Annotated in this window: 50 protein-coding genes and 1 pseudogene; 16 read left to right on the forward strand and 35 right to left on the reverse strand. The window is 40.5% G+C overall.

Annotated features, from left to right (window positions below):
* Positions 1-233 precede the first annotated feature (233 nt).
* The 14 genes from ACFQ38_RS10745 to ACFQ38_RS10810 form a co-directional block, all read right to left on the reverse strand.
* Positions 234-1268 carry an ABC transporter ATP-binding protein gene (locus tag ACFQ38_RS10745; protein WP_381480783.1) on the reverse strand — a complete coding sequence of 345 codons (1035 nt, stop codon included), beginning with the start codon at positions 1266-1268 and terminating at the stop codon, positions 234-236.
* On the reverse strand, positions 1261-2250 hold the full coding sequence (locus tag ACFQ38_RS10750; protein WP_381480785.1) for an ABC transporter ATP-binding protein: 990 nt from the start codon (positions 2248-2250) through the stop codon (positions 1261-1263). Before ACFQ38_RS10750 ends, ACFQ38_RS10745 begins: the two co-directional genes overlap by 8 nt.
* Positions 2251-2268: 18 nt before the next feature.
* Complete coding sequence (locus ACFQ38_RS10755) at positions 2269-3570, reverse strand: aspartate aminotransferase family protein (protein WP_336823757.1); 1302 nt, start codon at positions 3568-3570, stop codon at positions 2269-2271.
* 12 nt (positions 3571-3582) lie between these two features.
* A complete protein-coding gene (locus ACFQ38_RS10760) occupies positions 3583-4782 on the reverse strand; it encodes a hypothetical protein (protein ID WP_381480788.1) in 1200 nt (399 codons plus the stop codon).
* Between the two features lie 2 nt (positions 4783-4784).
* Positions 4785-5708 (reverse strand): succinylglutamate desuccinylase/aspartoacylase family protein, encoded by a 924-nt coding sequence (locus ACFQ38_RS10765; protein ID WP_381480790.1) that lies wholly within the window; start codon positions 5706-5708, stop codon positions 4785-4787.
* Between the two features lie 16 nt (positions 5709-5724).
* Positions 5725-6612: a nickel transporter permease gene (nikC, locus tag ACFQ38_RS10770; protein ID WP_381480793.1), complete on the reverse strand. Its 888-nt coding sequence runs from the start codon at positions 6610-6612 to the stop codon at positions 5725-5727.
* Positions 6613-6616: 4 nt separating this feature from the next.
* Positions 6617-7600, reverse strand: coding sequence for an ABC transporter permease (locus ACFQ38_RS10775; protein WP_381480795.1), 984 nt, complete (start codon positions 7598-7600; stop codon positions 6617-6619).
* A 42-nt stretch (positions 7601-7642) separates the two neighbouring features.
* Positions 7643-9226: an ABC transporter substrate-binding protein gene (locus tag ACFQ38_RS10780; protein ID WP_336823752.1), complete on the reverse strand. Its 1584-nt coding sequence runs from the start codon at positions 9224-9226 to the stop codon at positions 7643-7645.
* A gap of 13 nt (positions 9227-9239) precedes the next feature.
* On the reverse strand, positions 9240-10331 hold the full coding sequence (locus ACFQ38_RS10785) for a M24 family metallopeptidase (RefSeq protein WP_336823751.1): 1092 nt from the start codon (positions 10329-10331) through the stop codon (positions 9240-9242).
* A 178-nt stretch (positions 10332-10509) separates the two neighbouring features.
* Entirely contained in the window at positions 10510-10848 is a 339-nt protein-coding gene (locus ACFQ38_RS10790) for a DUF3870 domain-containing protein (RefSeq protein ID WP_336823750.1), read from the reverse strand.
* 480 nt (positions 10849-11328) lie between these two features.
* A complete protein-coding gene (locus ACFQ38_RS10795) occupies positions 11329-11817 on the reverse strand; it encodes a GyrI-like domain-containing protein (RefSeq protein ID WP_336823749.1) in 489 nt (162 codons plus the stop codon).
* 154 nt (positions 11818-11971) lie between these two features.
* Positions 11972-12328 (reverse strand): GyrI-like domain-containing protein, encoded by a 357-nt coding sequence (locus tag ACFQ38_RS10800; RefSeq protein WP_336823748.1) that lies wholly within the window; start codon positions 12326-12328, stop codon positions 11972-11974.
* A gap of 133 nt (positions 12329-12461) precedes the next feature.
* Positions 12462-12842, reverse strand: coding sequence for a VOC family protein (locus ACFQ38_RS10805; RefSeq protein WP_336823747.1), 381 nt, complete (start codon positions 12840-12842; stop codon positions 12462-12464).
* 39 nt (positions 12843-12881) lie between these two features.
* A complete protein-coding gene (locus ACFQ38_RS10810; RefSeq protein ID WP_336823746.1) occupies positions 12882-13280 on the reverse strand; it encodes a VOC family protein in 399 nt (132 codons plus the stop codon).
* A gap of 258 nt (positions 13281-13538) precedes the next feature.
* On the opposite strand from ACFQ38_RS10810, the gene ACFQ38_RS10815 reads away from it, so the two are divergent.
* Positions 13539-14414: a helix-turn-helix domain-containing protein gene (locus tag ACFQ38_RS10815; RefSeq protein ID WP_381480800.1), complete on the forward strand. Its 876-nt coding sequence runs from the start codon at positions 13539-13541 to the stop codon at positions 14412-14414.
* Between the two features lie 134 nt (positions 14415-14548).
* On the opposite strand, the gene ACFQ38_RS10820 is transcribed toward ACFQ38_RS10815, so the two are convergent.
* A complete protein-coding gene (locus tag ACFQ38_RS10820; RefSeq protein ID WP_336823744.1) occupies positions 14549-15040 on the reverse strand; it encodes a sigma-70 family RNA polymerase sigma factor in 492 nt (163 codons plus the stop codon).
* A 256-nt stretch (positions 15041-15296) separates the two neighbouring features.
* On the opposite strand from ACFQ38_RS10820, the gene ACFQ38_RS10825 reads away from it, so the two are divergent.
* The 3 genes from ACFQ38_RS10825 (at position 15297) to ACFQ38_RS10835 (ending at position 18462) form a co-directional block, all read left to right on the forward strand.
* Positions 15297-15836 carry a competence protein ComK gene (locus tag ACFQ38_RS10825; protein WP_336823743.1) on the forward strand — a complete coding sequence of 180 codons (540 nt, stop codon included), beginning with the start codon at positions 15297-15299 and terminating at the stop codon, positions 15834-15836.
* Between the two features lie 150 nt (positions 15837-15986).
* Positions 15987-16784: a hypothetical protein gene (locus ACFQ38_RS10830; RefSeq protein ID WP_381480803.1), complete on the forward strand. Its 798-nt coding sequence runs from the start codon at positions 15987-15989 to the stop codon at positions 16782-16784.
* A gap of 211 nt (positions 16785-16995) precedes the next feature.
* Positions 16996-18462, forward strand: a complete 1467-nt coding sequence (locus tag ACFQ38_RS10835; protein ID WP_381480853.1) for a peptide MFS transporter — start codon at positions 16996-16998, stop codon at positions 18460-18462.
* A gap of 467 nt (positions 18463-18929) precedes the next feature.
* On the opposite strand, the gene ACFQ38_RS10840 is transcribed toward ACFQ38_RS10835, so the two are convergent.
* Positions 18930-20033, reverse strand: coding sequence for a Fic family protein (locus ACFQ38_RS10840; RefSeq protein ID WP_381480805.1), 1104 nt, complete (start codon positions 20031-20033; stop codon positions 18930-18932).
* A 263-nt stretch (positions 20034-20296) separates the two neighbouring features.
* On the opposite strand from ACFQ38_RS10840, the gene ACFQ38_RS10845 reads away from it, so the two are divergent.
* Positions 20297-21385, forward strand: coding sequence for a hypothetical protein (locus ACFQ38_RS10845; RefSeq protein ID WP_381480807.1), 1089 nt, complete (start codon positions 20297-20299; stop codon positions 21383-21385).
* Between the two features lie 461 nt (positions 21386-21846).
* Here the strand turns inward: ACFQ38_RS10845 and ACFQ38_RS10850 are convergent, their stop codons facing one another.
* Complete coding sequence (locus ACFQ38_RS10850; RefSeq protein ID WP_381480809.1) at positions 21847-23583, reverse strand: methyl-accepting chemotaxis protein; 1737 nt, start codon at positions 23581-23583, stop codon at positions 21847-21849.
* Positions 23584-24099: 516 nt separating this feature from the next.
* On the opposite strand from ACFQ38_RS10850, the gene ACFQ38_RS10855 reads away from it, so the two are divergent.
* Positions 24100-24495, forward strand: coding sequence for a VOC family protein (locus ACFQ38_RS10855; RefSeq protein WP_336823737.1), 396 nt, complete (start codon positions 24100-24102; stop codon positions 24493-24495).
* A gap of 44 nt (positions 24496-24539) precedes the next feature.
* On the opposite strand, the gene ACFQ38_RS10860 is transcribed toward ACFQ38_RS10855, so the two are convergent.
* Positions 24540-26825: a S9 family peptidase gene (locus ACFQ38_RS10860; protein WP_381480811.1), complete on the reverse strand. Its 2286-nt coding sequence runs from the start codon at positions 26823-26825 to the stop codon at positions 24540-24542.
* Between the two features lie 449 nt (positions 26826-27274).
* On the opposite strand from ACFQ38_RS10860, the gene ACFQ38_RS10865 reads away from it, so the two are divergent.
* Complete coding sequence (locus ACFQ38_RS10865; RefSeq protein ID WP_381480813.1) at positions 27275-28234, forward strand: threonine ammonia-lyase; 960 nt, start codon at positions 27275-27277, stop codon at positions 28232-28234.
* Between the two features lie 67 nt (positions 28235-28301).
* On the opposite strand, the pseudogene ACFQ38_RS10870 reads toward ACFQ38_RS10865, so the two are convergent.
* Positions 28302-28493: pseudogene (locus tag ACFQ38_RS10870) on the reverse strand (NAD(P)-dependent alcohol dehydrogenase); the annotation flags it as partial.
* Positions 28494-28672: 179 nt separating this feature from the next.
* On the opposite strand from ACFQ38_RS10870, the gene ACFQ38_RS10875 reads away from it, so the two are divergent.
* From ACFQ38_RS10875 to ACFQ38_RS10905, 7 genes are all read left to right on the forward strand, one after another.
* A complete protein-coding gene (locus ACFQ38_RS10875) occupies positions 28673-29143 on the forward strand; it encodes a DinB family protein (RefSeq protein ID WP_381480815.1) in 471 nt (156 codons plus the stop codon).
* 62 nt (positions 29144-29205) lie between these two features.
* Positions 29206-29700: a GNAT family N-acetyltransferase gene (locus ACFQ38_RS10880; RefSeq protein WP_381480817.1), complete on the forward strand. Its 495-nt coding sequence runs from the start codon at positions 29206-29208 to the stop codon at positions 29698-29700.
* 587 nt (positions 29701-30287) lie between these two features.
* Positions 30288-30833: a helix-turn-helix domain-containing protein gene (locus ACFQ38_RS10885; RefSeq protein WP_381480819.1), complete on the forward strand. Its 546-nt coding sequence runs from the start codon at positions 30288-30290 to the stop codon at positions 30831-30833.
* A gap of 18 nt (positions 30834-30851) precedes the next feature.
* Positions 30852-32894 carry a hydantoinase/oxoprolinase family protein gene (locus tag ACFQ38_RS10890; protein ID WP_381480821.1) on the forward strand — a complete coding sequence of 681 codons (2043 nt, stop codon included), beginning with the start codon at positions 30852-30854 and terminating at the stop codon, positions 32892-32894.
* A 1-nt stretch (position 32895) separates the two neighbouring features.
* A complete protein-coding gene (locus ACFQ38_RS10895; RefSeq protein WP_336823731.1) occupies positions 32896-34626 on the forward strand; it encodes a hydantoinase B/oxoprolinase family protein in 1731 nt (576 codons plus the stop codon).
* Positions 34627-34646: 20 nt separating this feature from the next.
* A complete protein-coding gene (locus ACFQ38_RS10900) occupies positions 34647-34961 on the forward strand; it encodes a cupin domain-containing protein (protein WP_336823730.1) in 315 nt (104 codons plus the stop codon).
* A 372-nt stretch (positions 34962-35333) separates the two neighbouring features.
* Positions 35334-36650: a purine-cytosine permease family protein gene (locus ACFQ38_RS10905; RefSeq protein ID WP_336823729.1), complete on the forward strand. Its 1317-nt coding sequence runs from the start codon at positions 35334-35336 to the stop codon at positions 36648-36650.
* A 263-nt stretch (positions 36651-36913) separates the two neighbouring features.
* Here the strand turns inward: ACFQ38_RS10905 and ACFQ38_RS10910 are convergent, their stop codons facing one another.
* Positions 36914-38431: a class I adenylate-forming enzyme family protein gene (locus ACFQ38_RS10910; protein ID WP_381480824.1), complete on the reverse strand. Its 1518-nt coding sequence runs from the start codon at positions 38429-38431 to the stop codon at positions 36914-36916.
* A gap of 20 nt (positions 38432-38451) precedes the next feature.
* Positions 38452-39783 carry a short-chain fatty acid transporter gene (locus tag ACFQ38_RS10915; protein ID WP_381480826.1) on the reverse strand — a complete coding sequence of 444 codons (1332 nt, stop codon included), beginning with the start codon at positions 39781-39783 and terminating at the stop codon, positions 38452-38454.
* 160 nt (positions 39784-39943) lie between these two features.
* Between ACFQ38_RS10915 and ACFQ38_RS10920 the strand changes: the two genes are divergently transcribed.
* Positions 39944-40558, forward strand: coding sequence for a TetR/AcrR family transcriptional regulator (locus ACFQ38_RS10920; RefSeq protein WP_381480828.1), 615 nt, complete (start codon positions 39944-39946; stop codon positions 40556-40558).
* Positions 40559-40897: 339 nt separating this feature from the next.
* On the opposite strand, the gene ACFQ38_RS10925 is transcribed toward ACFQ38_RS10920, so the two are convergent.
* The 14 genes from ACFQ38_RS10925 to ACFQ38_RS10990 all read right to left on the reverse strand — a co-directional run bounded on the left by ACFQ38_RS10925 (position 40898) and on the right by ACFQ38_RS10990 (position 56213).
* Positions 40898-41530 carry a GntR family transcriptional regulator gene (locus ACFQ38_RS10925; RefSeq protein ID WP_381480829.1) on the reverse strand — a complete coding sequence of 211 codons (633 nt, stop codon included), beginning with the start codon at positions 41528-41530 and terminating at the stop codon, positions 40898-40900.
* Positions 41531-41545: 15 nt separating this feature from the next.
* The gene (locus ACFQ38_RS10930) at positions 41546-42352 is read right to left on the reverse strand and encodes a carbon-nitrogen hydrolase family protein (RefSeq protein WP_381480830.1); all 807 of its coding nucleotides are present in this window, start codon (positions 42350-42352) and stop codon (positions 41546-41548) included.
* 19 nt (positions 42353-42371) lie between these two features.
* Entirely contained in the window at positions 42372-43658 is a 1287-nt protein-coding gene (locus ACFQ38_RS10935; protein ID WP_381480832.1) for a TRAP transporter large permease, read from the reverse strand.
* Between the two features lies 1 nt (position 43659).
* Entirely contained in the window at positions 43660-44154 is a 495-nt protein-coding gene (locus ACFQ38_RS10940) for a TRAP transporter small permease (RefSeq protein ID WP_381480834.1), read from the reverse strand.
* A 13-nt stretch (positions 44155-44167) separates the two neighbouring features.
* On the reverse strand, positions 44168-45175 hold the full coding sequence (locus ACFQ38_RS10945; RefSeq protein WP_381480836.1) for a TRAP transporter substrate-binding protein: 1008 nt from the start codon (positions 45173-45175) through the stop codon (positions 44168-44170).
* Positions 45176-45186: 11 nt separating this feature from the next.
* On the reverse strand, positions 45187-45861 hold the full coding sequence (locus ACFQ38_RS10950) for an RraA family protein (protein WP_381480838.1): 675 nt from the start codon (positions 45859-45861) through the stop codon (positions 45187-45189).
* A 700-nt stretch (positions 45862-46561) separates the two neighbouring features.
* Positions 46562-47473, reverse strand: coding sequence for an aminopeptidase (locus tag ACFQ38_RS10955; RefSeq protein WP_381480840.1), 912 nt, complete (start codon positions 47471-47473; stop codon positions 46562-46564).
* A complete protein-coding gene (locus ACFQ38_RS10960) occupies positions 47470-48339 on the reverse strand; it encodes a DMT family transporter (RefSeq protein ID WP_336823725.1) in 870 nt (289 codons plus the stop codon). Before ACFQ38_RS10960 ends, ACFQ38_RS10955 begins: the two co-directional genes overlap by 4 nt.
* A 139-nt stretch (positions 48340-48478) precedes the next feature.
* Positions 48479-49150, reverse strand: coding sequence for an AroM family protein (locus ACFQ38_RS10965; protein ID WP_336823724.1), 672 nt, complete (start codon positions 49148-49150; stop codon positions 48479-48481).
* Positions 49150-50088 (reverse strand): DUF1177 domain-containing protein, encoded by a 939-nt coding sequence (locus ACFQ38_RS10970; protein ID WP_336823723.1) that lies wholly within the window; start codon positions 50086-50088, stop codon positions 49150-49152. Before ACFQ38_RS10970 ends, ACFQ38_RS10965 begins: the two co-directional genes overlap by 1 nt.
* Positions 50089-50103: 15 nt before the next feature.
* Positions 50104-51153: a DUF917 domain-containing protein gene (locus tag ACFQ38_RS10975; RefSeq protein ID WP_381480843.1), complete on the reverse strand. Its 1050-nt coding sequence runs from the start codon at positions 51151-51153 to the stop codon at positions 50104-50106.
* Positions 51154-51166: 13 nt separating this feature from the next.
* Positions 51167-52732, reverse strand: a complete 1566-nt coding sequence (locus tag ACFQ38_RS10980; RefSeq protein WP_336823721.1) for an OPT/YSL family transporter — start codon at positions 52730-52732, stop codon at positions 51167-51169.
* Complete coding sequence (locus ACFQ38_RS10985; protein ID WP_381480845.1) at positions 52729-53379, reverse strand: aspartate/glutamate racemase family protein; 651 nt, start codon at positions 53377-53379, stop codon at positions 52729-52731. Before ACFQ38_RS10985 ends, ACFQ38_RS10980 begins: the two co-directional genes overlap by 4 nt.
* A gap of 1262 nt (positions 53380-54641) precedes the next feature.
* Positions 54642-56213, reverse strand: a complete 1572-nt coding sequence (locus ACFQ38_RS10990; protein WP_381480847.1) for a PucR family transcriptional regulator — start codon at positions 56211-56213, stop codon at positions 54642-54644.
* 874 nt (positions 56214-57087) lie between these two features.
* On the opposite strand from ACFQ38_RS10990, the gene ACFQ38_RS10995 reads away from it, so the two are divergent.
* Positions 57088-57549, forward strand: a complete 462-nt coding sequence (locus ACFQ38_RS10995) for a hypothetical protein (protein ID WP_381480848.1) — start codon at positions 57088-57090, stop codon at positions 57547-57549.
* Positions 57550-57671: the final 122 nt, after the last annotated feature.

Below are 57671 nucleotides of genomic sequence, written 5' to 3' on the forward strand. Positions count from 1 at the left end.
CTAGTCGCCATTAAAAAAACACCTCCGAATTGATTTCATAAGGTTCAATACCCTATTTTCAACGAAAGGTGTTTTTATTTGTCTCATTTTCTTAGGTCAGTTCCCATTTTTTATCGGCTGAGTTTTATTGATTATGTTCTGTTATTTTCTGCGTTAATCATATGATTTGTTTACGTATCTTCGGCGGTCATAGTTCCTGTTATCCAAATATGCAACCCTATTATCAATCAATTCTATGTTAATACCTTTTTCTTCTTCTCTTCCATTGCTCCAATGATGTTATTGTGATCGTATAAATGACAGACAACCTGTTGTTGTTCATTTATCGATTGCAATTCAGGTCTCTTTGTTTTGCATACCTCCATTGAATACGGACAACGTGTATGAAATGCACAGCCACTTGGCGGATTAGCTGGATCGGGAACGTCTCCCGATAAAATAATTCGTTCTTTCTTCACTTCTGAATTCACTTCTGGGACTGCAGAAATGAGTGCTTCAGTATACGGATGATTAGGCTTCTCAAACAGTTTTTCTGTTGTCGAAACTTCCACTATTCTTCCTAAATACATAACGATAACACGATCAGCAATATGCTCAACGACTGATAAATCATGTGTAATAAAGAGGTACGTCAAATTGTACTCCTGTTGCAACTCCCGCAAAATGTTTATAACTTGGGCTTGTACCGATATATCCAATGCGGATACGGGCTCATCCGCAATAATAAGTTTGGGATTTAAAATCAATGCTCTTGCAATACCTATCCTTTGCCGTTGACCTCCACTAAATTCATGGGGATATCGTTCCGCATACGATTCGTTTAGTCCAACTGCATTTAAAATCTCTTTCACCCTTCTAATTCTTTCATTCCGAGAGCCTATACCATGCACTTTTAAAGGTTCCAATAAGGTCCGCTTAATCGTCCATTTAGGATTTAAGCTTGCATACGGATCTTGGAATACCATTTGGATATCCCTTCGAAACTTTTTCAACTCTTGCTTATTCAGCGATTCAATTCGTTTGCCTTCCATCTCGATAGAGCCCTCTGTCGCTTCGTATAGTTTAATAAGCAATCTGGCCATTGTTGATTTACCGCAACCACTTTCACCGACTACACCAAGCGTTTCACCTTTATATATCTCAAAACGAACCCCGTCCACTGCTTTAACAGCTGCCTTCTGCTTTGAAAGGACACCTTTCTTCATCGGAAAATGTTTTGAGAGATTGTCAACTTTAAGAAACACTTCTTTTTCATTTTCCTTAAGCATTGACTACAGTCCTTTCTTCCTCATATAACCAGCATGCTACTTGTTTTTCGTCAGCAGCTTGGAAAAATGGTGGCTGTTCAGTTCTGCACTTCTCTTCAGCAAATGGACATCTATCAGCAAAGCGGCATCCTTTTCCCCATGACACTGGTGGCGGCACTTGGCCGGGAATGAAGGGAAGTTTCGATTGTGGCGGAGTGTTTTTGGGCAAGGATGCAAGCAAGCCCTTCGTATAAGGATGTAACGGATTAGACAAAACCGATTTAACTTCACCGCTTTCTACAATCCTGCCCGCATACATTACCAACACACGATCACAAGCCTCTGAAACCACACCTAAATCATGCGTTATTAGTATCATGGCAGTATTATTCTCTCTTTGCAGTTTTTTCAGTAACTCCAATATTTGAGCTTGAATGGTGACATCCAAAGCAGTAGTGGGCTCGTCCGCAATGATTAGCTTAGGATTACATGCGATAGCAATTGCTATCATAACCCTTTGCCGCATTCCCCCTGACAATTGATGTGGATAGCAGTCAGCAATCTCAGCAGCTCTTGCGATTCCTACTTCTTTCAATAAATTAACAATGACTGCATGCCTTTCCGCCTTTGAGAGGCTTTTATGAATCTTTAATGACTCACCAATTTGGTCACCAACTTTATATACAGGATTCAAGGACGTCATCGGTTCCTGAAAGATCATGGAGAGCTGGTCGCCGCGCAAACCGCGGAATTTCTTCTTGGATACTCCGCTTAAATCTATATCGTCAAATAGGATAGCATCTGCCTTCACTTCACCCGGAGGTTTTATTAAACCCATGACAGAAAGGGACGTTAAACTTTTTCCACAGCCTGATTCACCAACAATTCCTAACGTTTCACCCTCAAATACTTCAAAGGAAATATTATCTACTGTCACGATCTTCTGTTTATTATTCTTAAAGCTAGTAGATAAATTCTTCACGTCCAATATTTTTCGTTTCAAATTTATCGCCTCCCAAGATTACACTAGTGTCCGTAAGGCTTCATCCATTGATTTCAATAACTTTTCTAATTCTGCGTCTTTATGGGCATATGAAATCGCATGATGAAGCAAGTAATTTCCGGAGCAATATACTCCTTGCTCGCTAAGCGCATGTGTGAATTTCTGGTAGGCCTCTTTATTTGATTGGGCAGCATCTCGATAGTTATTTGGTGCTTTGTCCGAAAAATACCAATGAAAATGACCGCCTTTTCCGCGCATCATAACAGAGATATTTTTCTCTTTTGCGCTGTCATTAAATTTCTTAATGAGCATATCGGTTCTACGATCTAATACTTCCAAAACATTTAACTCTTCATAAAGCTCCATAAAAGAAAGCGATGCCGCTAACGATACTTGGTGTCCATTATAAGTTCCGACAAATGAACATGATCCCGGACCAGGCGCTGATTTACCCATTATTTCAGCTTTACCCGCAACAGCCGCCATTGGATAGCCATTGCTAATCGCCTTCCCGAATGTCGATAAATCAGGCGCAACTCCATGTCTGACCTGCAATCCGCCTTTCGATTCTCTAAAACCAGTAAGCAACTCATCGAAGACAAGAATAATCTCATATTTGGAGCATAGATCTTTCAAACCTTGAAGATATTCTTTTGACCCCGGTATATATCCAACATCGATCATTGTCGGTTCAATAATTAAAGCTGCAAGTCTTTCATGATGCGCAGCAAATATACGCTCTGTTGCGTCCAGATCATTAAAAGGTATGACAACTGTACTTTTTACAACATCTTCCTTTAACCCTAATGAACCTGGTAAGGAATTCGGCTCACTTGCATCTCCTGCAAGATCTAAATTTGGCCAAGTGCTCACATTCACTGCATCATGCCATCCATTATAAGCACCTTCCACAACCGCAATATCCTGTTTCCCTGTATAGGTGCGGGCGATGAGCATTGCATGCATAACCGCTTCCGTTCCTGTATTGGTGAACTTAACCTGATCAGCTGTTGTAACGAAGCTTAAAAACTTCTTTGCCGTTTCAATGCTTAACTCTGTTTCCAAACCTGTAATTATTCCATTTTTAAGACGCTCTTGCATCCTCTCGTTAAATTCTTCATTGTTATGTCCAAGAATGACTGCGCCATTTCCCATAATAATGTCTAAGTAGGAATTATCATCTACATCCTTAATATAGGCACCATTTGCTTCTTTAAAATAGATCGGATGCGGTTGACGAAAGCGACTATTCGAATGCACACCTCCCGGAACAAACTTACGAATGTTTTCATATAGTGTTGAAGATTTCGTCAAATTCATTTTTTATTCTCCTTATCCATATAGCCGCAGTTCTTCAGCTGTTAGCATATTTTCATACAAATAGTAATAGAATTCTTTTTTCTGACTGTCGGATATTCGTTTATAGGCTTCCTTTACTCCTTCATAGCCTCGATAATATGCATATATAAATGGAGCCCTCAGTGGGTGGCTTATAAAGCGCATCCGCGAATCAATCCACTCTTTTTGTCCAAATGCAAAGGATCTTAAAAACTTCCTCACTTCGTGTTCTGGCCTGTTCAATTCATTCAGCATATAAGATGAATTCATTCCCGCTACGGATTTGATGCGCTGGACTGTATCGGCTATCCGATCATGATCCGTCGTCATCCAATCAATAAACTGCAGACCATTGTCGCCTATCCCTTCAAATGATGGACTTGATGCCGAGTTTGTGATAACCAATGCAGCATCTGCAGGAACTTCTCCTCTTAAATAAGCTTGTTCTCTTACATATAGATGTGTAGTATGTCCTGGAAACACTTCATGTGTCGTTAGGTGTTTCAATGATTCATACGTATAATCCAAATCACCGTTGATGATCATCGTTTCATTGACATAGTCACAATAGGCACTGTAAGGAACGTCATGAACGATTTTCACTTTTATATGAATGTCTTCCACTTCCGGAAACATTTTTTCTACTACTCTTTCTTTTGCTTTATATAACAATTCATTTAGTACCGATTCAATCTCATCGAGAGGTACATGCCTACTTGCTGTCCACTGTCCGTAATTAGACTCCAGGTCGCCTCTTAAACCTATGCTTTTAAAATGCGTTTGTAACTCCTCATGTAAGTTTGCACATTGATCTGAAGTGAATGGATTATCATTTACAAATAAAAATCCCCGAACTCTACTAAGAAAATTGTTCAAATCTTTTTTCTTCCAAAGCACTAAGTTTTTAATGCTTTCGATTTGCTTGTTCATATAGAATCTTCTACGTTCATCTTGTATTGTTCTATATTCATGCTGTAACTGCACCAAATCCTCATATACATCTTCTAAGCTTGTATACGTTTCTGGCTTGAGAGTAGTTAGATTGACAGGTACTATTCCTTCGGAGTTTAACGCTTCTTCTCTTGAAGTGCTCTCATTTGTCATTTGTTTGAAAAGATGATCGAACCCTTGAACAATACGAACAAATTTGTCACCTAACAAAAAATCCTTTTCCTCATATACGATCGATTTCATAATTAACGCTCCGCCGTTTCTAAGTTTCCTAACATGTAGCCATAATCACCAGCGTTCACTTTACCTACAAGACCCCTCATTAAAACTACGATATTTTGTTCAAATGGCGTCTCAATGGTTTCAAGCAATTCAAACGTTTTAGGATTGTAAATGTTCGCTAACACCTGTTTACCTTCGATTTTTTTACCTACATGATCAAAGCTATACTCAGGCACCAACATTCCACCTTGTTTTGGCCGTATAATTTGAATTTCGCTTAATACAGTTTGCTTCGAAGAAATGACAGTGTCGCCAGGAATCATTTTCAAATACTTCAGACAATTAATAATACCTTTAATTCCTCTATCGATATGCTCCCGGAAGTTAGGGCCTCCACCGATCTCAACAGTTACACTCGGAATGCCTTTCTCCGTTGTATATGTCGCAGTAGTTCCTTCATATACGTCAGCAGGGCGATACAAAAGCGGAAAATCAAATGCTCTTGACATCTCTTCTGCATTCTGAATATAGACATAATCTACAATCGGAACTGCCCCACCTGCATGTAAATCAATATAAAAGTCCACTTGATCCAAAAAGTTTACTACGATACTCTTTGCTAATTGCTCACTTACCCAACCATTTTCATTTCCCGGAAATAATCTGTTTAAATTATTCATATCTAAAGGCGTGTTACGAGATAATGCCTCAAATGCCAATGGATTTGCCACAGGCAATAAAAGAAGCGTCCCCGATAGTTCTTCATCGTTGATCGACTCATAAATTCTTCTAATAATTTCGCTACCAATAATTTCATCGCCATGGATTGCTGCTGAAATGCCTAAAGTCGGTCCCGGCTTGCTACCTTTAATTGTATGGATGCCTAATGAAACTTTTTCTCCGTTCGATAAATGCGTAACAGTAACCTCTTCGAATTTTCTACTCATGTCTACGTACTCCCTTTCATCTTCTTTTTAGTTTTGTATCTGTTAAATCTCTAATTCCATCGCCAAGGAGATTAAAGCCTAATACTGTAATCATGATGGCAATTCCAGGATAAAGAGAAAGATGGAACGATTCTCTTATATACTTCATCCCGAAAGCTAAGGTCCATCCCCAACTTGCTTCTGGGGGCTGTATGCCCAAGCCTAAGAAACTTAGTGTCGCTTCCGAAACAATTGCAACGCCAATGCCTAAAGTAGCGACAACAATGATGGGTGCCATCGTGTTCGGTAGAATATTCAGAAAAATTATTCTAAAATCTGAAGATCCTATTGTTTTTGCCGCCTGAATATACTCTTCTTCTTTTATCGAGAGGACATTTCCACGGACAATCCGTGTATAGTTCGTCCAATAGACAAAACCAAGTGCAATAATAACGTTATTTATCCCTGGACCTAACGATGCAACTAAAGCAATTGCTAACAAAATAACCGGGAATGATAAAAAGATATCTACAATGCGCATAATAATCGTATCAATCAGCCCGCCATAATACCCCGCAATCAATCCCAACGTCACTCCGATCACCATGGATACCGCAACTGAAACAATACCTACATGCAATGAAACTCGTGCACCATAGACCAATCTTGTAAACAAGTCTCTTCCATACTGATCTGTTCCTAAAATATGATTTTCTTCTCCAGGCTTCAACAATGCCTTACCCATATCCATTTCATACGGATCATGCGTTGTTAGCAATGGAGCGAAAATAGCGCATAGGACAACGATCGAAACGATTATTCCTCCTATGAATGCTGATTTGCTCTTTAAAAGAAGACTTGCCTTATCCTTTAAATTAAATCTATAAGGTTTTTCTTTCTCTATATTGAGCTCCAATTTTTTCACCTACTTACTGTTGCTGTATTTTTGGATTAATCAACGAGTACAATACATCGATTAATAGGTTAATAAGGGCAAACAATAGAGCTACTACTAATACCGACCCCTGAACTACTGGGAAATCTCGTTGACTAATTGCAGTAATGAGCAGCCTTCCAATTCCAGGCCATGCAAACACTGTCTCAGTAACAATAGCCCCTCCAATTAGATTGCCAAATTGCAAGCCGATAATTGTTACAATCGGGATCAATGCATTTCTGAAAGCATGTTTCATAATGACATAGAAATTTTTTACGCCTTTCGCTTCAGCTGTTCTAATATAATCTTCATTTAGCACTTCTAACATGGCTGATCTCACCATTCGTGTAATAAATGCCGCACTCATCAGCCCTAATGTCAATGCAGGTAAGATTAAGTGCTTTAAACTCTCCATGACATAATAGATATTTCCTGTTTTAATCGTTTGACCAATTGCACTGTATAGCGGATCGCCTCTACCGAATGATGGCAATATGTTCAGATCAACTGAAAAGAACAAGATGAGCAGCAGTCCTAACCAAAATACCGGAATGGAGACACCTAATTGGGCAAAAAACATACTTGAATAATCGATCCAAGAAAATTGTTTAACTGCTGACCAAATGCCAAGTGGGACCGCAATGATTAGTGCGATTATCAGCCCTAAAACAGCTAATTCGAGCGTTGCTGGCAAATGAGACATTACAATAGAAGAAACTGATTCATTTTGGATAAAGGATTGTCCCAAGTCTCCCTTCGCTAATCCAAGCAAAAAATGCCCCAATTGTACAAAAAACGGATCATTTAAGCCCATCTGTTCTTTAAAACGGTGTACTTCCTCTTTAGTAGCGTCTTGTCCCAATAATGTAGTGGCGGGATCACCCGGCACTAAAAATAACAGAAGAAAGACAAGGACTGATATTCCTATTAATACAGGAATTAATTGGACTAATCGTTTACCTATAAATCGAGCCATCTTACCACCCCTAAGAGAAGGGGGCTCTCCCCCCTTTTCCATTTATTGAATTGATACGTCTTTTAAACTGTAAAAGCTTCCATTTGAATAGGGAGTAAACCCATCGACATCATTGCTGTACATGGCGAAGTAACCTTGATACAACACTACATTGTAAGCAACATCTTCCGTTACAATTTGTGCAATCTCCTTATACATCTCTTTTCGCTCATTTTGATCTGCTGAAGCTCTCGCACTTTCTAATAATTCATCCACTTTAGGATTATTGTATTTTCCATAGTTGCTGCCGCTAGTCGAATGGAATTGATTATAGGTGGCGCGATCAGGATCCGTTAAATTTAGCCATCCTAACAAGGCAATATCATATTTTCCTTCCATCAAATTTGCGCTGAATGTAGACCACTCATTTGTTACTACCTCCGTTTTTATACCGTTTTTCTCAAATTCATTTTGCAAATACTCCACCATTTGCATCCGATTTGGATCCTCACTATGCGTAGATAACTGGATTTTAAATAGCTTGCCGTCTTTATCGTAAAAGCCATCCCCATTTGTATCCTTCCACCCAGCTTCCTCAAAAAGTAGTTTTGACTTTTCCGGATCGTAAGGAAAGGTTGGTACATCGTCTGTATACGCCCAAGACGACGGAACTAAAGGAGATAATCCTGGTTGATCCATATTTCGATAAACATCTTCTGAAATAACTTCTTTATTAATTAAGTGAGAGATTGCTTGCCTCACTTTCACATCTTTGATTACATCGCTCTCCTGATTGAAGTTTAAATAAGTAAAACCAAGCCCTTCTTTTTCTTCAACAACAAAGTCATCGTTCTCTTTCATTCTTTGTATGTCTTGCGGTGACAATGGAGAATGTACAATATCAATGTCTCCCGCTTCCAGTGAAGCTACACGTGTCGTATTGTCAGGAATTATGAAATACGTAACTTTTTTCGTTTTCGGCGCGCCTGCCCAATAGTCTTCATTTGCTTCAAACTGTATTTTATTGTTCTTGTCCCATTTGACCATCTTATACGGTCCTGTTCCAATCGGTTCAGAAGCCATTTTCTGTTCATCATTTTCAGCAATATGCTTCGGCACAATTCCAATGTCCAAATAGCTCAATAACGGCGCATATGGCTGATTTAAATTAAACTGAACCTTGTATTCGTCAATCACTTCCACTGATTCAATTGGTTGATACATAGATATAAACGGTGCTTTAAAATCCGGATCTAAAATTTTGTCAAAAGTATACTTAACATCCTCTGCGGTGAACGGCTCACCATCATGAAACTTCACATCTTCTCTCAGTGTAAACACCCATGTTAGCGGGTCTGGATTGTCCCATTCAGTCGCCAATGACGGCTCTGGTTCCTGTGTATCAGATAGACGGATTAATCCATCAAAAACGATATCAGTAACCCGTTTTCCAGATGATTCATTTGTCAGTCGGGGATCCATGGAACCCGCATCAATATCCAATCCAACACGTATTTCGCCTTTTGCCTCTCCCGATTGCTCGCCATTAGAAGCACCTGTGGAATTAGGATCCTCATAACTGCATCCCGCAATGAATAGCATCAATACAAGCAAGCCTGCAAACAAACGTCCTTTTTCGATTTTCATGTTCTTATTCTCCTTATACTCTTTCTTCTTCCAATATGAGTAGTTCTTTCGGTAATTTGTTTAAGCATTCCGATCCAGTCTTCGTAACAAGAACAACATCTTCAATTCGAAGACCATAATTTCCTTGCAAATACAATCCAGGACCAACAGTGACGACCATCCCCTCCTTTACAATTTCAGTATTGTTGTGGTGAATATATGGCAATTCATAAGCCTCAATTCCAATACCATGCCCCGTGCCATGGATAAAATATTGTTCGAGATTGTATCGTTTTAAATAGTTTCGAATGGATCGGTCTATTTCCTTCAACTCAATTCCCGGCCGAATGATATCCAAGGCAATTTGTTGGGCTTCAAGCAAACGTGAATATAATGTTGAATAGGCTGAAAATATTTCCGATCGTGCAAACATTCTTGTCATGTCTGAACAGTAGCCATTAAATTTTGCTCCTATATCGACTAAAAGAGGTTCATTTGGAAGAATCATTGTATTTCCCGCTTTGTGATGCGGATTTACGGTATTAACTCCTGATGCAACAATAGGAGTAAACGAAACTTCATCGACCTCATAGTTATCAAAAAAGGAGACAACCATTTGCGCTATCTTCTCCTCAGTTGTTGGATAGGTTTGCAATTGAACCGTTTGGAGCATAACAGCATCGGCAATTCGGGCAGATTGCGATAATGCATTGATTTCATTCTCGTCTTTTATCTCGCGAAGCCTTTCAACACAGTCGGAAATAGATAGTGTAAGATCTTTTCGATTTTGAATGATGTAGTACATGGCAGAGGAAACTAAGTTTTCATCGATTCCTACTCTCTCATGCAAAGGGATTTGTTGTAATATCAAATCAATTGGATAATCTCCGTCCCGATAGAACGTGACATGAAACGGAAAATCCTCTGCAACGCCTTCTGAGAAAATGCTGTTTACAAAAAAACGGATATCTCCTTGTGAATTAATCGTACAAGCAGAAATTCTTTTGCCTGTATCAAATGTAAAATGAAACAAATATGATAAATTCTCTTTAGAAACAAGTACAAGGCGATCCAGTTTCATTTCGTTCATTTTCGCAAGCAGTTTTCTCAAACGTTTATTGTTCATTCATCTTCCTCCATTGTCTCTCGATTTTTTTAATAAAAAAGGGCAGAACTAAAAAGCATCTTGCGCTTTTTAGTTCTGCCCGGGTTTGAAATTTTTGGTATTGAGAAGGGATACTCCTCAACAAAAGATCAAGCAAGCGAACTTTATTCTGTTTTTTATGAGTATAGAGTCAATTGAATTAACTGTCAACAGGTATTTTCATACTTTTATAAATTTGAAACTGGTTATAAGCATCTTTCATCGCCATCACAATAGCTTTCTTCCCTAATCCAAAATATCTTTTTTCAAAAATATCTATTTGCTCCTCGATTCCTTCTCTTAAACAATGCCCTACAAAGATTGTATTAATAAAGTCTGTGCACATATTTGTAATGAATGTACTTGAAGCATTAATAATTTTGTCTGTCCTTGGATCAACCTCAAAACCGACCCCCATCACTCCATACAAATTTTTAGCTGCCATCCCATCAGGGAGACGTGAATATCCAGTACAAATAATTGTATCTTGCGGTTTCAAGTTAATCCCCCCAAAAATGTATTAGCTAAATCACTCGATTTATTTTATAATTCCGAACCTCGAGATAATAATACCACAATTCAGAACATCAGTAAATATAGAAATTTAATAATTGAGATTATTATATAACAACTAAATGTTTTTTCTTAGACGTGCGACTGACAGCGAAAATTCTTCTTGAACTTGTAAACATAACACTGAAAATATGTAATGAATAAACCTTATAAAATCCAAATCAATTCGTTCTCTCTAAAAAAAGACGTACTGAATTATGAAATAGGTAAAAGTCTTTTTATCACCAGTTATTTATGAAACCAATTTTATAAAGACGGTCTCCCATTCAAAGGGAAACCGCCTTCTTATATATACGAATACACGTTTCAATTGTTAAATAACATTTGTGCATCTATTATTTTATTTGTATATTTTTATGCTAAACCTGCCACTTCCTTCAATATGTCCAGTTAGTGTACATCTCCATTATGATTTCTTTTTAATAGGAAACCAAAGTTCCATCTTCATATGGTCGATCTCTGTATCATCAACATCATCATGGTATACTTCTAATCCATAGTCAGCGGCAATTTGATATTCTGATTGGTCGATCCACCTATAAAGTGCATCATACAGATTGCCAGCTTCCCCTTTCGGTCCTTCATATGTTGTAATTGCGTACATATTGTCAGGGAATTCGACACCTTCCATTCCTTCTGGCGGGTTCGATAAATCATCCACTTCCACACATGCAATCCATGTAAAAGGATCTGTATCCGGATTGTAGTTTGGTGGATCCATATAAATTCCATATCCAACTGTTGGATTGATTCGATTGTTAATTTCATCGACTCTTTTATTGAAATCGTCATGTAAAGTAGTAATCAACTTTTTCCTTCGCTCATCACGCAATAAGACAGACAACTTCATTCCCATCACTTTGAAGGTACTTTTACTTTCTGTTCGAATATCCATATTCTTTCTTCCTTTCTTCCCTTTTTTATTCATAATGGAAACTGTCCTTTTACAATGAATTTTTCAATAGAATACTTCTTCAGTATCAATTCCTAATAGGTATGGTAATTTGCAGGCGGAATAAATCACTATAAGCTTGACGAATGCTGCTCTATTATTTAATGACAGGAATCATCATGTCAAACTCAGGATACGGATCTTGGATCATAGGGTATTTTTCAAAACGGGTTAACCCGTCAGGATTCGTTTCTTTATATTGATTTTGATGAATCCAGCGATACATATTGTTATAGGATTCCTTCAAAGTCTGCCCTTTATGATGCTTGCATTCAGCATACGTGAAACGTGGAACTGAAATGATTTCCATTCCATCGGGGATCTGCTCCGTCAACTTTACTTCCACGGCTGAATCATGAACATATGTTTCTCCTCCTTGCTGGGCATGGAAGGATATGTCGAGAAGAACTTCCGAGTTTACCAAAGTATTGATATCACCAATGCGTTCTATCATTAATTGCTATACAGCGCAAATCCCGCCGGCGCCCGCATCAGCAAATGTTCCTTCCCATTTTATTCCGATCGCCTGAAATGCGCTTTTGATCGTTAAAGAAATATCATTTTTTGTGTCATCAATCTTTTCTCCTTCAATTATTCGATGCATCACATTGCACGTTGAACCGATTTCCGTCAATATCGGTAAAGTCTAAAAACAAATTTCCTTGCCCATCATCGTCTATTTCTGTCACTTGAATACCATAGGATTTTAACCGTTCATACAATTGATAGATATCTATCGTTTGCAACCCGATAACCCCATGTTCCCGTCCATTTTGCTCAAACTGAATAGGGCTTGCATCCTTCGATTCCAGCAAAAACAGCATCTGCCCTGAAGAAAAATTCAATTGAGCTAATTTCTCGTTTTTCATATGCCAAATAAATTGCAATTCCAATACATCCCTATACCAAGCAACCGAACGTCTAATATTTTTTACTGGAATTTGTACATACATAATTTGCTCGATCATTTTGAACCTCTCACCTTTAATTTTCTCTTCAGCAATCCTTTATGAAACAGGTGGCCAACCGCTCCAAATATCGATTTTGTTGCCATCCATATCATAGACATAAAAGTTTTTACCACAATCGTCATTGTCCACAATCTCAGTGATAGTTGCACCATTTGCTTTCAAAGCCTCATATAAACGTTGAAAATTGTTTACTTCCAAAGTGATTGAGCACTGTTCTGTTCCATTAATCTCCGTAAAATTTGCATTGACTGCATTTTTGCTTTTAATTAAAAAGATAGATTGTCCTGAGTTTAGGACAAGTTGTGCTTGATCTGCATCCTCTTCAATCGGCCCCATTGTCTTCAATTGCAAATGCTCTTCATACCATTTCGCGGATGCCTTTGGATTGTTGACCGGCAAATAGATCGTTTCAATCTTTTTTACGATTTCTCCCATTTATTCATCCCCCATTTTGACATACTATAAGTACTCATTTAATGAACAAAATGCTCTTTATATTTTAATCTCCCTTCCCGTATTAAAATAGTACTGCTTGAACTCAAAAGAATGATGCTTTCTTATGTAGTTAAATTATCTATCTAACTTTGATTATACAAAGTATATTGACTAATCTAATAAATTTATCATATAGTAGAATTTAATACGGAATTGTTATTTGCGAGAAAATAAATAATGAGTACAAGGAGAAAATCCATGAAAGATTATGGTAGGACGATTCGAAAAATTAGAGAGGAAAAAGGATATACGATTCAGCAATTATCAGAAGGGATTTTATCTACTTCCTTTTTGTCCAAATTTGAACGTGGAAATTCAGACATAACTGTAAGCTACTTTTTTAAAATTTTAGAAAAACTCTCCCTTTCGTACGATGAATTCCTATTCGTCCATAATGATTTCAACCTTGATAATTTCGAAGTCTTTTTTGATATAGCAGACCAAGCTTACGTCAGTCGGGATCTTTCCCAACTACAAAATTTAAAAGAAATTCACTTGGAAAAATGGAGAACTACTAATATTGCAGCATATCGCTGTAACACATTAGCATTAGACGTTTTAATAAGTATTTTAAAAGACGAATTTGTGAGCGCCGAAAAAGAAGCCGTTGCATTTTTATTTGATTACCTTTTTAAAGTAGAAGTTTGGGGGTATTATGAATTGCGGTTATATAGCGCCACAATGTTCCTTATGCAACCAGAAATGGTTTTAACACTTTCCGAAACAGCCTATACAAAAAGCATTTATTTAAGAAAGCTCTCAAAGGTAAATCAAATTATTATCTATATCCTTTTAAATACACTCACGTATTTATTGAGACATAAGAAATATTTAAGTGAATGCAAAGTATTCATAGGATATTTAGATGAAATTTCGATCCCGGAAAAAGATCTTCTTTCACGCAATCATTTACTATACTTGCAAGGGATTTACGAAATACAAAAAGGTAATCAAGAGAAAGGCATAGAAGTCGTTCAGAAAGCGATTTCCATGTTTAGGGAATTAGGTTCAACGGGTCTCTTAATTGAAAGAGAAAATTATTTGAAAATCATTTTGAAGAACAATGAACGTTAAGAAATGGTTAGGATATTTGTTCAAAATGGAAGACGCTCATTAAACAAATGAAAGCCAGTCAACACCATAACGACTGGCTTCATTTTTATATTCAACACACTCGTTTCGTTATCAACGAAAGGTAATTCACACTCTCACCCCCAACTCTCCAACCTCCCCCTCAACTTCTTCAAAATTCTCTCCCTCCGTTTCTTCACCCCCGCCACACTGATGCCGATTCTCTTGGCACACTCAGCTTGGGTGCATTTGTCAAAGAATAGCCATTGCAGCAATTGCCGTTCTTCCTTTGTTAAATTGCCTAAAGCATGTGGAAGAAGGGCAATCGATTCGTTTTCTTCTACCTCTTCCCCACCGATTTCTCTAATTAATATTTCGTCTTCTGTCGGCATCGTACGCTCTTCCACACGGCTTTCTTTTTTCATTTCATCTAACATTGCGCCGCGAATGGATCGGTATGCGAAAGGCGTAAAATTTCCTTTTTCCTCGTCATAACGCGTCCAAGCTTGCCAGAGGGCTACTCTGCCTACTTGCCGATACTGTTCATGGTCTCGGTAAATATGCAATTGGCGAATGCATGCGGAAATCATTGGTTCATATTGCGTTAACACGTCTTCAAAATTCAACACGTAGTTGACCTTTCCGATCGTGCACGATTCAGTTTATTCCCGGGTGTCTTCATCGTAGAGGGAAGTACGATTGAATACCAATTCGCATTCGAGACATTTGACATACTAAACGTCCACTATAGACAGGTGAAAAGAAATAGTTTAATGATAGAATCTTGAAATTAATATGTATTTTTGTACTACTCGAATAAATTGTATGATACTATATAAATATGTGGTATTAAATGAATAAGTTTGTAAATAAGGGAGGATCAGTATGAAAGATTACAGTTTATACCTTGATCATCGAGCATTGGCACTGCAACATGTCCATACCGGTGAATACTTGTCCGAAATTGTTACAACTCATGGAGTCTATCACTCAAAGTTAAGCCCTACCACATTGCTTAATCGGGCATGCCTTCGCAATCACTCTTCAATGAAAGGTCGCGAGGAGGCTGTTCGAAAAGTGTTCGGTTTCGTACAGAAGCCGCCATTCCTCATCTCGGAAGATGTAGGCGTATTTCCGATCATGTCATCCGAACATCCGGAGTGCACTTGGATTTTCAGTCACTTCTTCAATATGGAGGTGCTTGGAAAGAAAAGAACAAAGCTCATTTTCATTGACGGCACGGAGATTATCGTTCCTGTTTCCCATGACGTTGTTATTAAACAGAAAACAAAGCTGCATACGCTTCTTAGCCATAGCTATCAATTAAAACAAGCTTACTTCGCTGATTATCCGCACTCATTCGTAATGGAAAGAAGCGACACAACCTATTCAACGTCCAGCAGTAAAAAGAAAAGAAAAAGGTAGCTACGAAAAACAACCAGCCATCCTTACGAAAATTTCGTCGGGGAGGTTGGTTGTTTTTTTATATCTATTTATTGTATTTCAAAAAAATGTTCGATTCAGTATCCCTTTTGAACCCTCCTCTCTATATAGAAAGTAAAGGGGGAATGAAACATGACACATTATTTAAAAGCATACGCACGCTTCACTACAATTGAGGAATTGGACGCAGCAGCAGAGCAACATCTCTTCCGTCACTATGATCATTTAACGAAATCTGATCGCCAAGTGCTGGACATCATCCGCCGCTACTCTGTGAAATACGGCGCAGCACATTTAAAACATTGTACGATTGAAGAGGCAATCGGAAAATCCAACGTCACTGTAAGACGCGCAATCCGCAAATTAGTCAGACTAGGCATCATCGAAAAAGTTCACTATATCCGTCCTGTCATGAGCGGGTTAGGAGCTAATATTTACATTATTTTGCCTGTCGATGACCATGGGAAAATGAACGATCGTAACAATGGTAACAAACCGCATAACGACACGGAAAAAGACAAAGAAACAGAGGACGAAGCTTTTCTTTCTAAATCCTTACAAGATAAAGATCTTAAAACCACGTCTCCTATGGAACTGTCAAAGTATTCCACAAGCCTTTTTAGCAAAATGAAAAAATTGCTTGCCCGGACGATCGGCAATACAAAAATAGCCCGTGAACTGTTTGGAATCCATAGGGCCATTTCGGGAGGCATGCTAAAGTTTGATATTTACAAAGAGGACAAGCATGTGTTTGAAGAACTACCATACCGTGCACTGCTAATTACAGTAATGGCGACAAAACGAAAAGCGATCCGCAACTTGCCGGGATATTTCAAAGGTGTGCTGGAAAAATTGATTGACGAGACATACTTCAACGATATTTTTATGCTATTTGATGCACCAGTTGAATATAGTGATCGTATCCTCTAAATTATCCCATTATATTATATTTTCAAAGTGATTTTTTATCAACAAACCCTCCGATACTTTACAAACAGCTTTAAATATCAAATAATTTACAACTGTCACCATCTTGGAACATTGTAAAAATTATAATATTCCTATAGCATTTTAAAGCGCTTACATGTTATTCTTTATATAGTAAGGAGGGTTTATATTGTCAAAATTAACAAAACAACAAATGATCGATAGCGCTCCGCAAACAGGGTTCTTCGGACACCCCAAAGGGCTATTTACGCTATTTTTCACTGAATTTTGGGAACGCTTTTCGTATTATGGGATGCGCGCGATCCTTGTATTCTATATGTACTATGAAGTTACAAAAGGTGGGCTCGGATTAGATAAGACCGTCGCACTTTCAATCATGTCGATTTATGGTTCACTTGTTTACATGTCTGGAATTATCGGTGGATGGTTAGCCGACCGAGTCTTCGGAACGACCAAATCCGTTTTCTACGGCGGTATTCTCATTATGTTAGGACATATTGCTTTGGCGATTCCAGGCAACTTGGCACTATTCTTCACATCAATGGTACTGATCGTACTCGGAACAGGTTTATTGAAACCGAACGCTTCCAGTGTTGTCGGAGACTTGTATGCAGAAAACGATAACCGCCGTGACGCCGGGTTCAGTATTTTCTATATGGGTATCAACTTAGGGGCATTCATCTCTCCGCTCATTACAGGTGAATTGATGAAGACAAGCTTCCACTTAGGGTTTGGTGTGGCAGCTGTCGGAATGTTCTTCGGTTTAGTCGTATTCGCTATGACAAAAAAGAAAAACCTTGGACTTGCTGGTTCGCAAGCTCCAAATCCATTGCAGCCATCTGAGAAAAAACGTGTTTACACGATCTTCACGGCATCGGCAATCGTCATTGCAGCCTTAGTTGCAATCTCGATTCCACAAGGCTGGTTGACGTTCGATTCATTCGTTAATCTCGTAGGAATATTGGCTTTCCTAATTCCTGCAGCTTATTTTATCGTAATGTATAGAAGCCCGAAAACAAACGAGGTGGAACAGTCCCGTCTATTAGCTTACATCCCACTCTTCTTGGCAGCTGTCCTATTTTGGGTAATTGCTGAACAAGGAGCGACGATTTTAGCACTTTACGCAGATACACGGACAAATTTAAACTTCATAGGTATTGAGCTTTCACCGGCTTGGTTCCAATCGTTCTGGCCATTGTTTGTTATTTTCCTTGCACCGTTGTTCGCTGTGCTTTGGACAAAATTAGGCGATCGTCAGCCGTCCATCCCGAAAAAGTTTTCATTAGGACTGTTGTTTGCTGGGCTATCTTTCATCGTCATTTTATTGCCAGGCTATTTTGGTGGAACCGATACGCTCGTTAACCCGCTTTGGTTAGTGCTTAGCATTTTCTTCGTGGCAGTCGGAGAATTATGTCTCTCCCCTGTCGGTCTATCAGCAACTACGAAGTTAGCGCCAGCCGCTTTCTCAGCACAAACGATGAGTTTATGGTTCCTTTCGAATGCTGCAGCACAAGCATTAAACGCACAGCTCGTTAAGTTTTATTCCGCAGAAACTGAAGTGCTTTACTTCGGTTCAATCGGTGGAGCTGCAATACTTTTCAGTATCGTGCTATTCCTTATCTCGCCACTAATTCAGCGATTTATGAAAGGCATTCGATAGTTCATAACAAAATATGCTATACGAAACACCTCTCAAGACGGTTGAGGTCACCGAGAAAGTTCACTTGAAAGGGCTCCATCAAAAAATGTTGATTTGCGTTCCAAGCGGACACTTTCCGTGGGGCGGGCGGAGAGCCAATCAAACAGCGCAAGGTTTGATTGGCATTATTTCTGCGCCTTTGGCAGAAATAATGCATCCGTTTCTGTGCTCGTACCGCTCCGCTTTTATTCACAAAGTCCGTTCCATGTATCGGCTTCGCTTATCCCACAGGAGTCGCCGCTCTACACTCCAATCAACAGAACTAACCTCAATAAAAAGAGAATATAGAAATGTGAAGACAAAGCGATCCACTTCCTTTCATCGGGAAATGGATCGCTGTTTGATTGCATAGATAACAGATTAAAAATTAAACTATAGTTACTCTATCATTCAATTATCATGGTACATTTGAATAAACCTTTTAACAATTACCCCTGAATAATATTGATCAAATCATAAAAATAATATTTACGATTTCGCCTCCGATCATCTCCAAATACCATTCCTAACTGCTCTAATTCTTGTAGTCCTGATCTTACTGTCTGCTGTGTAAGACCTGTATAATTAGCAATTTGAGCAGCATTTGTAATAGGTGAGTGAAATAATGTACCCCATACTTTTCTTGTAGAATTCTTAGTGATTCGCTTGACACCTTCTTTGAACAACTGTTCAGCGCGATCCAATTTTTCATACTGATGATCTGCCATCCGAATGGTTGCATCCATAAAAAATACGATCCAACCTTCCCAATCCGGATTTTTCCTGCCTATACCACGGATACCATTTAAAAAAGCATAATATCTGAATTTCTCCTTTTCAAGTTCCTCACTTAAGAAAAAGAATGGTGATTCAATTAACTTTGTTTGTAAAAGATAAAGAACGATCAAGATTCGCCCAAGCCGTCCGTTCCCATCTAAAAATGGGTGGATTGACTCGAATTGGCCATGAATGATGGCACATTTTATAAGCGGATGCAATTCTTGTGGTTGCTCTTCCTTATAAGGATGCCCATTCATGAATAACTCTAAGTTTTTCATGTATTCATCCATCAACTGTGGCTCTGGAGGTATATAGGAAGCCTCTTTTGGATTATTGGAAGGGCCGATAAAGTTTTGGACTCTTCGATATTGTCCTGCTGCGCTAATAGCACCCCTAGCATCTTTCATTAAAGTCGCATGAAGTCGACGAATTAATCTTTCACTTAGAGGATAACCGTTTCTGATTTCTTCAATTCCAGTTTGTAACGCCTCTCGATAGTTTCGAACCTCAACCTTTTGCCAGTCTTCGCTAATTTCCAACTGGTCTTCAAGCATGTCACTAAATGTAACTTGGGTACCTTCAATTCTAGTCGACTCAACAGATTCAAATAATGTGAGAAGCTCTAAGAAAGATTTGTTCACAATAGAGTAATTCAATTTCTCTTTCAATCTTTCTAACTTTGATGAAGCCTCTACAACTTTCCTATAAAGCTTTAGCTCCGTTTCTGGAGAAAATGATAACGGAAGCATGGGAAGTGAATATGGACTTTTCATATAATATGCTCCTTCATTAAGTAAATAATTATATTTTTTCATCCTTACAACAGTATATACCACTTGTAAGGTAAAAAATACAATGAAATTAAACTTATTTTGCTGTGCAAATGATCCACTACGTAGTAAGGTGAAAAATAAGTACATTACTAATTCTACTGTGTTATTAGAACCGTTCAAATCGTGGATAAATAGGTAAAAACGATGCTATTTCAGCTTTTAGAGTGATAAGATAATATAGTGTAGAGAAGGGGTGAATTGATTTGAAGAAATACTATACGCTATTGTTTATAAGTTTATTTGCGTTTGTTCTGGTCGGCTGTTCAGATCATATTAAAACAGTTGACACCAAAGAGGCAGAAGCAATTGACGTCTCGGATTATTTCCCGCCAATCGGCATGATGAGAACATATAACCAATACGATCCCGACGGAAAAACAGTTGAAGCGATCGATACAGTAAATTTATCGATCAACTCTGACGGGCCAGACACAGTGTACATTCATGAGAAAGGCGGAATGGCTTCCGAGTCCATTAAGGAATACGTCGTTAACGAAAAGGAAGTTCGGCTCGTTTATGTCGTCAATGCATTGAAAAATGAAGAAACGGCTATTGTAGAACTGTCCAACAAACCGAAATGGGAAAAGAATGACAGCGACAAATCAATTAGTTATTTGACTGCAACCGGCTTGACTGTTGAAGTTCCGGCCGGCAAATACGACAATGTAATTGAAGTGACGACCGTCATCCCAAATGACAAAAAGGGTCGCAAAACTGTACATTATTATGCGCCTGAAATCGGTCTCATTAAAACGGTATTCGGCTTTGAAGACGGAGACAACTTTACATTTTCCGAGTTAAAGTCTTTGGAAATGAAAGAAGATACAAGCGAGGCAGATCATCAAGTTAAACAAGATGAAGAAACAACAACCGATGCAACAGAAGATGAGGAAACTACGAGTGCAGATGCAAAAGAAGGCGTCTATTCGAATAAGCAATACGGATTTTCATTCGAAATGCCTGCCGACATGCTGAAACGATTGACTGCTGACACTGGCTCTTGGGATTCTGACGCTATCGCAACAGTCGATTTCACTTTCACCGATACAGACCGGTCAATTGAACAAAGTCTCTTCAGCATTATCGTTTTTGAGAATGATGGCAATGCCGACAACTGGGAGCATACCGTTTACAAATACGTCGGCTCAAATGATTCCTACATATTCGCCTATACAATGTCGAGCGAACCGAATGAAGAGATGTTGAAGCCGGAAAATGAAGATTTGTTGAAGAAAGTGCAACAAATTGCAGAAGTATCCCGGCAATCGATGGAGACGTTTGAGGCAGAATGAATGATGAGGACCGGCATGTGGATTTAGCACATGCCGGTTTTTCATTATGAAAAAACGTTACTTTTATAGGATTGGAGGCTCTTTGGGAAACCCCTCCCACACCAAATAGCTTTTGTCTGTAAACCGTTACAACTACCAACCCATCTTCTTCACAAAACTGGCCAGCCATAGATCGAACGCCATGTCGATTCCAATGCTTCCCTACCCCTTTTAATGTCTGATCTTTTAATATGTCTGTGAAATTACCGGCTATCCCCTTCAGCTCCATAAAAAGAAGCACCGATCCAAGTCTTCTGGTATGGATATCGTCAAAAACATCCAAAAAAACTGGAGGTGCTTCCTATAAACTTTGAAGTCCCTTGCTTAGGCATCACAACGGATCATCAACAGCTGTTGTTAGTCAAACGACCTTAGATTTTCGCCACTCTCTACAAATCTTCACGAGTTCGATCGGCTTCAAATTACAATCGAAACTTTCCAACCGACTCTTGTAATTCTTCAGCCATATAGGATAACGAAGATGCCGACGATGCGATTTCTTCCATAGAGGCTAATTGTTCCTCTGTCGCGGCTGAGACATCCTGACTCTGATAAGTCGTTTTGTTAGCTATTTCATCAATTGCTCGAACGGCTTCCACTACTTGTTCTGTTCCTTTCGTCATTTGCTCAATTGATTCCGATACTTCTTGAATTTGATGAGAAACATTATACACAAATTGCTGGATCTGTTTAAATGAATTCCCTGCATCGTTTACAACATTAATGCCCTTTTCAGTCTCTTCTGCCCCTTTATTCATGGACGCCACTGCTTGTCGTGTATCCCCTTGAATGGAAGAGATAAGGTGACGAATGGTCTCCGTTGATTTTGCCGACTGCTCCGATAGCTTTCTCACCTCATTTGCCACAACTGCAAAGCCTTTTCCATTTTCACCGGCTCTTGCCGCTTCAATGGCTGCATTTAAAGATAAAAGATTGGTTTGGTCTGCAATATCAGATATTACATTCACAATTTGATTAATTTCCTCTGAACGTTCTTCTAATGAATAAATGATTTTTCCTAAATCCGTAACAGACTCATTAATGGATTGCATTTGTTCAACAGATAGTTGTATTGCCTGTTCTCCATTCCTTACAATGTATAGTGCTTCATTGGACGTGCGAGAAACGTTTTGGGAGTTCTCTTCAATTTGATGAATTCCTAAAGACATTTCTTTTACAACTTCAGTTGTTTGTTTTACCATTTCTGTTTGCTGCTCCGTACCGATTGCCACTTCTTGAATTGCATTCGCAACCTGTTCTGTCGCTTGACTGTTTTGTTCTGAGCTTGCATTCAACTCTTCTGAAGAAGATGCCAATAGCTCCGCCTTTTCACCAACGTTCTGAAGCAACTGACGCAATTTAAAGGACATCGTATTATACGCCTTTGCTAATTGACCGATCTCATCCTTCGATTCAGTCAAATGAGTCTCCTGAATGTTCCCATCCGCGATGCTCAAAGATAATGCAGTGACATCCTTTAACAAAGTTATTTTCTTTCTAATCGCCAAATAAAATACGGTAATGCTGATTAAAATAATAATAAGTGTACCAACGACAATAATCGTCTTCACAATGGCCAAATCTTCATAAAACTCATCTTCAAATACAGTAATTCCTATATACCAATCCCATGGCTCAAAATGTTCCATATAGGTGATTTTTTTTCTTGTCACGCCGTCGTCACTATTAAAATCATCAAAATAGACATAGCGATCCTCTATATTTTCAGCAAGCGAACCTTTTACCATCTTTTCTCTATTGGTCGTATCTTCCGGAATATCTCCGACTGGATTACTTGGATGAACTTGGGAAGAAAAATTTCCATCATACCCTAAGATATACCCTTCTCCCTTATACAGAAAGTGAGACTTCTTATAATCATGTTCTCCATTTTCAAGCTTCGGTCCACTCAATAGGATTCTCGCTTCATCTTTCGCTTCTTCTAAACGAATGCTACCATTTTCCACCTGTTTATTGATTGCTTCTAATGTCGCAAAAGAGCTATTTACGATATGATATAATTCTTGTTTCCCTGCATTAATCAACTGATTTTTAGCAACATAATAGCTAATTGCCCCAATAATAGATACTGAAAACACAATAATAACAGTGAGTAATGATAACATTTTTACAGAAATACTATGCCACCGATTTTTCACAGCTCACCCTCCTTAAATCTCCAAGTATTCCACTAATGTCCATATCCATCACCTAATGTTTGTAGTATATAAAGGTAATAAAAATAGAAACTACCGTTTTTCCTGATTCTTTTATTATGCAATCAGACATGTTTTACAATCGTTTCATATTGCATTAGTGATATTGTTTATATCGACTGATTAATATAAAATTATAGTCTTTTCGACACACATCGCTTTTTCATAGTTTTGGTAATTAGAAGGATCAGCTTGTTGACAAACGCTCGCATACTGCGTTGCTCGTCTCGCTCGTCCCCTCATGAACCTAAGTTCTATTCGGGTCTTCGCTCGACTTCGCGCCTTGTCTGACAAGCGTTTTCAAGCCAAGCTGGGCAAACACCTATCTCATGACTACAAACCTTAAAAGAACATATATTTTTTCTAAAAACATTTGCTGATCATTTACAGTGTTCATTCCCTTATGATAAAATCAATTTCAAAAGTTTGATAATTATAAAAATAATAAGGAGGGAACTTATGGGGAGATTAATTCATTTTGAAATTCATGTAGATGACATGGAACGTGCAAAGAAGTTTTACGGAGAGGTGTTTGGCTGGTCCTTTCAAGATTGGAGCGATTATGCAGGCATGCCGTACTTTGGGGCAGTTACGGGCGATGATGCTGAAGTAGGTATTAACGGCGCTTTAATGAAGCGACAAAGCGCACCTCCTGAGGTTGGTCAAGCCTTAAATGGGTATGCATGCACAATGGCTGTGGAAGATTATGACGTTACAGAAGAGAAGATTTTAGCAAATGGCGGCGTAGTAGCCAAATCGAAACACGCCCTCCCTGGATTGGCGTGGCAAGGGTATTATCACGACACGGAAGGCAATATTTTCGGGATTCATCAACCCGATGAACATGCGAAGTAAGGTAAAGAAGTCCCCTCGTTTACTACAGCCGAGGGGACTTTCTGTCATTTTAAATGTTTATCAAAAAACTCGATCATCGCATGATAAAATTCAATGCGGTTTTCTTCATTTTGGAATCCATGTCCTTCATTTTCTTTTAACATGTATTCAACATCGATGCCTCTCTTCTTCAAAGCTTCCACGATTTGATCGGATTCAGCCTTGTTGACACGAGGGTCGTTTGCACCTTGCGCGACAAATAGAGGTGTTTTAATTTTATCGGCATGGAAAACCGGAGAAACCGCTTCAAGCAATTCCTTATCCTCTTCTGGATGGCCGACTCGTTTGTATAGATCGTTTCTCATTGTTTCCCAATATGGCGGGATCGTATCGAGTAATGTAAAGATGTTTGAGACGCCGACATAGTCTACAGCTGCCGCATATAAATCCGGAGTGAACGTAATGCCCGCTAATGTCGCATAGCCTCCGAACGAAGCCCCGTAAATGCCGATCCGATCAGGATCTGCAATGCCTTGATCGATTGCCCATTGGACGCCATCTGTAATGTCATCTTGGATTTTCAAGCCCCATTGCTTATTCCCTGCATCCGTGAATGCTTTTCCGTATCCAGTGGAGGAGCGGAAGTTTACTTGGAGAACCGCATAACCACGATTGGCAAGGAGTTGTACTTCCGGATTATACCCCCATACATCACGTGCCCAAGGGCCGCCATGCGGGTTGACGATCAACGGCAATTGCTCTGGCTTCTTATTCTTCGGCAATGTTAAATAGCCGTGAATCGTCAAGCCATCTCGGCTTGTGTACGAAATCGGATGCATATCTGCAAGCGTTTCCCGGTCTAACCACGAAGCCAATTCTGTCAGTTTAGTTAGTTCTTCCGTTTCTGTATCGTAATAATAATAGGTGCCATATTCCTTGTCACTTGACACGGAAATAATAAACTTCGTCAGTTCTTTATTGTAATCTTCAATAGACAATTCACTTTCACTTACGTTCAATTCATCCATTAAATTATTAAAGAGGTTTTCGAATTTTTCATCGAAAAACACGTAGTGAAGTTTATCCGTAAAATAAGCACCTGCTAATATGGCATCTGTCGTGGAGTGATAAAAAACGCCTGTAACATCGACGTGGGGGTTAGAATAAAGAACTTTTTCATTTCCCTCCAGGTCAAGGACGACTAATTCAATTTTATCGCGCTCCTTATTAGACAATGCATAAATGGATTTGTTATCTTTCGAGAATGCAATGGGTGAAACCATATCTCCCGCTTCCGTTTGGACAAACGGTTTAAATTCATCCTCTTCCGTTTCGCGGTAGAGAATTGTACTATCCACCCCATCTGATTCAATCGCAATTCGAATTTTACCTTCATGATCAGCGAGCCATCCAGCAATATTGCCTGGGTTTTTTGCTACATGATCTAATTCGCCGGTTTTAATATTGAGTCGATACACATCATAGACAGTCGGATCTTCTTTGTTCATTCCAATGAGAATTTCATCTTCGACGCCTGTCAAGTTGCTGATTAGTTGGACACGAACACCGTCATATGGCGTTAAGTCACGTTCTTCCTGACCGTTGAAGCTGGACGAATAAATATGGTAGTTTTCATCACCGCCATTGTCTTTTACGTATAAAATGTGGTCGCCCTTCCAAAAGGATGCTGCGATATCCCGATCTTTTGAGCTTGTTACACGAATTGGCTCATCCTCACCATTCATCTTTTTAACAAAGACATTCATACGATTTTCCCACTCGGAGCTATATGAAATGTACTCTCCATCTGGTGACATCTCGAAACCGAAATCCCCAGGGTTCTTCATGAAATCTTCTACCGAAATTTCACTGACCCCTTTATTATCGATTCCCTTTAACATATATTGTTTAGCGTTCTCAAGAATGCTTTCCATTTCTTCTGCTGTAACGGTTTCATCCGCTTGACTATAAACTTTTAAAAGCCCATGAATCTTTGCGGATTGCATGTAGTCAGAAATCGTCTCTTCCTTTTCCTCAATGCCAAGAGCCCGGACTAATACTTTAGAAATGTCGCCTTTCGTAATATCCTTTGTAGAGCCTACTTCAGTGTCCCCAGTCCAACGCTTTACAATTTCCTCTCTCATTTCTTTCGACCCGTGTTGATACGTCAGTACGTCCAAAGCAGATTGGATAAAATCGTCTACGGATACAGGAGCCTCCGCTTTTACATTTTCGGCAACACGAACAGTTTCCCGATCGATGGTCCGAATTGAGTCGTTCGCTTGAGCACCTATTGGATAAGTCACTATAAGCGCTGAAGCCATTACTGCAAGTAACGCTTGTTTTTTCACTGGTAAAATCCCCCTTCAACTGTATTACTTACATAGTACACATATACAATAAAGAAAGTCAACTGAGTAAGTAGACTTTTATAACAATTACGAAATGAGTGGAGAATGGTTTCATTTAAAATGGAAATTTTTAGATCGGGAAGTTTGTAGAAGTAAAATGTTAGTATTTTTCTTAAGCGAAAAAGTATGTATGCAAACATCGGTTATGGATGTAAATAATCAAATGTAGGAAGGCTGACCCTTTCAAGAACCTGTTCACTGTTTTAGTCTTATCAATAATCGTTTTCCCATTTGCTCAATATGTTGTAGCCAAAAGGTATAAATAATATCGACAAAAACGCTTGGATACACTTCCAGGCATTTTAAGGTACTCCCCCTATCCCCGTTTCTCCGGAAAAGCTATAATAAAAGTATTATTCCATAGAACAATTAGGAGGGATAAAAACGTCATGATTTCTGTAAAACATGTAAAAGACGCGAGGGAACGAATTAGCGGTATAACCCATACCACACCAATTCTACAGTCAGAACAACTCTCGAAAATATGTGGGAATCAACTGTTTTTAAAATCGGAGCACTTACAAAAAACGGGTTCTTTTAAAATACGTGGAGCAAGCAATAAAGTCATCCATTCAATTGAAAACGGTGCAAAATATGTAACAGCTGCGTCATCTGGCAATCATGGCCAAGCCGTTGCCTACGTTGCCAATCAATATGGTGTTCCAGCAACAATTGTTGTTCCTGAAAATGTGAGCAAGTGCAAAGTGAACGCCATCAAAGCTTACAATGGCAAAGTGGAAATGTGCGGGACAACTTCTGCAGAACGTTTGCCAAGAGCACAAGCGATTGCCGATCAAGAAAATGGCGTATTCATCCCCCCATATGACGACCCATTCATTATGGCAGGCCAAGGAACGGTTGGTTTGGAAATGTTAGAGCAAGTGGATCAGATTGACGCCATCATTGTGCCTGTTGGAGGCGGTGGACTTCTTTCCGGAATTCTGACTGCCATTAAAGAAACGAATCCGAAAATCAAAGTGATCGGCGTAGAGCCTGAGATCGCTAATGATACCTACCTTTCATTGCAAATCAAGAAAATTACCGCAATCCAGTCTACGACTACCATTGCAGATGGTTTACGAACGAACCAGCCCGGTGATCTCACCTTCCCTGTTCTTATGAAATATTTAGATGATCTTGTTCTTGTGAGCGAGGATGAAATCCGCCAAGCCTTCAGTTTCGTTATGGAACGCACGAAACAACTGATTGAACCGTCAAGTGCTACAACGATCGCTGCAGCAATGTTTAACAAACTGAATCTCCAAGGAAAAAACATCGTAACGGTTATTTCTGGTGGAAATGTAGATTTGGAAAAGATACGTCAACTAATTGTAGAGGTTACGGAATGACAATACGCTACGAATAATTAAGAACCTAAAAAGGAATCCAGTATTTACTGAATTCCTTTTTTGGTAGTTATTCGCTAATTTTCAAGATAGGCGTAATGACTTCGCCCTTTTTCGAGTCTTCAAACGCCTCATTAATTTGATCAAACGGATAGAACTTAACTAATTTATCGAATGGGAACATTCCTTGTTTGTAGTATTCAACCAACTCTGGGATAAATAGCCGTGGCACGGCATCGCCTTCGATAACACCTACCATTGTTCTACCTTCAGCCATAAGATCTTCAAAACGAGAATATCCTCTTATTACATTTTATTGCGTATGTTTCCCAAACTATATACCCTCATTAATCCGCCACTCACTGTGAACAAAAACTTACTCTTTCACACGAACATTTATTCGTTTATAATAACTACATACGAATGAAAGGAGAGGTACATATGCATTCAATAAACTTAATTCTTTTAAATTTCAACGAAGTACGCAGAAGAAGTAGAAAAGTATGGACATCGATTCCACAAGAAAAACTGAACTGGAAGCCCGACGATGAGGCAATGACTTGTTTAGAGATGATTCGGCATGTGTTAGAAAGTGAGCATTATTACCATTTAGCCATTCAAAACCGAGGCAGTTTAGAAGTGTTTAACTCTCCATTTGAAAATCGACCTTTTTCTACTGTAGATGCGGAATTGGAATTTGCAGAGCCCTTTCGAAATCAGTTCATAGAAACGATTCAAACCTTTTCAGAAGAAGATTTATCTAGCATTACAATTGATCGTTCTGATTCGGGATACATAAGAAGCTTGGGGGACATGCTGCTAAGAGTCGCCTATCATGAATCAATTCATACCGGCCAATTGTTAGATTATTTACGAACGGCAGGGATCCCAAGAGTTAATATTTGGGATTAAATGATCTACCTTGGATGCTATGCATTTTTGCGATTACACTATTTTAACCGGAGGCTCCTACAATGAAATCCAACGACTTACAAACTTCAGTTGTATTAGTTGAGTACAACGATACATATGACGAGCATTTAGTGAATTACCATTTACCAGAAGAACAACTTCAATTTACAAGTGCGCCTTTAGTGAAAATTAATAACCCGATTGTTTCTAACACTGCTAAACATATCCTGATTCTCGAAAACGATGTTCCAGTAGGTTATTTTGCTTTAGAAGATGGCGAAAAGCTTTTAAAGTATAGTAATAATCCGAATGCTCGTTTACTAACATCCTTCTCAATTGATTTTCGAAATCAAGGAAAGGGATTGGCCAAAATCGCGCTGCAGCTTTTACGTGAGTTTGTTAGAAAACACCTACCTAATACAGACGAAATTGTCCTCGGGGTTAACAAGAAAAATACGCCTGCATACAATCTCTATTTAAAAACAGGATTTGTTGATCGGAACGAATATTATGAAGGCCCAAAAGGTCCGCAACATATTTTGCATTTGAAGGTTTGATGAGTGCTTGAAAGCTTTGGAGGGAGTATTCACCAATTGGACGAAATATCTTAAATCTTGTAGGCGTACTCATTGAAAGAGACTTCAACTCCCTATTTTGAAAAATAGTTATAATAAAATGATATACAAACGAATATAAGCCCCTTTCCCACATTTTTTGTGGAACGGGTGCTTATTTTATTCCTCCCATTTTTCTCCTCTACAATGACACAATTTTGTGGGCAAGGTTGAATTACATCGATGACTGAGTCGCTATTTTTGCTGTTGCACTATTATCCAATTGTAATCGCCTGAAAAGTAATCTACCATCTCCCTGTAATGGTTGGTTGTTTTTCCACAATTTTTTTATTTTTTCTGTCTCTACTTCATCCTTTTAAGACCACTTCATGTGAGACTCCTTTTTACGGTCATAAAAGCTTTCATCTCAGTGTTTTAAGTGTATTTTAATTTTTTTAAAAATGGAAAAAATATAATCCTCTTCCAAAATAAGTTTACAGACAATTATCAATAGTCCTTGCAACTCAAAAATTATTATGCTATATTCATAACTGTTACACATATACTTCAATTCTGAAAGGATATTCGTAATGGATGAAATTCACACTAAGATCAAGTCTTTACGGCAGGAGCGTAATCTTACGCTAAAGGAATTGAGTGAACAAACTGGATTGTCACTCAGTTTTTTATCTCAAATTGAAAGGGGTGCATCTTCCTTATCCATCACCTCACTTAAAAAGATCTCTGATGCACTTGGAATCCATATCAATTATTTCTTTATGGAAGAAAATCCACAGCAAAATTACGTTGTTCGTGCAAACGAGCATCATAGTTTTACAACAAGCTCTGGCAGCCAAGAATATACAAGACTAACAGGTACGTTCAACAACCGGAAATTGGAGCCTTTAAAAGTTGTACTGCCGCCACATATGCACGAGCAGCACTCCTTTAGCCACAATGGAGAAGAATTCTACTACGTGCTAAAGGGCGAAGTGATTTTCTATTTGAATGAACAGAAGTTTCATTTGTTCGAAGGAGATACAATCCACTATCCTTCCAGCTTGAATCACCAATGGGAAAACCCGCTATCAACGGAAAGTATTGTTTTAAGTATCGTGACACCAATCATTTTCTAATACAGGAGTGTGAACAACATGAGAGTAGCTACAGATATCGGGGGAACTTTCACCGATTTAGTGTACGTGGATGAGAATGGGAATATCGGGATTGATAAAAGCAGTACGACTCCACCAAACTTTGAAAAGGGTGTGTTGGATGTCATCAAGAAAAGCGGTGTCGATCAGTCGTCCATCTCGATGTTCATTCATGGGACAACCGTTATCATCAATGCGTTAACGGAAAGAAAAGGGGCTAAAACAGCTCTGATTACAACGAAGGGATTCCGTGATGTATTGGAAATTGCTCGAGGAAACCGTCCGGATCTCTTTAATGTAAACTATGAAAAACCGACACCATTCGTTGAGCGATATTTGCGACGTGAAGTAGATGAGCGCATGAATTATAAAGGTGATGTGTTGCGCGAATTGAATGCGGATGAAGTCAAAGAGTGCATTGAATACTTCAAGAAGGAAGGCGTAGAGGCAATCGCTGTTTCTTACCTCCATTCTTACAGAAACCCTGCACACGAACAGCAAACTGTTCAACTAATTAAGGAACTGTGGCCTGAAGTGAAAGTTACCGCTTCGAGCGACATTACACAGGAATGGCGGGAATATGAGCGGACAAATACGGCTGTGTTAAACGCATACGTGCAGCCTGCAGCTACTACTTATATTGACCGGCTTGAAAATGAATTAAAAACTCAGGCGGAGATTGATCAGCGATATATCATGCAATCGAACGGCGGTACAACTAAGTTCGATAAAGCGAAAGAAGCACCGATTAATATGGTTGAATCCGGACCGGTCGCTGGTATTTTTGGCGCAGCTGTTTTAGGTGAAATGATCGGAGAAAAAAATATCATTGCGTTTGATATTGGCGGAACGACAGCGAAATGCTCACTGATCGAAAACGGAGAGGTGAAAGTATCCACGGATTATTACATCGAAAGAGACAACCGAAGTGCTGGCTATCCAATTAAGACACCAGTCGTCGATATTGTTGAAATCGGTAATGGCGGCGGCTCTATTGCTTGGATTGACCGGGCAGGTTCCTTGAAAGTCGGTCCGCAATCTGCGGGTGCCAACCCAGGTCCTGTCGCTTACGGTCAAGGCGGAACTGAACCGACAACGACAGATGCAAATCTGCTCACCGGACGGTTGTCTCCAAAGAATTTTGATTATAACGTAAATTTAGATGCCGTTCGCTCTGCAATTGACACAAAAATCGGAAACCATTTTGGGATTTCACCTGAGGAAGCGGCTCTCGGCATCATTCGGATTGCCAACTCCAATATGCTGAATGCGCTGAAATTGATTTCAATTCGAAAAGGTTACAATCCGCAAGATTTCACATTGTTAGCTTTTGGTGGCGGTGGTTCCATGCACGCACCGGCATTGGCACTTGAACTTGGCGTTAAAAAAGTAGTCGTGCCGATTGCGTCACCTGTCTTCTCCGCGTGGGGCATGCTCATGACCGATCTTCGTCACGACTATATTCAAACGTATATTAAGCGGATGAACGATTTGGCACCGGAAGAGATTGATCGCCAGTGGGAAGAGATTGAACGCAACGCATTGCAGCACTTCAGCGAAGAAGGTATGGAAGCGGAAAATGTAGAGTTCCACCGTTTTGCCGATATGCGTTACCTTGGACAAGAACATACCGTGAAAGTGCCTGTTGCAAACGGCAAATGGTCGGAAGAAGTGAAAAAGCAAGCTATCGAAAACTTCCACAAGCTACATGAAAAGAACTATACATTCAAATTGGAAGATGCCCAAACGGAAATCGTCAACCTACACGTGACGGCGTTCGGGAAAGTTGAAAAACCGATCATTTCCAAAATTGAACGAACAAGTTCATTGGCAGAAGCGAAAAAAGAGGACCGTGACGTCTATTACGAAAATAAAGGCTGGGTTCCAACACCTGTCTACGACAGAGACAAGCTGCCGACAAACGAAGTGATTACAGGACCTGCGATTGTCGAAGAAAAAGCGGCAGTCACGGTCATTTATGAACAGCAAAAGCTCTATTTGGACGACTACGGCAACATTATCATCGAAAAGGAGGACAACTAAGATGACCAACACAACTAAAATCGATCCGTTCACATTGGAAATCGTAAAAGACTCCCTATTGGCCGCCGGTGATGAGATGTTCGTTGCACTAGCGCGGACGTCCATGAGCCCGATCATCTATGAAGTGCTTGATTATGCAAGCGGCCTAACCGATGCGAAAGGAAACCTCTTAACACAAGGAAATGGCGTTACGGGATTCATCGGCATGCTAACGTTCATGGTAAAAGAAACATTGAATAAATATCCGGGCGACCAATTGAAACCTGGCGACATTATTATCATTAATGATCCGTACCAAGGCGGGGGCTCACACTTATCTGATGTCGGTCTCGTCATGCCAATTTTCTATGAAGGTGAAATCATTGCCTTCTCTGCAAATAAAGCACACTGGACAGAGGTTGGAGGCAAAGATCCAGGTTCATTCACGAACGACTCGGTCGATATTTTCCAAGAAGGTCTCCAGTTCTCTTGCCTTAAACTTTTCGATGAAGGAAAAGTGAATGATGCGATTGTTGAAATCATCCGTTCAAACGTCCGCTTCCCTGATCTTTCGCTTGGTGACATGTGGGCGCAAGTCGCTGCACTTCGGACAGGTGATCGTCGTTTGCAAGAACTGTGCGAAAAACATTCAAAAGAAACGATTCTTGCTGCGATCAACTACTTGCTTGATCATGGCGAAGAGATTGCACGTCAGGAATTGAAAAATCTTCCGAAAGGAACTTTTACTGCCGAGGACTTCATCGACACGGACGGAGTTGGAAATGGCCCTTTCCCGATTAAGGTGAAAGTGACGATTACGGATGATGAATTCATCTGCGATTTCAGAGGAAGCTCTCCTCAAGTAGTAGGCCCTGTAAACTGTTCCTATACAGGACTCGTTTCAGCGGTTCGGACGATCTTTTTGGCAATTACAAATCCTGATCAAGACGTAAATGACGGGGTTTTCCGCCCATTGAAAGTAATCGTCGATCCTAAATCCATCATGTCGGCTGAACGACCAGTTCCCGTTTCCAATTATTTTGAAACGCTGCTTGGAAGTCTCGATCTTGTTTGGAAAGCGATGGCACCGCATTTGCCGAACCGCTTGACAGCAGGCCATTTCTTATCTGTTTGCGCAGTAACATTGTCAGGCACTCACCAAGACACAGATGAGCCGTTCCTCATCGTTGAACCATCTGTCGGCGGCTGGGGAGCTTCGGACCGGAAAGACGGCGAGTCTGGACAATTTTGTATGGCCGATGGCGAAACATACAATGTGCCTGTTGAAGTTGCCGAAACGAGATACGGCGTTATGTTGGATGAATACAGTTTACGGCAAGATGGCAATGGAGCCGGGGCAGGTAAATACATCGGCGGTAAAGGAGTCATCCGTTCCTATCGTGCCATGTCAGACGGCCAAGCTGTCACTGTGACATTCGGCCGCAATCAGTTCCTACCATGGGGAATTGCAAATGGACGCGATGGTTCACCGAATGAATTTTACGTCGTCACATCAGATGGGGAAACAGACGGACCTTATGGTGTCTACCCCCGTTATAAATTGGACACGAATGACGTCGTCCGCCTCATGACTGGCACTGGCGGAGGATATGGCGATCCGAAAGAACGTCCGGCGGCTCAGGTTGCAATGGATGTAAAAAATGATTATTTCACGGTGGAAGAAGCACGTGAACATTTCTTAGTCGAAGTTGATCCAGAAACATTTGACTATAAAGAACTGCCCGGAAGATAACTATTAGGAGGCTACTAAGAATGAAGAAAAATACACCACAAGAGACAAAAGACATCGTACAAAACTTATTCCATGATCAATATCCCGGAGCGGAAGTCAAATTCGGATATGTATCGGTACCGCCTGGCGAAAGACTGCCAAGCGAAGGCACTACGTTTCATGAAGAACAAGAATACTCTTTCATTATAAATGGCACGCTGAAGGGCGAATCTGGCGGTGTCCCTTATGAAATTACAGCCGGAGAAGCTTCTTTTATCCCTGCCGGTGAGCCCCATTGGAGTGTAAATGAAGGCGATGAACCGGTAGAAATCATCTTTGCGCTCGTAAAAGCGTAAGTTCGAATTCTACAACAATGGTGCGCTCACTGCAAGACATTCGAGAATATCCGTTCTGCGACTGTCATTTTCGGTTACCACAAGGACGAATGCCGTACAGAAATTGAATCTCTTCATCCTCTTGCAGCCGCCCATTTTGAGCAGCCAAAACCATAAGGCCGAGGCTTCTATTCGCCCCAGTCTTATGGTGGAAGGCAGCTGCGATTGCTATAACGTGAACTGACCAATTAACCAATGAATTGATAGTAAAAATGATAACACTACTGCTCGAATGCATAGTTTTTTACGGATAGGCTGAGAGCCCAACACATCTCGAAATGTGGGCAGCTCAGCTTTTTTCATACAAATTCACGCAACAAAAGGGGTGTAAGGATGGAACAACAACAAAATCAGAGCCATACAGATACAGATTTATTGGGCAAAGACAATGCGCTAGCTCCAGTCCCTGAAAATGAACGGCAACATTGGCTAACACCTGCGATGATTTTCGGAGGCTTGGAATTCACAATTCCGGTTCTCATGGTAGGTGCTTCCTTAGCGGCGAACTTCGGTTTAAGTAAAATATTTTTGATTTTAATTATTTCACTATTCGGATTCCAATGGGTTGGGAATGCACTACAAGGCTATATTGGTGCGAAAACGGGACGCTCCTCGTCCGTCATTGCCAAATCCAGCTTCGGTTCCGTCCAAGCAAGGGTTATTGTCGGTTTCACGATCTTTATCGTGTCTTTAGGCTGGTGGGCGTTACAAACTGCAGTAGCTGGAAATGCTATGTCCGCAATGTTTGGCATTGACTACCATACGAATTGGTTCGGATGGGCACTTGTAACAACGATAGCTGGATTTCTTTTCGCTCTCCCATCCATCATTGGCTATAACTCTATGAAATGGACGGATTATCTTGCAGTCCCTTCCGGCCTTCTATTGATTATCGGAGGCATCTATCTTTCTATGAAAAACACTGGATTTGATGCGATCCTGTCATGGAATCCAGAACCAAGCATGACCATTTTAGCCGCAATCAGTTTAGTAATTGGAGTCAATGTTTCCCAATGGGTAATCGCTTCTGACTACACGCGTTATGCCAAGCCGAAATGGAAAGATAATTGGTTGATCCCGAGTGGAATTGCGGTAATCGGCTTCCCTCTCTTCATCGTCGGTGCGGTCATGTCCGTCGGCGTTGGGGATGCGGACATCGTAAACGTCATGATGAACTTAGGGTTCCCATTCTGGGGATTCCTCATCTTATGGCTGGCAACTTGGACATCTCAATTGGTTAATAACTACAGTATGGGACTTGCTTTGGCAAACGTGTTAAATGTAAACTCCGGCAAAGGCCGCGCTCTATTGACACTGCTTGGCACAATATTGGCTATTATCGTAGCTCTTATGGGGATTCTTGATTACTTTGAAGACTTCCTGTACTTGACCGCCCTTCTCTATCCTGCGATTGGGGGCATTATGATGGGAGACTTTTTCATCATCCGAAAACAAAAATGGGTTGAAACTCCAGGGTGGAACTGGATGGCGACAATTGCTATTATTGCAGGCGTAGCGGTCGGTTACATCACTCAATATGTATATCCTACCGGATTACCAGCAGTTCAATCACTACTCATTTCACTCATCGTTTACGTCGTTGCAATGAAAATCAAGAAAAACATTGCACCTGATCAATTCACAAGTTGATCGATTTCATCTAAAAGAAGCCGATAGGAAAACTCCTGTCGGCTTTTTTATAGACCAAGAAATTACTTTCGTACCGTTGTTTATTGGCAGCAGGGTTTTCGTAACTATGGTTGTTCTGCTTCTGTAGGGTTCAATTTGAATAAAAATGACCCACCTTGATCCGCGTTGTTTAGAGGCGTGGTGGGTTTTTGTTGTTATTATTGTATTGGCACGCTTTTATCTAATGATAATGGTTAAGGATTTTATTCTGAGATTTCTTTATTCTATTTCTTCCTTAATAAATTCTTTTGGATCTTTCCAATCGACGTTCTCGGGAAATCATCAATGATGCGGAATTCTTGTGGCACCTTAAAATAAGACAAATGCTTTTTACAATAGGCCTTCAGTTCTTCTGGATTCACCTCTTGTCCATTATGTAGCTTAACGTAGGCGATGACAGCCTCTTCCCTCAGCTTGTCCGGCTCTCCAACTACTGCACAATCTTGAACTGCCGGATGTTCCGACAGAACGTTTTCCACCTCGATGGATGAGATATTTTCTCCTGCACGTTTGATCATATCCTTGCTGCGATCCACGAACCAGATAAATCCTTCTTCATTCATATATCCACTATCTCCGGTATGAAGCCAGCCATCTTGTAAAGTTTGGGCGGTAGCCTCCGGATTCTTAAAATAACCTTTCATCATTGAAGGGCCTTTAATTAGAATCTGACCGACTTCACCAGTGGGCACCTCTTTACCGTCAGGCCCAATGATTTTCACCTCATGACCAAGACCCGCCTTTCCGATTGATACGATACCAGTATCTCGGTCTCGTACCATTTCTTCATAAAGCGGTGTAACAATATTCGTTGTAATCGTTTCTGTCATGCCGTACCATTGATAAAGTTTGATACTGAAACGATCTTGGAAAGTTTGAAGTTCTGGATACGGTACAAACAATCCATATCCTGCACGTTTCAACGTATGCTTTTTTTCTTTTCCTTGCTCGGGAAGTTCTAAAAGCATTTTAATTACTGTAGCAACCAAGCTCGTTGCAGTCGGACGGTAACGTTCCACCACCTCCCAAAACTCTGAGGAACTGAACCGTTTCCTCAAAATAATTGTTCCCCCAACAACGAGCATTGCCATAGAAGTATAATACTGTGAATTCGCATGGAACAATGGTAGAAAAATAAGATAGCGATCATCTGGTGTCAACTGTTGATAGAGCACCGACGAATGTCCCGCAAACATGTAATTCTCATGAGTGATAAGCACTCCTTTCGGCTTCGCTGTCGTGCCAGATGTATACATGATGCAGGCTACATCCGTTGCATCCGCCTCACACGTAACTTCAACCGCAGAATAATCCTCACGCTCTTTGTTAAATAGATTTCCGGTCATTTGGACGAATGTCAGGTCCCTTTCCTTCACAATTTTTATATGCCCCTCCCCCACGAGTCTTTCATCGTATAAAAATCCCCTGCTCTCCGAGTGATCGAGGAAGTATTCCAACTCAGTTGGCGTTGAAGCTGTATTGATTGGCAGCAATACAGCCCCTAACGCACCGCATGCATACCACATCTCATAGAAAACAGGTGCGTTAGCTAAAAATACAGCAACCATGTCACCTTTTTGGATATCTTTGTCCTTTAGCCAACGGGCCGTCCGATTGACTCGTTCTAACATTTCTCGATAAGAAATTGTTTCTTCTTCAAATTCAATAAAAGGCTTATCCTTATAACGTTCAGCTTGCTTTTTAAGCAACGTATACAATGTTTGATTTCCATGTGTCAACATCAAGACCCCTCCTACGAAATTTATCCAAATATTAGCGGGGCGACTGTCACAATGACGCCAGAAACGACAAACAGTAAAACCATTGATACTAAACAGTACCCCCAAATATCTTTAAGCCCAAGTCCAGATAAACCAAGTGCTGGCAACACAAAGAACGGCTGCATCAAGTTTGTCACAAGGTCGCCTATTGTTACCGTATTTATTGCAATTGAAACTGGAACTCCAAGTTGTTGAGCCGCCTCAACCATGATCGGTCCTTGAATCTGCCACTGCCCCCCAGCCGATGGCACAAAGATATTAACAATTGCCGCCGATAGAAACGACAGGAATGCGAAAGTATATTCATTGGAAACTGCGACAATCGCATTGGTAATAACAGTTATCAAGCCAGATCCAACCATCATGCCCATGATTCCTGCATAGAACGGGAACTGAAGCAGTATGCCGGATGCGGATGGCATCCCCGAAGTGATTGCGTTTATATAGCTCATCGGGGTACCGTGAAGAGCAAGTCCAAGTATTATGAAAAAGAAATTCAATATGTTCAGTTCAAGGTTAAAACCGTTCTGGCCAAAATATTGAATGATCCATATGACTCCGAGAGCTACAAGGATGTAATTGAGAATACGGCTGTTGTCCAGCTTCTCTGCTACAGTAATCGGTTTAATCTGTTCCACTTGCGAAAAGTTCTCAACCTTTCCCTTAAAAGGCACTACTTCATCCGGCTTCGGCATCATCTTGATGTATGCGTATACGACAACGATTAATCCGATAAAAGCAGTTAGCAAAAGCGTTGGACTGAAAATAGTTTCTGAAAGCGGAACCAAACCGATTTTATCCTCTAAAGAATGACCAGGTGTATTGACAAGCAGCGGAGCAGTCACGGTTATACTTGCCGGTAAAATAGCAATTGTTCCAGTATAGGCAGCGGCAATTAGCAATCTAAAGTCGGCGCCTTTTACGTTCTTAGCCACCTCCATCGCAAACAGCGTACCAAGTACAAATCCCAGTCCCCAACTGAGATAACCTGCCGCAGCAGCAACCAAAATAGTCATAATTAGTGCTGGCTTTTGAGATTTCGGTATTGATGCCACACGAATCATTAGGCGTTCAACTGGTGGCGCTTTAACTAACGCATAACCAGTAATTAAAATTAAGATCATCTGCGTAGTAAACGCTAAAAAGTTCCAGAAACCACCATACCAATGCCCTGTCATTTCAAATAGAGACTGCTTGGTAATTGTCATTCCAAGTGCTAATGTTAATAATGTCAAGAGAATGGCAAAAATAAATGCATTGGGTAAATAATTTTCCACGCCAACTTTAAACCTTTGCGATACTAATCTTAACAATTTAACTACCCCCCTTTTTTATTGAAAACGCTTACATTGAACTTTACAAACTACAGGAAGTTCAGAATAATAGAGAGACCGTAGTCTGTATCTATTAAAATGACAGACTATAGTCTGTTTGTCAATGTTATTTAATAAATATTCCGAAAGGTCTGATCTTATGAACGAAAGAATACAAAGAGGGCAAGAAACGAAGCGCAAAATCATTGAAACTGCCATCGCCCTTTTTCATGAGCGCGGCTTCAACAATGTGACGGTTGATGAAATTGTACAAAGGACTAACACCTCGAAAGGAGCTTTTTATAACCATTTTAGGAGCAAGCATGAAGTATTTGCAGAACAATTTAAGGAGATTGACCGTTTCTATGTACATCATCTTGTACCACAACTTGATTCCAATAAAACTGTTATAGAAAGGCTTACACTTTTCCTCGATCTTCAAATGGACTATATCCAAGAACAAATTGGATGGGACGTAACCCGTACTATATATGAACATGAACTGAGCACAGAACACTCATCCTATTTTTTAGACCCTAAGCGTCCACTCTATGACATTCTTTTAAAACTATGTGAAGAAGGGATTTTGAACAACGAATTTAAGAATAGTTTTACTGCTGATGAAATTGTTGCAGTTTTAATCCATGCTATGCGCGGTCTACTATACGACTGGAGCCTTCACCGCGGCAAAATTTCTTTGGTTGGAGAACAAAAGAAAGTGTTTAAAGTTTTGTTGGATGGGTTGAGGGATAATAGAATGTTTTACAATGAGTAGCATTATTAGTGTATTAAACACAATTAACTCACAAAGACTATAAGCATATTTCGAAATAAGGTGTATGTCATCTCGACTTGGAAAATACTCAATAGAATGCTGCATGGCAATGTTAAAAATGAGGCTGATAAACATCCGCAGAGAGTCGTTGGTTAGGGCATTCATCACGAAAGAACGCATTCAATCACGATTATGATGGCAATCAAAGTAATGATTTCAACTACAACCAACTCCTTCATTAGCCACTTCCTTTAAAAAGAATCTGCGGTTTGTCGTAATGAAAAAGGTATGCTCCCCCTTTCCCATTACGACATTCGCAGACTCCTATATTGTTCAATGCTATCTAAAATAGTAATCTCGACCACCTAAAATATGATTTTCTAGTGCCGTTATAGCTTCCTTGAAATTCCGCTGTTCCAGATGGTGGTTGATTTCCTCATGTTCTTTGACAGATTTGAGGAGCCGGAAAGGTTCCCGATTAAATACTTTCATACCGTGCTGAATGAGACGGTCACTAATATTGTTCAGCGTACCGACAAAATGGTGATTGTCATAAATCTTCAAAAAATATTCATGATATTCCAAGTCGAGTTGCAAAAATTTATATACATCATGCTGTTCGATGGCTGCTTTCTGCAGTTCAATGTTCGACTTTAAATCGGCTATATGCTGGTCTGTCACCAATTCGGGAATACGTTCCATCGAATATACTTCAATCGCCACACGGACATGCATGAGGTCGCTTGCTTCCTTTAGCGTAATTTCCTTTATATACACCCCCCGTTTCGGGATGATTTCTAAGAAGCCCTCATTTTGCAGGCGTTGAAGCGCTTCCCGGATTGGTGTCCGGCTCATTTCTAAAGTTTTGACAAGTTCATTTTCAGAAATGACCCTACCTTCTAGTTCACCCATGATCAGCAATTTCTTAATCTTTTCATAGGCGACGTCTTTCAAATAAACCTTAATTGTCATTCAATCACCACTATCTTAATAATATTGCGGTTTCCGATGAGTTAGGCAAGGAATGCTTTCCCTTGCACTTTGGACTCTTTCCCCCTCAAGCTCGGCGTAGATGATGCTTTCTTTTTCCGGTGCTTTAGCGACAACTGTTCCCCACGGATCAATGATCATGCTATTGCCATAGCAAACTTTACCCGGCAAATGGCTGCCAATTTGTCCTGCTGCGATAACATAGCATTGATTTTCGATTGCGCGTGCCCGTAATAATGTTTCCCAGTGCAGCATCCCCGTGTATTGTGTAAACGCTGCAGGAAGGAAAAAAACATTGCATCCTTCCAAAGCATACTTACGGAATAATTCTGGGAATCTTAAATCATAGCAAATTGCCATGCCAGCTTTACCAAACGGCAACTCCACAATTTCCGCGGAATCCCCGCCTTCAATGCTGTTAGACTCCATATAAGAGGAAACGCCATTAATTTCAATATCAAACAAATGTATTTTACGATAATTACCTACTATCTTACCATCAGGTGAAACAATTATGCTCGTATTATAGGATTTTTCGTTCGAATACTTCTCTATGATACTGCCAGCATGAATAAAAATGCCATATTCCTTCGCCAAACCACTCAAAAAAGAGGTAGTCCGGCCATCGGGGATTTGTTCGGCGTTTTCTATTTTTCCGGACTCTTCGCCCATATAGTTAAAGTATTCCGGCAGAGATATAAGTTCCGCGCCATTATCCGCCGCTTGGCGAATGAAACCTTCCGCTTTCCGCAGGTTTTCCTCTTTATCCGATTTAGTGTTCATCTGAATAACTGCTACTTTCATATTCAACATCCTTTCAACTTTACTTGCCGCCTAATATGGACGGCAGCCACAGTGAGATTTGAGGGAAATAAGTAATTAACAATAATGCGATGAAAAGCGGGATATAAAATGGTATGACACTTTTCACTACACTTTCAAATGAAATTTTCCCGACCCGGCTCATGACATACAATCCTAATCCAACAGGCGGAGTAATCATTCCGATGAGCAAGTTGTAGCACATTACAATTCCGAAGTGGATCCGGTCGATGCCCAAGCTATCGATGATCGGCAGAAGAATTGGCAACATGATCAGCTTAATTGGAATTCCTTCCATAATACTCCCTAAGAAGAGCAAGAGAATGTTGATAATTAATAACATCAAATATTTATTTTCCGTCAAATCCAATAAAAGGTCCGATAGCAACACCGGCAGCTGTTCCGCTGATATGATCCAGCCCATTGCAGTTCCGACACCAATTAGGAACATGATAAGCGCTGTGGAATTGATGGATGCCATAAATGCATCCTTCAAATTCGAAAAATCGAATTCCCTATAGATGGCTGCGCAGAAGAGCGAATAGATAACAGCAATGACGCCTGCTTCTGTCGGCGTTACGACACCGCCAAGCATTCCACCTAAAATAACTGCCGGTGCCAATAGTGCAAAGAATCCGTCCTTAAACGTCCTGCCGACTTCTTTAATCGAGAACGCTTCGGGTTCTGGAACAACAATTGTTCCCCGAACAGCACCAACGTGTACATAGACGGATAGGGTTAACGCGATTAGCAACCCGGGAAGTATACCAGCTATGAATAATTTTTCAACCGACACTTCTGCCAAATACGCATAGACGATCAGCGGGACACTTGGTGGAATGATGGCACCAATAACGGAAGATGCCAATGTAAGTGCTGCACTGAATGGCTTTGTATAACCTTTTTGCACCATCGCCTTCATTTCGATTGCACCAAGGCCTGCTTGGTCTCCAACCGCCGTTCCGGAAATACCAGAGAAAATAACACTCGCCAATATGTTGACCTGTGCAAGACCTGCTCGGATATGACCTAAAAGGGCAGTACAAAAGTCAAAAATCCGTTGTGTGATTCCGGCCGAGTTCATTAGATTCCCAGCTAAAATAAATAATGGAATAGCAAGCAAGGTGTACCCTTTGATCCCTTCGACTAACATAAGCGACAACACTTCAGACGTATAGCCCCCCATCAGAAGGGCGATTAGTGTGGAGAGCGCCATAGAAAACGAGACAGGGAAGCCGATAGCCAACAATACTAAAAACAGAACAAACATTGTAATGCCGAGCACCATGTTAATCGACCTCCTCTGCTGGGAATGGATCCATCTTTTTTCTTAAAATAAGGAAAAACTGATTAATTGATACGGCAACCAATAATATTAAAAGTAACACAAGCGGTGCATAGAACCATGCGGACGCCGTTTTCATAATGATTGTCTTTTTTTCCATGTGGCTAACCGTAAGTTTGGCGGAGAAAAAGAGCATCGCCCCTGTAATGAACGTCATTATCAAACTGTTAAACAATCCGACAACCCGTTGCTTCCCTTCATCCAACTTCTTTACTAAATACGTAATCATAATGTCTTCCCGATCCACTACCAGTTTTCCGAATCCCAAGAATGTAATCCAAGAGACTAAAATAGAAGCAAATTCCTGTGACCAAACGAATGAATAGTGGAAGAAATAGCGGGAAACGATTTCCATCGACAAGATACCGATTAGCACAATAAAACAAATCAATGCGACTACTGAATACCAGAATGCTATTCGCTTTAAGAGCTTCTCCAACTACTCCACCACCTTATTGTAAGGACTTAATCTGATCAACGTAGCCTTTTGGAATCTTCCCTTGCTTCTCTAACTGATAGTGATAATCGGAGAAAGCATCCATCCATTCTTGCTTATCAATCTCAAAAATCTCAATATTATGTTCAGTTTTCATGAGTTCCAAATGTTTCTGTACTTCCTCATCCGTAAGCTCGACTGCTTTCTCGCCAGCTTCATTTGCCGCTTCGATAAGAATTTCTTGGAGCTCTTCCGAGAGGCTTGAAAACTTCTCGTCATTCATCGCAATGACCACATCCTGTGGATACTCATCAATCACTGTCATATATGGAGCGATTTCTGTGAATTTCATCGGCCATACAAGAGAAATTGGGGAAGTCACTGCATCTACCAAATTTTGCTTCAATCCTAAGTATGTTTCCGTCCAAGCAACGACGGTTGGTTTGGCTCCGACAGATTCATACGCCGCTGAATAGAACGCAGACTCGAACGAACGAATCTTCAAACCTTTTAAATCATCTACCGATTTAATCGGCTTTTTCGATAACAACACACGGTATGGTCCACGAATGAAATTCCGCTCCGTATTAAGAATTCGCACCCCATTGTCGATTAAGTTTTGATCAATTTCCTTTCCCATTTCTCCTGTATTAAATTGAGTGTAATGCTCATAATCACGGAACAAGTACGGAACACTGCTCACTTCAATATTTGGATCAAAATCCGAGAAATACGTTGCTCCTTCCGCATACATATCCTGAGAGCCAAGAAGCATATTGTCGATTTGAGTTGTTCCCTTTCCCAATTGCTCCGCAGGATAGACTTTAACAACTAATTTCCCGTCACTCTTTGTTTTCACTAAATCTGCAAAGTATTGGAATGTCTTGCCTTCTGCCGTATCTTCCGGCATCTTCGTCCCCAGTTTCAATTCAATAACATCATCTGTAGCTTTACCGCTTTCACTGCAAGCGCTTACAACAATAACCAAAGACAACACCAATAACATGAACGCAAACTTCTTCATCCCTTTCAACCTCACTTTACTGAAAAATAAGTGTCTATGAGACTACCAGCCTTTGTAATATCCGCCAACAACTCACCAGCATCCAAGCGTTGTTTCGTATGCGGCTCATTCGCTTCACTTCCTTCTGTCTTCGCGAGTACTTCCTCATAATCTACTTCTTGCCCCATTACAAGTACACCATTATCGTCCGCTACAATTAGATCCCCAGGCTTTACTGTAACCCCCCCACATTGAATCACGGTATTAATCTCCCCACTTTGTCCATACAACTTCGTCGTAATTGCAGACAAACCCGTCGCAAACACAGGGATCCCAATTTCACGAATCGCTTGAATATCCGTGCAAGGCCCGTCAATGATAATGCCAGCAACTTTCCGAACATTTGCTGCATATGCCACCATCTCCCCTACACATGCATGCTTAACATCCCCTGTTCGATCAATGACAAGGACATCGCCTTCACCAGCCAAACTGACAGCCTTATGCACCATAGTCGAATCGTTTACACTTGTTCGGACTGTAAAAGCCGTTCCCACTACTTTTACATCTTTCAACATTGACTTAACAGTTGGATCCATAAATCCATAATGCAAATAATGGCCAATTGTAGCCGGTTCCACCTTTTTGAACCTTGTCTTTAACTGTGGTGTCAACTTACCGTTTTTCACTTTTTCATTGATAATCATGTAAACAACCTCCTGTATTCATCTTGTATACAAGTCATATATTACATGAATACAATTTTAGAATCAACATTATTTTAAATCTTTTTAATATAGTCTGTACTGTCTAAATATTTGTTGATAGATTATTAAAAATCGGAGCATGGAGGATACGCCATTGATCCGTTGAAATATTATTATAAAATGGGGAGGGAAGATACAGATCTTATCAACATGTTTTCAAAAGACAATAAAATTATCTTTACCTGTTCGACAAATGTAAGGCTAAATAATCTTTCTTTTGAAAGGGGCCATTTAACTTTTAGACTGACTCCATATTTCCTTAGGATTTTCCTACCACTGAAACGAGATTTTTAAGACCTATTTTAATCTATTGAACAAAAATAAACCCAAAGAGATTCCTCTCCATGGAGCTACAGCAGAGTGCATAAACAAGAAACATACATTCTGAGTTAATGGTTAATTTATTGAGCGAATCCCTACCTCCTTCATATCTTTACATAATAGAACATCAAAATAGAAAAAACCGCATCACCCTAGCCGGGTAATATGCGGTTTATCACGTTACCTGTTACACCTATTGATTTCACAAGTCTAACCTTCTTTTTCACAGCCCCCTCCGTAAAAAAAGTACAGTTAGTTGCCAAGCAGCAGTACAAAATTATCTACAACTTTAAAATCAACTAGTACATTCCCGCTCATTCTACTCCCAAACCACAGTCGGATTTTTCGTTACACAATCAATATGCACGTTTGTTTTAATAGTACCTCCAAATGTGTGGTTGGAGCCGAATGCGATGTGGATTGTGTTGTATGCTTTTTCATCTTCAAGAATATTACCAGTTAAGCGGGCTGCATGGTTCGTTCCGATGCCAAGTTCACAAAGATACCGTCCATCTCCATCACCTAACAGTGTGAGCAACGTTTCTCCATCTGTTCCCGTCGCATTCACGAGACGACCTTTTTCAATCGTCAACACTACAGGATGTTCAAGTAAGCCTATGCCGGCAATTGAACCGTTGATTTCAATCGTTCCTTCTGCTTCGCCTTCAGGTGGAGCTATGTAAGCTTCCCCGGATGGGAGGTTTCCAGATGCGCCCGGTTTCCTGAACACGCCTGTGCTTGGGACTCCGTCTCTACCTTGTACAGGAATGACAAGCTCATAATTCTTTCCAGTTCGAATCGTAACCGTTTTAGCTTCTGTCAGTTTTCCTGTCATTTCCATTGTTTCTGCTTCTACTTTGCTGTAATCTGCTGACATTGCGCCATGTAAAAACATGTCTTCGGTAATGCCAGGCATCGTGATAACGCTTATTCCTTTTGCGTTTGCATTTTTACGCGCCACCGTATGTGTTAAAGAGTGCTTCGTTAAACAGAAAACAAGTTCATAATTCAGCATTTCATTTGCTGTTTCTTCCGGCGGCTCTTCTCCCGACTTTTTCCGATCCTCCATACAATGAGTGGTAACCTGCCAACCGTCATCCTTTAACGCCTCTGCAAATTTCCTCCCTACTTTTTCTGTACTTCTATCCATTAACACCAAAATACTCACATTTTTTTCTACTGCAAAGTTGTTCACCATTAATGCAGCAACAGTTTGTTGGAAGTTATTCATTGTTTAACATCCTTTCGTTTTGATAAATACACACTGTATAAAACGAACAATAACGCAATTAAGGTTCCAATGCCAACCGGTTCATTCAACAAAAAGAAACCTAATAGAATCGTCGTTAACGGCATTAAATAGGTAATCGATAAGGCAAAAATAGGGCCTCCTGATTTCACAATATAATAATAGAGGAGATTACCCGCACCTGAATTGATTGCACCTAACAGAAAGAACAAGAAAACATTTCGAAATTCACCTAATCCTCTATAACTTGCAGGCTCCATAAGCAGCATAAGAGGAGTGGCACATAATGTACCCATGACCATCGTAACGAATGAGAGTGTTACGACAGAATATCCGTCAAGGAATCGATTCGTTAACACCGCTGACAGTGCATATAAACTAACAGCTAAAAGCAACATAAGTGCGCTTGTGAATTGAACGTTTCCTACTGAAGAAGAACCAAAGAGGAATGCAATGAATATGCCAGTGAATCCAACCGCTACACTTGCGATCTCCTGCTTTTTCACTTTCCCCTTCAGTAAAAATAACGTAAGCAATACGCCAAAAATGGGCCCGGTTGCATTTAATACAGCGCTAATTGTTGTATCCAAGTGGCGTAAACTACTGCTCATTATCATCCAAGGTACGCCTGCACTGAGCAAAGGGATTCCCATTAATAACGGGAGCTTCTTCCACGATAACTCCTTATACCCTTTCCTGACAACGAAAAACGGCACTAGCAGGAGGGCTCCGAACAAACATCGAAAAAAGACAATCGATATAGGATGGAACTCGGGCAAAAGTAATTTGGTGAAATAAAACGTAGATCCCCATAACAAACTAAGTACGAGTAATGCGATCGTTGGCAAACTACTCCCCCTATCCTAACATGGCTGATTTTCAAACGTTATAGCATCCTAAAACGAGCAAAACAGCAGGACTTATCGCGATTCTCGCGTCTAATGGCGTCCTAACTGTTTTGCTACGATTTATCGTTCGACTAGTGCCTTATTCAGCGACATACTCGGCAATGATCCGGGCTACGAGTGTGCGAGGTAGAAGGACTGGCAGACCGCTTCCCTTAACAGCCTCTGATTTATGTTGTTCATTGTACCCCATACAATCCAACACAACTATGTCGGCGCCTTGCTTCTGTAATGCACGGGCTGCTCCAGCAATGTCGCTTTTCTCGTATGGCGAAGCAACCTCGGTAAATATCTTTAACCCTTCCTGTTGCCATTTCGAAAGCAATGACTCTCGCTGCTCTTCAAGTGGAATGATAAGTCCAAGAGATCCTGAAGGCAGAAGTGCACGAACGATATGATTTAAAATTTTGTCAGGATAGACAATCGGCTTTTTCGCTTGCAACGTCGGAAAGTCTCCAGTGCAAAGCATTAGCACAATATCAACTGTCTCCTCAAGCGCACTCATCTCCGCTTGCAATAATGGCAGTAATTTGCTCTTGCCAATTTTGACGGATTTCCCGTCACGCATCCTTGAAATATACGTTGTATCCCATTCATCTGGTTCAATAGAATGTACGGTTTCGTTGGTCAGGCTGTCTAAACCACCGCTCTCGACAATGGACACACGATGACCAAGAATCGCTTCGATCGATGGTGTTACATCTGTGCGCGGAGATTGTCCAATGGTCAAAATGCCTACGCTTTTACTACCCATTACGCATTGTTCCCTAATGTTTGCAAATGCTTCATGGAGCCATACAGTTTTTCCAAACGCTCGAATTCTTCCGCGTCATAGAATTCGATTTGACCTCTTGTAAACTCTTTCGCAATTTCAATTGAGAATCGAACTGCTTGGGCAATATCCACTTCATGACTTGCACCGGTACCGCTTCCTGGTACAGCTGTTTTTGCCGTAATGGCTACCCCTACTACGGGAGCATCTGTCGCCACGGCAGGTTGAAGAATACTATTAATATGATAGACATCGTTGCCATACGGTGTAATATCTTGGGTTGTTACCGTAAATGTCACCGGAAGATCACCCGTCGTCATTTCCATAATGCGCAGCAATTCGTCAGCGAATTTCAAGACATACCCTGATTTCACTGTTGGAGAAAGGGCAATGCCACGATGATTAAACACACGATTCCCTTTCGTTGTATCAATGGAAACGACTGCGTCCATTTCAGGAACGACTTCATATTGATTCATCGTTAAAATATCAACTGGCGATCCCATGAAATCAACCGGCTCATGTGGCTGCGTAGGAGCAGTCGGGCAAATATGAGTCGTAACAATCACATCTCCAGGCAACCGATCTCCTTTGACAGACATGTTGGCAAGTTTCAATGCGATGGCTACCGCTGCAGCAGCTCCGTCACCGTCCGATACAAAGCCGATACGTTGTGGGCGGGCACCTAATCCACCTAAACGGCCGACAATACCCAATGTACGCGCATCTCCACCATTTAACTTGCCTTCCGTCCCTTTAATGACAATTTTTACAAAGTCGGTAGAACCTTTTTGTCCCGAAACTGTTTCGTAAGTTGCTGTACAATGCTCAAAACCATCGAATAGACGGACTACGGATTCTCCGTTTGCATTGACGTCATCTAACAATTCCATAACTTCCATTGTATATTTTAACGACATTGTTCATCATCCTTTTCAAATAATACTTTTATTTACTATCGGTTCAATTGCTTGTAGCAATTTCTTATTGGACATCGTAGAGCTTAGTTTCAAGTATTCTTTCGGAACGGAAATGACAGCGATTGCAAGACCTTCTTTTAGCTCCGCACTTACTAAAGGCATGCCGGTTTCCGCATCGAATGTCATGATGAGATCTGGAAACGTCCCTTTCCGTTCTCCGTTCATTTCAGCTGTCATATATTCATTCCAAAATGTCAGTTCCAAACCATCGACTTGAACAAATCCTACATCAAACCCTTTGATCGCCTTCAATTCAAAACTGCTAATTGTTCCAGAATGAATGACGCGGCCTTGCAAATGGGATGCAACCGCTTCAATTCGTTCCGGTCCTTCTGGAACAGAGAAGAAAACGTCTCCGAGTTCAATTGCTTGTGTAATTCCTCCGACAGCAGCATGCTCTTTCACATACTCGACGGACACGGGATTTCGGCAAACGGCAACCATACCACCTGCCTCGACAGAAACGGAACGAACTGTATTGGAAGAAATATCAAGCGTACCAGTCACTACCCCTTCCACTTCCATTGGCCCTTTTCCACCAGCGAATGCTTGAATCGATTGATACCCTTCGACTTCTGATAAATTCAAGGACCCCATGGAACCGGTTGGATGTGCTCGTCCATTACACGGTGCATCGAGGAACGGGAGTCCCGTTGCAGCGGCTTGGAGCCACCCGTTAACAGTCGTTGCCGCCCCGTTTTCATTTGTCATCAACGCCTGGATCGGTCGATTAAATTCCTTTTGCATCCGCTGCACGGTTGAAACGAGTTGACGACGATCTGTATACGCTTCCTTCGCAGATGGGGCTCCAACAAGTGAGACACATGCCACATAATCTGTATCCTGCAGTTCGTCTACTGTAATTAGTTCGGGGGCTCCAATTGCAAAGGCCTCCTCAGTCTTTGCAAGGCCATCTTGAATCCAGCCACCTCCTCCCCCGCCTAATATACAGCCGCCATAAACGGCTTTCTTTGCATCTTCCTTCGTCAATCTTCGTTTTGTCATCATAGAACCTCCATTATTTCACTTTCCATAAAGAAGTGAAGAAGCTGTAAATTGCATCTCCAGCGATAAATCCGGCAGCCATTGTATACATCGCATTTTCCGCTTCCTGTCCTTTCACCTTCAAAACGATGAAACGAATTAGAATCCCCACGATAACAGCCCATCCGGCAATCGGGTTAACAATTAAAAGCCCAGTCGCAAACAAAATTCCCATCTGGCGCTTAGGACCACCAATCAACTGAATGATCGCTCCAGGAATCGCCCATAACAGCAACAGCATGCCGATGTTTCCACTCAATCCACTGTCAATCGTTGCAGCATACACATGATCGACAGGAGGAACTAAGTCTTGCGAGAAAAAGGAATTATGGAATAACGTAACCATTGCAATGGCGACTCCAAAACCGATCAATGAACTTTTCAATTGCTGTTTCCGGCCATACAGTTCCATCGCTGTCTTTTGGCCTTTCCGTAAAATCACACCGGATTTAAAGTCATAACCTAAATCTGCAAACGCCGGTCCTGTTGCAGCTGTAAAACCGGTTAACAACGCTAAAGCAACAGGCGGGAAGCCAAGCATCATTCCGATGAGCAACGAAATGAGCGTAACAGCAAATGCTGGAAACCAGCCGGAATGCATAGCAGCAATCCCGACAATAATCTCACTGACAAGTGCCGCAAATGCTGCAAACACAACAAATAAGATAATTTGCAACAAGGACATGTCGCCAATGATTCCACCAATAACGGCTAAAATAGCGGCCGCTAACAGATAAAGAACAAAACCAATCCCAAACCCTTTCTTAATATCGCTATCCGTGCGAGAATTGATATGTTCTCCCTCTTGAGCGTTGGGATTCTTTACTTTCTTCGATTTCACAAGCACTAAAATGAATTGCAATAAAGCAACAGTTCCTGCCCCGATCATCATGCCGTGGGGAATGTAATACGCATTTAAGTCAACACCGAACAAGGTATCAGAGTAGCCTCGTAGCAACAAACCGATCCCGAACATGAGCAAAGCCCAAATGTTTCCGATGAAGGCGACACCGAATGCCGACATCGCAATGCCAAAATACGAACCGACAAGCCCACCTGCAATCCCGATACCAAGGAATTTAGCTTTCGATCCACCTTCATCTCCTGCCTTTAGTGCCTCCGCTGTCGCAACGCCAGGCGGCCATGTTTCATCTGCAGAAAACAACTTAGAATCAAATACTTTATAAAGGATGAAAACATCGACTAATAGAGCCATTCCCGAACCAATTAACATTGGAACAATCAGTTCTGGCATTCCCATAACAAAAGGAATACCGATCGGGATTAACAAACTGTTCGCCGCACCAAACGTTGCAGCTGAAATCGATGTTTGAACTAAGTTTTGGTTTTCAACCGAGCGGTATTTGTAAAACATCTTCATCGGAATCCGAGCAATTAACATGGCAATCAATGCCCCGATAATCGATGTGTTTGGCGTAATTCCTAAAGATGTAATTAGCTGCATACCGATAATGGCACCGAATACGGATATGATGATTGAAAATAGTATGAATGGAAAATCAAATGTTTTCGTATTCATCCAATCTCCTCCCCCCTTCTTATGAGTTCATATACTGTTGCTTGCGCTTCAACTAAGTCAATTACAGGAATCGTTATCTGTGTAACCAAATAGTCCTTCAACTTAATTGTGGAGAACCCTGTGCAAGCGAATAAAATAACATCCGCCCCGTCAGCAATCGCATCCTGAGCAATCGCAAGCAGCTTCTCTTTCGCATCTGGTGAAAGTAAATCCGTTGTTTTTCGTAGCGTTGGGTCATAGCGATACGAATGGAATTGATCCTCCAAGCCCTTTTTAATCGATAATGGGATTTGATCCGTAATGCCAATAACCGCGACTCGTTGCCCAACAAGACAAGCCGCCTTGGCTCCACAAGCACCTGCACCTAAAATTGGAAAATCAGTCAAACTCCGTAATTCTTCAAGTCCGGGGTCGGCTGCACAACTAATTGTGATCGCATCAATCTCATCCCGTTGCATAAGCGCTTCGGCGAGAGCAATGATTTTAGGAATGGCCATCATTTCCGACTCATGATCATAAATACCGTTTGGCTGGTCTTCAATACATTTTGTAACAGTCTCAATTTGATGGGTTTCCCACATTCGTTTTCCATGTTCGAGCAACACACGATCGTCATCTGTAGTAAGCACTCGAATGATTCCTAACATTTCAACCACCCCTTTCAACTGATTATAAATATTTAAACTATTCTTCGAAATGCAAGAAATGTGAAAAGCTCCACTCACTTTTTTGCACATTTTTTTCTTTCATCAAGACCTAATAGAAAATAAATCTCGATTCAAGCGAAATATAAGTCGCTAAATAAAACCTTCAAAAGCATACATCCATGAAAACTTCCGATCCATATGCAGAAGTTTTCCTACATACGCATAAACAGCTACAGAAACGCATAAGAATTTCTCTAAACGCATAAATTGCTACAGAAACGCAGAAGGTTTCCACCGAACGCATAAAATGCTACAGAAACGCATAAGTTTTTCTCTAAACTCATAAACAGCTATAAAAAACGCATAAGGATTCCTCAATACGCATAAATTGCTCCAGAAACACATAAGGATTTCCTCTTACGCATAAATTGCTCCAGAAACGCAGAAGGTTTCCTACATACGCATAAATTGCTATAGAAGCGCAGAAAGATTTCCCCATACGCATAAACTGCTACAGAAACGCATAAGGTTTTCCTACAAACTCATAAACTGCTACAGAAACGCAGAAGTTTTCGTCCGAACTCATAAACTGCTACAAAAACGCATAAGAATTCCTCCGAACTCATAAACAGCTTCAGAAACGCAGAAGGTTTCCTACATACGCATAAATCGCTATTGAAGCGCAGAAAGATTTCCCCATACGCATAAATCGCTATAGAAGCGCAGAAAGATTTCCCCATACGCATAAATTGCTATAGAAGCGCAGAAAGATTTCCCCATACGCATAAACTGCTACAGAAACGCATAAGGTTTCCACCGAACGCATAAAATGCTACAGAAACGCATAAGGATTTCCTCATACGCAAAAAATGCTACAGAAACGCATAAGAATTCCACCGAACTCATAAAATGCTACAGAAACGCATAAGGATTTCCTCATACGCAAAAAATGCTACAGAAACGCATAAGATTTTCTCTAAACTCATAAACTGCTACAAATTCGCATAAGGATTCCTCCATACGCATTAACTGCTACAGAAACGCATAAGGATTTCCTCAGACGCATAAACTGCTACAGAAACGCATAAATTTTCCACCAAACTCATAAACAGCTACAAATTCGCATAACTCGCCCCCAAGGCGCGTAAAACCTCTAAAATTCCGCATAATCACACCCCCTATAAATAAAAAAGCCGATAAGAAGATCGTCACTCTTCTCATCGCCCTTTTAAACATCTTCATGTATTGACACACACAAGCATTCATCCTGATAATTGTTTGATTTTCAAACAGAAATGAAGGATAAACCTGCTCTCCGCATCATCCATATTCACATTTAACAATTCCTCTATCTTCTGCAGCCGATACGTAAGCGTTCGTCGATGGATGAACAGTTTTTCAGATGTCTTCGTCACATTGCCGTTCTCTTTCAAATACATTTGAAGCGTATCCAATAAATCCTTATGAGTGCTTTGCAATAGAGGGCTTAGCAATGTATCGGCATAGCTTTGCACATGCTCGTCCGCCGTTAGCCCGATCAAGATTTCATAAATCCCTAATTTATCGTACGTATAAAACGTCTCTTCCTTCCGTAATTTACGGCCGATCTCCATTGTTTTATCAACTAAACGGAGCGCATCGTCCAACAATCGACTATGCCCCAACAGTGGCCCTGCCGCAACGTACAGATCTTCGTATTTCTCGTTCATTCGTTCCCTTAGCTGGTCAAGTATGATCGAATACTCGTCGGATGAACACTGAACAACTGCATAGAAGTGGTAATACTTCTCAAAGACAATGATTGAACGATCCGTTAATGGATCTAACAAGCCATGCAGTTCTTTTAAGACGAGGCAAGAAGGATCAATTAAATAAGGAGAAGATGAGAACAGTTTCTCAGTCCAATTCGCTTGAAAACGTATAACAAAGTATTCCACTTCATCGTCATCGCGAGACGAAAACTCCTCCAAACGCTCCAAATGTTCAATCCGCTTTTTCTGCAAATACAACTGCTCATTCATGAACAGTTCAATCAGCTTCGCCATCAACTTCTTCAATTGACTGGACGACATGTGAATCGAATGGAGCCTTTCAACATATGGAATGTGAATCGTAGCAAAAACTTGCTGATTGGAGACGAGCGGCAATATAAGACAATCACGGAAGCCTTCAATTTTAAGAAGCGTCCGGTCCTTCGTCAATAGACTCGTCTTCCACTCATCGATCACTTCAGCGTAGGAAGGATATTCTGGCTTTGAGAAAAGAGCATTGGATTTTCTCCAGCCGTTCGGAAGAAAGTTTTTTGAAGAATACATGAGCGCCCCTTCCATATCCTCTATATAAACAGGGCTGCCAACGATATCATTAAGCTCATCCAATGCTTCCGAAAGGGAAGCGTAGCTTTTGGACTCCAATTCAGAAAAAGGATTGTTCTCACTTTCCAATAGCTGTTTTTCTTCATAAAGCTTCTCATATAACGGGGTGAGCACATTGATATATGAAACACTTTTCGGAATAATGATAATCGGAAAATCCTTCTCATTTGCAATCGCGATCATATCAATCGGAATCGAATCAACAAAACGCCCCAACTTAATTACAATCCCAGCCGCTTCCTTCTCAATTAACGTCCGCACAATCTCCACTTGCTTCCGCTCATCATGCTGAATGGAATAAAACGTCGTCATAACGAGGATACCCGGCGTCACCCAACTAATCACTTCAGGAACCTCCATCACTTCAATAGAAGTAATCTGTCGACCAACTCCTCCATGCCCGGCTACAATCGTACTATTCGACAGCTCGCCAATCTTTAGGGCTTCTCGAACATCCATATCTTCCCCTCCTTTCCATCGTTACTAAAAAAATATTGTTACCATCATAGCACTTTTTACCGTGCTGCTGTAGAGGGAGAATGTTTACCATTTTATTCTAATTGTGAATGTAGGAAAGGAGCGTCAAAGGGGTTGGTTCGTCATTACCATTCCTTACTTACTGGCAGGCTCGCCATGTTATAAACGAATCGTGAATTATGAAGCAATTACTATTTAAAACATTAGGTAAAATCAACAAGCAAAGGAGCTATCTTTTCAAGAAGATAATCAATGCTAAATTCATGCATACTCTGCCAAAACAAAGCGCCTGCAATACTGCTTCTTTCATCTATCTGTAAATTCGGCAATTCAGAAGTCCTATTCCAACTCGAACTGAAATAATGGCAACAAAAGTTGAAGTACTGCCCATATCTCACAGATAACTACGCAGAGGTGCAAGCTAACGCTTCTTCTGAATCTAATAGAAAAAAAGATACTGAACACGACATAGTAAATTTCACAAATAGGAAGTGGGCCTTCTTTAGCTATTTGTTAGGAATAGTGGGAGGCTCTTATTGATTATGATAAGCTTATAAGTATTAAATTCTTATTGCGTGAAAATTAAGTGAAGAAGAGTGAATGAAACGACTACGTAGTGTATTAGTAGTTTCATGCTTTTCAAGCCTATTGAATGGGGCTGATTATAATTACGGATGAAATTCTTTCGACCCTACTTGTGGTTAGTGGTTTTGTTGGTATTCTTTTTATAATTTTTATGTTAAGCAAAATCCCTGGTGCTCGTTTTATCTTTGGCTTTCTTCGAAAAATCTTCTTGCTGTTGTGGGGGATTGTTGTTATAGGTCTGACTTTTTTCATATTTTTCATGGTTGGTTACATGGCGATTGTATTTTTCACTTTTACTGGAAGTGAGGAAGGGATTCTTTATAAAGGAGAGCCGATCAATTTTCTTCTTGGTGACGATGATATGAGAGCATCGGTATTTTTCACGTTGCTGTATGCTGGATTTTGTCTTGTATCCGTCTATTTACTTTCTTTTCTTGTAGGACTTGGTTTGAAAATGACTCGTATAAGCAGCATGTTCCATTCTGAAGTTGTTTTAGTTTTTACGATTCTTTTGGTGTTTACTATATTTCCGGTAGTCGTCGAAATAGTACTGCCCGATATGGAAGTAGGACGTTTTGGTAAATATGCACTTGGTATTTTACCGCTCGTGATGTACATTGAGGGACAAATCAAAAAAGCCAAGGAACGATCAGGAGACACACGTTATCTTTCCTCAAAGGAGCGGTTTTATCGGATTTTAGGTGAGAACAAAACGAACAATGCAGGAAAATGATTGGTTGCATTATAATTATTTGCCAAAATAATATGATTTGCACTAAGAAAGCCTAATTTATTATCGTATAAATCTGGCTTTCTTAGCTTAATTAAAGGATTTTGGTATTCTATCATACTTTA

Origin of the sequence: Sporosarcina contaminans, assembly GCF_042679045.1 — a bacterium.
GTDB classification, from domain to species: domain Bacteria; phylum Bacillota; class Bacilli; order Bacillales_A; family Planococcaceae; genus Sporosarcina; species Sporosarcina contaminans.

Coding starts and splice junctions, on each gene's coding strand:
- ACFQ38_RS10935 (WP_381480832.1), bottom strand. CDS start 43,658: ATGGTGCTCGGCATTACAATGTTTGTTCTGTTTTTAGTATTGTTGGCT.
- ACFQ38_RS10985 (WP_381480845.1), bottom strand. CDS start 53,379: ATGTTAGGAATCATTCGAGTGCTTACTACAGATGACGATCGTGTGTTG.
- ACFQ38_RS10965 (WP_336823724.1), bottom strand. CDS start 49,150: ATGGGTAGTAAAAGCGTAGGCATTTTGACCATTGGACAATCTCCGCGC.
- ACFQ38_RS10890 (WP_381480821.1), top strand. CDS start 30,852: ATGAGAGTAGCTACAGATATCGGGGGAACTTTCACCGATTTAGTGTAC.
- ACFQ38_RS10880 (WP_381480817.1), top strand. CDS start 29,206: ATGAAATCCAACGACTTACAAACTTCAGTTGTATTAGTTGAGTACAAC.
- ACFQ38_RS10875 (WP_381480815.1), top strand. CDS start 28,673: ATGCATTCAATAAACTTAATTCTTTTAAATTTCAACGAAGTACGCAGA.
- ACFQ38_RS10975 (WP_381480843.1), bottom strand. CDS start 51,153: ATGACAAAACGAAGATTGACGAAGGAAGATGCAAAGAAAGCCGTTTAT.
- ACFQ38_RS10895 (WP_336823731.1), top strand. CDS start 32,896: ATGACCAACACAACTAAAATCGATCCGTTCACATTGGAAATCGTAAAA.
- ACFQ38_RS10810 (WP_336823746.1), bottom strand. CDS start 13,280: ATGGGAGAAATCGTAAAAAAGATTGAAACGATCTATTTGCCGGTCAAC.
- ACFQ38_RS10925 (WP_381480829.1), bottom strand. CDS start 41,530: ATGACAATTAAGGTTTATTTGAAAGACGTCGCCTATGAAAAGATTAAG.
- ACFQ38_RS10945 (WP_381480836.1), bottom strand. CDS start 45,175: ATGAAGAAGTTTGCGTTCATGTTATTGGTGTTGTCTTTGGTTATTGTT.
- ACFQ38_RS10755 (WP_336823757.1), bottom strand. CDS start 3,570: ATGAATTTGACGAAATCTTCAACACTATATGAAAACATTCGTAAGTTT.
- ACFQ38_RS10865 (WP_381480813.1), top strand. CDS start 27,275: ATGATTTCTGTAAAACATGTAAAAGACGCGAGGGAACGAATTAGCGGT.
- ACFQ38_RS10885 (WP_381480819.1), top strand. CDS start 30,288: ATGGATGAAATTCACACTAAGATCAAGTCTTTACGGCAGGAGCGTAAT.
- ACFQ38_RS10815 (WP_381480800.1), top strand. CDS start 13,539: ATGAAAGATTATGGTAGGACGATTCGAAAAATTAGAGAGGAAAAAGGA.
- ACFQ38_RS10745 (WP_381480783.1), bottom strand. CDS start 1,268: ATGCTTAAGGAAAATGAAAAAGAAGTGTTTCTTAAAGTTGACAATCTC.
- ACFQ38_RS10765 (WP_381480790.1), bottom strand. CDS start 5,708: ATGAGTAGAAAATTCGAAGAGGTTACTGTTACGCATTTATCGAACGGA.
- ACFQ38_RS10780 (WP_336823752.1), bottom strand. CDS start 9,226: ATGAAAATCGAAAAAGGACGTTTGTTTGCAGGCTTGCTTGTATTGATG.
- ACFQ38_RS10830 (WP_381480803.1), top strand. CDS start 15,987: ATGACACATTATTTAAAAGCATACGCACGCTTCACTACAATTGAGGAA.
- ACFQ38_RS10840 (WP_381480805.1), bottom strand. CDS start 20,033: ATGAAAAGTCCATATTCACTTCCCATGCTTCCGTTATCATTTTCTCCA.
- ACFQ38_RS10950 (WP_381480838.1), bottom strand. CDS start 45,861: ATGATTATCAATGAAAAAGTGAAAAACGGTAAGTTGACACCACAGTTA.
- ACFQ38_RS10970 (WP_336823723.1), bottom strand. CDS start 50,088: ATGTCGTTAAAATATACAATGGAAGTTATGGAATTGTTAGATGACGTC.
- ACFQ38_RS10760 (WP_381480788.1), bottom strand. CDS start 4,782: ATGAAATCGATCGTATATGAGGAAAAGGATTTTTTGTTAGGTGACAAA.
- ACFQ38_RS10805 (WP_336823747.1), bottom strand. CDS start 12,842: ATGATCGAGCAAATTATGTATGTACAAATTCCAGTAAAAAATATTAGA.
- ACFQ38_RS10795 (WP_336823749.1), bottom strand. CDS start 11,817: ATGGATATTCGAACAGAAAGTAAAAGTACCTTCAAAGTGATGGGAATG.
- ACFQ38_RS10775 (WP_381480795.1), bottom strand. CDS start 7,600: ATGGCTCGATTTATAGGTAAACGATTAGTCCAATTAATTCCTGTATTA.
- ACFQ38_RS10910 (WP_381480824.1), bottom strand. CDS start 38,431: ATGTTGACACATGGAAATCAAACATTGTATACGTTGCTTAAAAAGCAA.
- ACFQ38_RS10800 (WP_336823748.1), bottom strand. CDS start 12,328: ATGATAGAACGCATTGGTGATATCAATACTTTGGTAAACTCGGAAGTT.
- ACFQ38_RS10930 (WP_381480830.1), bottom strand. CDS start 42,352: ATGAAAGTAGCAGTTATTCAGATGAACACTAAATCGGATAAAGAGGAA.
- ACFQ38_RS10855 (WP_336823737.1), top strand. CDS start 24,100: ATGGGGAGATTAATTCATTTTGAAATTCATGTAGATGACATGGAACGT.
- ACFQ38_RS10955 (WP_381480840.1), bottom strand. CDS start 47,473: ATGAATAACTTCCAACAAACTGTTGCTGCATTAATGGTGAACAACTTT.
- ACFQ38_RS10980 (WP_336823721.1), bottom strand. CDS start 52,732: ATGAATACGAAAACATTTGATTTTCCATTCATACTATTTTCAATCATC.
- ACFQ38_RS10900 (WP_336823730.1), top strand. CDS start 34,647: ATGAAGAAAAATACACCACAAGAGACAAAAGACATCGTACAAAACTTA.
- ACFQ38_RS10990 (WP_381480847.1), bottom strand. CDS start 56,213: ATGGATGTTCGAGAAGCCCTAAAGATTGGCGAGCTGTCGAATAGTACG.
- ACFQ38_RS10835 (WP_381480853.1), top strand. CDS start 16,996: ATGATCGATAGCGCTCCGCAAACAGGGTTCTTCGGACACCCCAAAGGG.
- ACFQ38_RS10785 (WP_336823751.1), bottom strand. CDS start 10,331: ATGAACAATAAACGTTTGAGAAAACTGCTTGCGAAAATGAACGAAATG.
- ACFQ38_RS10825 (WP_336823743.1), top strand. CDS start 15,297: ATGAAAGATTACAGTTTATACCTTGATCATCGAGCATTGGCACTGCAA.
- ACFQ38_RS10995 (WP_381480848.1), top strand. CDS start 57,088: ATGGCGATTGTATTTTTCACTTTTACTGGAAGTGAGGAAGGGATTCTT.
- ACFQ38_RS10905 (WP_336823729.1), top strand. CDS start 35,334: ATGGAACAACAACAAAATCAGAGCCATACAGATACAGATTTATTGGGC.
- ACFQ38_RS10920 (WP_381480828.1), top strand. CDS start 39,944: ATGAACGAAAGAATACAAAGAGGGCAAGAAACGAAGCGCAAAATCATT.